Annotated in this window: 50 protein-coding genes, 1 tRNA gene and 1 pseudogene (2 of these 52 only partly in view); 26 read left to right on the top strand and 26 right to left on the bottom strand. The window is 65.9% G+C overall.

Features of this window, described 5'->3' with window-relative positions; genetic code table 11:
* From QW881_RS23935 to QW881_RS23895, 9 genes are all read right to left on the bottom strand, one after another.
* A protein-coding gene (locus QW881_RS23935) for a FixH family protein (protein WP_315737938.1) crosses the window boundary here: on the bottom strand, window positions 1-151 show its 5' portion. Its footprint begins 242 nt before the window's first position; only the first 151 of its 393 coding nucleotides appear in the window; the start codon lies at window positions 149-151; its stop codon lies off the left edge, out of view.
* A 91-nt stretch (window positions 152-242) separates the two neighbouring features.
* A complete protein-coding gene (locus QW881_RS23930) occupies window positions 243-611 on the bottom strand; it encodes a hypothetical protein (RefSeq protein WP_315757547.1) in 369 nt (122 codons plus the stop codon).
* Window positions 612-886: 275 nt separating this feature from the next.
* Window positions 887-1,678 carry a transporter substrate-binding domain-containing protein gene (locus tag QW881_RS23925; protein ID WP_315757468.1) on the bottom strand — a complete coding sequence of 264 codons (792 nt, stop codon included), beginning with the start codon at window positions 1,676-1,678 and terminating at the stop codon, window positions 887-889.
* Between the two features lie 172 nt (window positions 1,679-1,850).
* The gene (locus QW881_RS23920) at window positions 1,851-2,261 is read right to left on the bottom strand and encodes a hypothetical protein (RefSeq protein ID WP_315757469.1); all 411 of its coding nucleotides are present in this window, start codon (window positions 2,259-2,261) and stop codon (window positions 1,851-1,853) included.
* A gap of 235 nt (window positions 2,262-2,496) precedes the next feature.
* The gene (locus QW881_RS23915; protein WP_315757470.1) at window positions 2,497-3,495 is read right to left on the bottom strand and encodes a hydroxyacid dehydrogenase; all 999 of its coding nucleotides are present in this window, start codon (window positions 3,493-3,495) and stop codon (window positions 2,497-2,499) included.
* Between the two features lie 28 nt (window positions 3,496-3,523).
* Window positions 3,524-4,624, bottom strand: a complete 1,101-nt coding sequence (locus tag QW881_RS23910) for a sn-glycerol-3-phosphate ABC transporter ATP-binding protein UgpC (RefSeq protein ID WP_315737943.1) — start codon at window positions 4,622-4,624, stop codon at window positions 3,524-3,526.
* A gap of 19 nt (window positions 4,625-4,643) precedes the next feature.
* Complete coding sequence (locus QW881_RS23905) at window positions 4,644-5,555, bottom strand: carbohydrate ABC transporter permease (RefSeq protein ID WP_315757471.1); 912 nt, start codon at window positions 5,553-5,555, stop codon at window positions 4,644-4,646.
* Window positions 5,555-6,490: a sugar ABC transporter permease gene (locus QW881_RS23900; RefSeq protein WP_315737945.1), complete on the bottom strand. Its 936-nt coding sequence runs from the start codon at window positions 6,488-6,490 to the stop codon at window positions 5,555-5,557. The genes QW881_RS23905 and QW881_RS23900 overlap by 1 nt, the downstream gene beginning before the upstream one ends.
* A gap of 123 nt (window positions 6,491-6,613) precedes the next feature.
* Entirely contained in the window at window positions 6,614-7,954 is a 1,341-nt protein-coding gene (locus QW881_RS23895; RefSeq protein WP_315757472.1) for an ABC transporter substrate-binding protein, read from the bottom strand.
* A gap of 408 nt (window positions 7,955-8,362) precedes the next feature.
* Here QW881_RS23895 and QW881_RS23890 point away from each other — a divergent pair, with 408 nt between their 5' ends.
* Together QW881_RS23890 and QW881_RS23885 are read left to right on the top strand one after the other, a co-directional pair.
* Complete coding sequence (locus QW881_RS23890; RefSeq protein WP_410052054.1) at window positions 8,363-9,091, top strand: Spy/CpxP family protein refolding chaperone; 729 nt, start codon at window positions 8,363-8,365, stop codon at window positions 9,089-9,091.
* 279 nt (window positions 9,092-9,370) lie between these two features.
* On the top strand, window positions 9,371-10,804 hold the full coding sequence (locus QW881_RS23885) for a hypothetical protein (RefSeq protein ID WP_316172907.1): 1,434 nt from the start codon (window positions 9,371-9,373) through the stop codon (window positions 10,802-10,804).
* Between the two features lie 115 nt (window positions 10,805-10,919).
* Here QW881_RS23885 and QW881_RS23880 read toward each other — a convergent pair.
* A tRNA-Ser gene (locus tag QW881_RS23880) sits at window positions 10,920-11,009 on the bottom strand.
* Between the two features lie 924 nt (window positions 11,010-11,933).
* Between QW881_RS23880 and QW881_RS23875 the strand changes: the two genes are divergently transcribed.
* Window positions 11,934-12,854: a septal ring lytic transglycosylase RlpA family protein gene (locus tag QW881_RS23875; protein WP_316158808.1), complete on the top strand. Its 921-nt coding sequence runs from the start codon at window positions 11,934-11,936 to the stop codon at window positions 12,852-12,854.
* 76 nt (window positions 12,855-12,930) lie between these two features.
* On the opposite strand, the gene QW881_RS23870 is transcribed toward QW881_RS23875, so the two are convergent.
* The gene (locus QW881_RS23870) at window positions 12,931-18,456 is read right to left on the bottom strand and encodes an IPT/TIG domain-containing protein (RefSeq protein ID WP_316158806.1); all 5,526 of its coding nucleotides are present in this window, start codon (window positions 18,454-18,456) and stop codon (window positions 12,931-12,933) included.
* Window positions 18,457-19,001: 545 nt separating this feature from the next.
* On the opposite strand from QW881_RS23870, the gene QW881_RS23865 reads away from it, so the two are divergent.
* The 4 genes from QW881_RS23865 (at window position 19,002) to QW881_RS23850 (ending at window position 21,349) form a co-directional block, all read left to right on the top strand.
* Window positions 19,002-19,544 carry a phage tail protein gene (locus tag QW881_RS23865; RefSeq protein ID WP_315757476.1) on the top strand — a complete coding sequence of 181 codons (543 nt, stop codon included), beginning with the start codon at window positions 19,002-19,004 and terminating at the stop codon, window positions 19,542-19,544.
* Window positions 19,545-19,673: 129 nt separating this feature from the next.
* Complete coding sequence (locus QW881_RS23860) at window positions 19,674-20,201, top strand: phage tail protein (protein ID WP_315757550.1); 528 nt, start codon at window positions 19,674-19,676, stop codon at window positions 20,199-20,201.
* A 62-nt stretch (window positions 20,202-20,263) separates the two neighbouring features.
* Entirely contained in the window at window positions 20,264-20,812 is a 549-nt protein-coding gene (locus QW881_RS23855) for a phage tail protein (protein ID WP_315757477.1), read from the top strand.
* Window positions 20,813-20,830: 18 nt separating this feature from the next.
* A complete protein-coding gene (locus QW881_RS23850) occupies window positions 20,831-21,349 on the top strand; it encodes a GNAT family N-acetyltransferase (protein ID WP_315757478.1) in 519 nt (172 codons plus the stop codon).
* On the opposite strand, the gene QW881_RS23845 is transcribed toward QW881_RS23850, so the two are convergent.
* Window positions 21,346-22,299, bottom strand: coding sequence for an alpha/beta hydrolase (locus QW881_RS23845; protein ID WP_315757479.1), 954 nt, complete (start codon window positions 22,297-22,299; stop codon window positions 21,346-21,348). The genes QW881_RS23850 and QW881_RS23845 overlap by 4 nt on opposite strands.
* Before the next feature lie 269 nt (window positions 22,300-22,568).
* Here QW881_RS23845 and QW881_RS23840 point away from each other — a divergent pair, with 269 nt between their 5' ends.
* From QW881_RS23840 to QW881_RS23810, 7 genes are all read left to right on the top strand, one after another.
* Window positions 22,569-23,723, top strand: coding sequence for a D-alanyl-D-alanine carboxypeptidase family protein (locus QW881_RS23840; protein WP_409999013.1), 1,155 nt, complete (start codon window positions 22,569-22,571; stop codon window positions 23,721-23,723).
* Between the two features lie 4 nt (window positions 23,724-23,727).
* Window positions 23,728-24,408 (top strand): dTMP kinase, encoded by a 681-nt coding sequence (gene tmk, locus QW881_RS23835; RefSeq protein ID WP_315757481.1) that lies wholly within the window; start codon window positions 23,728-23,730, stop codon window positions 24,406-24,408.
* On the top strand, window positions 24,405-25,445 hold the full coding sequence (locus QW881_RS23830) for a DNA polymerase III subunit delta' (RefSeq protein WP_315737980.1): 1,041 nt from the start codon (window positions 24,405-24,407) through the stop codon (window positions 25,443-25,445). The genes tmk and QW881_RS23830 overlap by 4 nt, the downstream gene beginning before the upstream one ends.
* A 70-nt stretch (window positions 25,446-25,515) precedes the next feature.
* Window positions 25,516-27,588 (top strand): methionine--tRNA ligase, encoded by a 2,073-nt coding sequence (gene metG / locus QW881_RS23825; RefSeq protein ID WP_315757482.1) that lies wholly within the window; start codon window positions 25,516-25,518, stop codon window positions 27,586-27,588.
* A complete protein-coding gene (locus QW881_RS23820; protein WP_315757483.1) occupies window positions 27,588-28,379 on the top strand; it encodes a TatD family hydrolase in 792 nt (263 codons plus the stop codon). Before metG ends, QW881_RS23820 begins: the two co-directional genes overlap by 1 nt.
* Window positions 28,376-29,176: an MBL fold metallo-hydrolase gene (locus QW881_RS23815; protein WP_315757484.1), complete on the top strand. Its 801-nt coding sequence runs from the start codon at window positions 28,376-28,378 to the stop codon at window positions 29,174-29,176. Before QW881_RS23820 ends, QW881_RS23815 begins: the two co-directional genes overlap by 4 nt.
* A gap of 177 nt (window positions 29,177-29,353) precedes the next feature.
* On the top strand, window positions 29,354-29,983 hold the full coding sequence (locus QW881_RS23810; RefSeq protein ID WP_315757485.1) for an antibiotic biosynthesis monooxygenase family protein: 630 nt from the start codon (window positions 29,354-29,356) through the stop codon (window positions 29,981-29,983).
* Window positions 29,984-29,988: 5 nt separating this feature from the next.
* Here QW881_RS23810 and QW881_RS23805 read toward each other — a convergent pair whose 3' ends face one another.
* Complete coding sequence (locus tag QW881_RS23805) at window positions 29,989-30,573, bottom strand: hypothetical protein (protein WP_315757486.1); 585 nt, start codon at window positions 30,571-30,573, stop codon at window positions 29,989-29,991.
* A gap of 76 nt (window positions 30,574-30,649) precedes the next feature.
* Between QW881_RS23805 and QW881_RS23800 the strand changes: the two genes are divergently transcribed.
* Together QW881_RS23800 and QW881_RS23795 are read left to right on the top strand one after the other, a co-directional pair.
* Window positions 30,650-31,198: a DUF2975 domain-containing protein gene (locus tag QW881_RS23800; RefSeq protein ID WP_315757487.1), complete on the top strand. Its 549-nt coding sequence runs from the start codon at window positions 30,650-30,652 to the stop codon at window positions 31,196-31,198.
* A 6-nt stretch (window positions 31,199-31,204) separates the two neighbouring features.
* The gene (locus QW881_RS23795; protein ID WP_315757488.1) at window positions 31,205-31,441 is read left to right on the top strand and encodes a helix-turn-helix transcriptional regulator; all 237 of its coding nucleotides are present in this window, start codon (window positions 31,205-31,207) and stop codon (window positions 31,439-31,441) included.
* Between the two features lie 43 nt (window positions 31,442-31,484).
* On the opposite strand, the gene QW881_RS23790 is transcribed toward QW881_RS23795, so the two are convergent.
* From QW881_RS23790 to QW881_RS23780, 3 genes are read right to left on the bottom strand one after another with little or no spacing between them, the layout of a single operon-like run.
* Entirely contained in the window at window positions 31,485-33,128 is a 1,644-nt protein-coding gene (locus QW881_RS23790; RefSeq protein WP_315757489.1) for an acyl-CoA synthetase, read from the bottom strand.
* Window positions 33,129-33,156: 28 nt separating this feature from the next.
* Entirely contained in the window at window positions 33,157-35,043 is a 1,887-nt protein-coding gene (locus QW881_RS23785) for a TRAP transporter large permease subunit (RefSeq protein ID WP_315757490.1), read from the bottom strand.
* A gap of 35 nt (window positions 35,044-35,078) precedes the next feature.
* The gene (locus QW881_RS23780; RefSeq protein ID WP_315757491.1) at window positions 35,079-36,098 is read right to left on the bottom strand and encodes a TRAP transporter substrate-binding protein; all 1,020 of its coding nucleotides are present in this window, start codon (window positions 36,096-36,098) and stop codon (window positions 35,079-35,081) included.
* Window positions 36,099-36,501: 403 nt separating this feature from the next.
* On the opposite strand from QW881_RS23780, the gene QW881_RS23775 reads away from it, so the two are divergent.
* Window positions 36,502-37,407: a hypothetical protein gene (locus tag QW881_RS23775; protein ID WP_315757492.1), complete on the top strand. Its 906-nt coding sequence runs from the start codon at window positions 36,502-36,504 to the stop codon at window positions 37,405-37,407.
* A 48-nt stretch (window positions 37,408-37,455) separates the two neighbouring features.
* On the opposite strand, the pseudogene QW881_RS23770 reads toward QW881_RS23775, so the two are convergent.
* The 3 genes and pseudogenes from QW881_RS23770 to QW881_RS23760 form a co-directional block, all read right to left on the bottom strand.
* Window positions 37,456-37,641, bottom strand: a pseudogene (locus QW881_RS23770) (ABC transporter ATP-binding protein); the annotation flags it as partial.
* An 86-nt stretch (window positions 37,642-37,727) separates the two neighbouring features.
* Window positions 37,728-38,453, bottom strand: coding sequence for a site-2 protease family protein (locus tag QW881_RS23765; RefSeq protein WP_315757493.1), 726 nt, complete (start codon window positions 38,451-38,453; stop codon window positions 37,728-37,730).
* Window positions 38,450-39,379, bottom strand: a complete 930-nt coding sequence (locus QW881_RS23760; RefSeq protein WP_315757494.1) for a DUF2167 domain-containing protein — start codon at window positions 39,377-39,379, stop codon at window positions 38,450-38,452. Before QW881_RS23760 ends, QW881_RS23765 begins: the two co-directional genes overlap by 4 nt.
* Before the next feature lie 246 nt (window positions 39,380-39,625).
* Between QW881_RS23760 and QW881_RS23755 the strand changes: the two genes are divergently transcribed.
* Window positions 39,626-40,450, top strand: coding sequence for a hypothetical protein (locus tag QW881_RS23755; protein ID WP_315757495.1), 825 nt, complete (start codon window positions 39,626-39,628; stop codon window positions 40,448-40,450).
* Between the two features lie 70 nt (window positions 40,451-40,520).
* On the opposite strand, the gene QW881_RS23750 is transcribed toward QW881_RS23755, so the two are convergent.
* Complete coding sequence (locus tag QW881_RS23750) at window positions 40,521-41,450, bottom strand: hypothetical protein (RefSeq protein WP_315757496.1); 930 nt, start codon at window positions 41,448-41,450, stop codon at window positions 40,521-40,523.
* 283 nt (window positions 41,451-41,733) lie between these two features.
* Window positions 41,734-43,194 carry a GH1 family beta-glucosidase gene (locus tag QW881_RS23745; RefSeq protein ID WP_315757497.1) on the bottom strand — a complete coding sequence of 487 codons (1,461 nt, stop codon included), beginning with the start codon at window positions 43,192-43,194 and terminating at the stop codon, window positions 41,734-41,736.
* Window positions 43,195-43,472: 278 nt separating this feature from the next.
* On the opposite strand from QW881_RS23745, the gene nthA reads away from it, so the two are divergent.
* From nthA to QW881_RS23725, 4 genes are all read left to right on the top strand, one after another.
* Window positions 43,473-44,108 carry a nitrile hydratase subunit alpha gene (nthA, locus tag QW881_RS23740; RefSeq protein ID WP_315757498.1) on the top strand — a complete coding sequence of 212 codons (636 nt, stop codon included), beginning with the start codon at window positions 43,473-43,475 and terminating at the stop codon, window positions 44,106-44,108.
* The gene (gene nthB, locus QW881_RS23735) at window positions 44,108-44,770 is read left to right on the top strand and encodes a nitrile hydratase subunit beta (RefSeq protein WP_315757499.1); all 663 of its coding nucleotides are present in this window, start codon (window positions 44,108-44,110) and stop codon (window positions 44,768-44,770) included. Before nthA ends, nthB begins: the two co-directional genes overlap by 1 nt.
* The gene (locus QW881_RS23730; protein ID WP_315738002.1) at window positions 44,767-45,153 is read left to right on the top strand and encodes a nitrile hydratase accessory protein; all 387 of its coding nucleotides are present in this window, start codon (window positions 44,767-44,769) and stop codon (window positions 45,151-45,153) included. The genes nthB and QW881_RS23730 overlap by 4 nt, the downstream gene beginning before the upstream one ends.
* A 185-nt stretch (window positions 45,154-45,338) precedes the next feature.
* On the top strand, window positions 45,339-46,115 hold the full coding sequence (locus QW881_RS23725) for a hypothetical protein (protein WP_315757500.1): 777 nt from the start codon (window positions 45,339-45,341) through the stop codon (window positions 46,113-46,115).
* 51 nt (window positions 46,116-46,166) lie between these two features.
* On the opposite strand, the gene queC is transcribed toward QW881_RS23725, so the two are convergent.
* On the bottom strand, window positions 46,167-46,883 hold the full coding sequence (gene queC / locus QW881_RS23720) for a 7-cyano-7-deazaguanine synthase QueC (RefSeq protein ID WP_315757501.1): 717 nt from the start codon (window positions 46,881-46,883) through the stop codon (window positions 46,167-46,169).
* 134 nt (window positions 46,884-47,017) lie between these two features.
* Between queC and mazG the strand changes: the two genes are divergently transcribed.
* Entirely contained in the window at window positions 47,018-47,836 is an 819-nt protein-coding gene (mazG, locus tag QW881_RS23715) for a nucleoside triphosphate pyrophosphohydrolase (RefSeq protein WP_315757502.1), read from the top strand.
* Window positions 47,837-47,859: 23 nt separating this feature from the next.
* Here the strand turns inward: mazG and QW881_RS23710 are convergent, their stop codons facing one another.
* Window positions 47,860-48,762, bottom strand: a complete 903-nt coding sequence (locus QW881_RS23710; protein ID WP_315738006.1) for a LysR family transcriptional regulator — start codon at window positions 48,760-48,762, stop codon at window positions 47,860-47,862.
* Between the two features lie 128 nt (window positions 48,763-48,890).
* Here QW881_RS23710 and QW881_RS23705 point away from each other — a divergent pair, with 128 nt between their 5' ends.
* Genes QW881_RS23705 through QW881_RS23695 form a run of 3 tightly spaced genes read left to right on the top strand, consistent with a single transcriptional unit; the run spans window position 48,891 to window position 53,723 of the window.
* On the top strand, window positions 48,891-50,264 hold the full coding sequence (locus QW881_RS23705; RefSeq protein ID WP_315757503.1) for an MFS transporter: 1,374 nt from the start codon (window positions 48,891-48,893) through the stop codon (window positions 50,262-50,264).
* Between the two features lie 23 nt (window positions 50,265-50,287).
* Window positions 50,288-51,973 (top strand): FAD-dependent oxidoreductase, encoded by a 1,686-nt coding sequence (locus QW881_RS23700; RefSeq protein ID WP_315757504.1) that lies wholly within the window; start codon window positions 50,288-50,290, stop codon window positions 51,971-51,973.
* A gap of 16 nt (window positions 51,974-51,989) precedes the next feature.
* Window positions 51,990-53,723 carry a thiamine pyrophosphate-requiring protein gene (locus QW881_RS23695; RefSeq protein ID WP_315757505.1) on the top strand — a complete coding sequence of 578 codons (1,734 nt, stop codon included), beginning with the start codon at window positions 51,990-51,992 and terminating at the stop codon, window positions 53,721-53,723.
* Window positions 53,724-53,787: 64 nt separating this feature from the next.
* Here the strand turns inward: QW881_RS23695 and hflX are convergent, their stop codons facing one another.
* The 3 genes from hflX to QW881_RS23680 form a co-directional block, all read right to left on the bottom strand.
* Window positions 53,788-55,167, bottom strand: a complete 1,380-nt coding sequence (hflX, locus tag QW881_RS23690; protein ID WP_315757506.1) for a GTPase HflX — start codon at window positions 55,165-55,167, stop codon at window positions 53,788-53,790.
* A 27-nt stretch (window positions 55,168-55,194) separates the two neighbouring features.
* Window positions 55,195-55,443, bottom strand: coding sequence for an RNA chaperone Hfq (gene hfq, locus QW881_RS23685; protein WP_006613906.1), 249 nt, complete (start codon window positions 55,441-55,443; stop codon window positions 55,195-55,197).
* A gap of 269 nt (window positions 55,444-55,712) precedes the next feature.
* Window positions 55,713-56,731 carry the 3' portion of a sigma-54 dependent transcriptional regulator gene (locus QW881_RS23680; protein ID WP_315738011.1) on the bottom strand. It continues 352 nt past the right edge of the window, so only the last 1,019 of its 1,371 coding nucleotides appear in the window; its start codon lies beyond the right edge, outside the window; it ends in the stop codon at window positions 55,713-55,715.

The raw sequence follows: 56,731 nt of genomic DNA, 5'->3' as shown, positions 1-56,731 counted from the left end.
TGGTGAGACGAATGGCGACCGTGACATCGTCGCCCTTCTTCATCTCCGGAGTGACCGGCTCGAACGTGTAGTCAGTCGCGCCTGCCAGGGCGGCTGATGTGGCAAGCGAAAGGGTGGCGGCGAACGCCGCGATGCTGAGTCTGGAAAGCATGGTCCTGTCCTCATGAATGGATCTCGGCCGTGGCGCCGATGGCGCGCACGTCAGCGGCCGGCGCGCAGGCATGCGCGCGTCGGTAACGAGATCAGACTCGAGGAGGCCGGAAAGGAGGACTGCCGCTATCGAGGGAGGCCACCTGGTCGGCGGGAAGTGCCAGCGTGGTCGCCGCGATGGCGAGTGGAGCGACGACGATGGTCCTGATATCGCCGAGCGCAACCGTTCCGCCGGCGCAGCAGAAACCCATCCCACATTTGTCGCCGTGTGACGGGGAACTCGTCCCCTTCATGTCGTCAGGACAGCACTCGTCCATCGACATGTCGGCGCCATCGCCCATGGCCATGCTTGCCTGCATGTCGTTCGACGACATTGCGACCGCCGCCGTCGATGCGCCAATCGGCAGCATCGCCAGCGAGAGGGCGATCGCGAACGCCAGGATGGTCCGAACAAGCCGCATCAGGATCCGAGTTTGCCTTGGCCGCAGCATACCCTACTGCGCTTCTGGAGGCAGTCCTTGAGACGGGTCAAACTGCGCCATCGCGGACGCGATGGCTGCCAGGGTCGACGTCATCGACCACGATATACCCCCATGGGGTAGATTCCGCAAGCCGGGGTGAATGCCCGGGCGAGCCGGGCATGGCGACCGAAGGTCTGGTGAATTCCTGCCACTCCGGCGCGCGCCCGGTTTGAAGCGATGGTTCCGACAGGAGTCGCGCGGGGCAAATGCCAACGTCAATCAAACCAATTCTTGTAGATCGCCTGGTAGCTGCCGTTCTCCGTGGAGATATGCAGCCACTGATCGACGAACGCCTTCAGGGCGACGTCGCGCTGCAGCCAGTAGGCCTTCTCGGAGAAGTCGAACGGCTTCTCGGGGTGGACGGCGCAGAGCACGCCGGGATGCAGCTTCTGCTGATAGCGCGTCTCCGACGCGTCCGTCATCATCAGGTCGGCGTCGCCCTTGGCGATCTCCTCGAAGATCGTAACGTTGTCGTTGTGGACGCGGATGTCGGCGGCCTTGACGTTGGCGCGGGCGAAGCGCTCATTGGTGCCGCCGGGGTTGACGACGACGCGGGTGCCCGGTCTGTCGATGTCGGCCAGCGTCTGGTATTTCGACGTGTCCGAGCAGCGAGCGATCGGCGTCTTGCCCTCGCGCATGATCGCGGTCGAGAAGTAGCCCTTCTTCTGGCGGTCGAGCGTGATCGACACGCCGCCCATGGCGACGTCGAACTTGTCGGCCTCGAAATCCTTCATCAGTTGCGGCCAACTGGTCGGCACGAACTCGACCTTGACGCCGAGCGCCTTGCCGAGCGACTCGGCCATGTCGACGTCGAAACCGGAGAATTTGCCGGTGGCCTTGTCGAGATAGGTGAACGGCTTGTAGTCGCCGGTCATGCCGACCCGCAAGCTACCGCGCTGCATGATCTCGTCGAGGCGCGAGGCCTGCTCGGCGGCCGCCGGGAGGGCAAGGCTACAGACGAGGACGAGCCCAGTCAGGACGGACAGCGGACGATCGAAGAACCCCATGATGCGACACCTCGGCTTGAGTGGGACGAGGTTCTTCTTATACGAAGCGGTGTCGCTGGACGAGGGGCAGGGGGCGGCCGTTCGGATCGGCTCCCGGCCGCCGCCGGCGGTCGAGCCTGCAGGTCCACCAGGCAATGCCGCGCATCATTCAACGATGCGGGGCGACCGAGCGCTAGGTCCGGCCGGGTTCTACCGGAGCAAACGAACCCTTGCCGGTCATCTCGTTCTTCAGCGCCTCGAAGCGCTCTGCCGCCTCGTGCGCACGGGTGTCGACCATGTCGATGGCGGCTTCGGCCGTCATCGGGCCGCTGCTGACGGCGATCGAGGTCGGCCCGACGGTCTCGTCGACGTAGTAGCCGTCTTCGCCGCGCCGCGCGGTCCAGCGGAAGCGGATCGCAGAGATCGGGCCGGGCCCGATCTTGGTGTAGCCGTCGGCCTGATCGAACGAGACCACCGTGCCTGCGGCCTTCTTGGCGGGAGAGTTGGGAGCAGGCGCGGCCGCCCGGTCGTCACGCTTCGCAGACTCCGGCTTGTCGAGGATGCTCGCTATCGTTGCGAGCGCGTGCTCCGTCGCAACACTCATGATCGCCTCTGTTCCTACTGACGCGCGCAAACGCCGACGCCAATAGCTATAGTTGTAGCGAAATCTGGGCGAGATGCAACAATGCGTTCAAAATTGGGCGACAAAGCGGTGGACGAAGATCCCGAGGAGTGCAGGAGGGCCCGTGCTCCAAAGGTGGATGGCCGGGACGGAGCCCGGCCATGACCATTCACGTACTGAGCAGATCTATCAGCGCGAGTCGGCGCCAGCCCGCGACTCAGAGCACGTCCTGATTGATCACGTTCTGCCGAATCGGATCGCCGTCGAGCACACTCAGGATGTTGCGCGCGGTCTGCTCGCTCATGCGGTCGACGGCCTCGCGGGTGACGCCGGCGACGTGCGGCGCCATGATCACGTTGGGTAGCGCATGCAGCGCGTGGCCGACCGGCGGCGGCTCCTGCTCGAACACGTCGAGCCCGGCGCCGGCGAGGCGGCCGGACACCAGCGCGTCGTACAGCGCGGCCTCGTCGATCAGGCCACCGCGCGCGGTGTTGATCAGATAGGCGGTCGGCTTCATCAGCCGCAGACGCGCGGCATTGAACAGGCCGATGGTCTCCGGCGTCTTCGGGCAGTGGATGCTGACGAAATCGGCGCGCGGCAGCGCGGCGTCGAGGTCGGTCACCGGCTCGCAGCCGGCGGCGGTGATGTCGGCGGCCGGCTTGTAGGGGTCGTAGACCAGCACCTGCATCTCCATCGCCAGGCAGCGCTTGGCGGTACGGGTGCCGATGCGGCCGAAGCCGATGATCAGCACGGTCTTGCCGTAGAGATCGAACGGCAGCACGCCGAGCCGCGCGCCCCAGGTGCCGTCCCTGACCATCGCATGCATCTCGTTGGCGCGCTTTGCCAGCGTCAGCATCATGAACAGCGCTTGCTCGGCGACCGACGGCGAATTCGCGGTGCCGGCGACCATCAAGGGCACCTTGTGGCGGCTCAGCGCCGGCACGTCGACCGCGTCGAAGCCGACGCCGATCCGAGTCACGACCTTCATGTCGCCGGCAGCGACGAGCTCCGGCTCGCCGAACCGGGTCGCACCGAGGGCGACGCCATGCACCGGGGCATGGGAGGTGAGCAGCGCAGAAAAGTCCGCCGCCGAGATCATGTTGGGGAACTCGATCATCTCGACGTCGTCGCGCGCCGCGAGCAGCGCGCGTCCCTTGGCCGAGAAGGATTCCGTGACGAGGATCTTGTTCTTGTTGGTTGCCGTCCTGGTGGTCATATCCTGCCCTTGAAGCTTCTTGTGCTCGTCAGATCACGAGCCCGGTCGCCTCGTTTAGCAGGTGCATGTTGTTGAGGTCCATTGCCATGCGCAGAGGGCTGCCATCCCGCGCGCCGGCGTTGGGGTTGACCCGCCCGCAGACCGGCGTCTCGTTGAGGGTGAAGTAGACCAGCGTCTCCATACCCATCGGCTCGGTGACGTCGAGCAGCGCCTCGAACGGCTCAATCCCAGGCTCCGCATGCGGCTTGGTCTCGGTGATGTGCTCCGGCCTGATGCCGAGCAGCAGCGGCTCATTTCGTGACACGGATTGATAGCGCGCGGCGCGCGCCGGCGGCAGCGGAAAGGCGATGCGGTCGGTAAGGCGGATGTGGAGCCGGCCATTGGCCTCCTCGAGCCGGCACGGCACGAAGTTCATCGCGGGCGAGCCGATGAAGCCGGCGACGAAGCGTGTCGCTGGATTGTGGTACAGCTCGTTCGGCGTGCCGATCTGCTCGATGCGGCCCTTGTTCATGACCACGACACGGTCGGCCAGGGTCATCGCCTCGACCTGGTCGTGGGTGACGTAGACCGTCGTGGTGCGGACCTTCTGGTGCACCTTCTTGATCTCGATGCGCATCTGCACGCGCAGCTTGGCGTCGAGGTTTGACAGCGGCTCGTCGAACAGGAAGACCTTGGGATTGCGCACGATCGCACGGCCCATCGCCACGCGCTGGCGCTGGCCGCCGGAGAGCTGCTTGGGCTTGCGGTCGACGAGGTCGGCGATATCCAGCATGCGCGCGGCCTCCGCCACGCGGCTCTTGATCTCGGCCTTCGGATAGTGCTTCAGACGCAGCCCGAACGACATGTTCTCGGCCACCGTCATGTGCGGGTAGAGCGCGTAGTTCTGGAACACCATCGCGATGTCGCGGTCCTTCGGAGGGACGTCGTTGACGACGTCGCCGCCGATGGTGATGTCTCCGTCGGAGATGTCCTCGAGCCCTGCAATCATCCGCAATGTCGTCGACTTGCCGCAGCCGGACGGGCCGACCAGCACGACGAACTCGTGGTCGGCGATATCGAGATCGATGCCCCTGACCGCCTCGACGTCGTCATAACGCTTCACGACCTTGCGCAAGCTCACTTCAGCCATGTGTGGTCAACCCCCGTCATCAGCCCTTGGTCGCGCCGGCCGTGAGTCCGGCAATGTAATAGTCCATCAGGAACGCGTAGATGATCAGCGGCGGCGCCGCGCCAAGCAGCGCGCCGGTCATGATCTGTCCCCAGTTGAAGACGTCGCCTTTGATCAGGCTCGTGACGATGCCGACCGGCAGCACCAGTTGGTCGGTCGAGGTCGTGAACACCAGCGGATACAGGAACTGCGCCCAGGAGACGGTGAAGGCGAAGATCGTCGCGGCGATCAGGCCGGGCAGGGCGACGGGAATGAAGATCCGCGTCAGCGTCTGCAGCCAGGAGGCGCCGTCGATGATCGCGGCCTCGTCGAGCTCCTTCGGGATCGAGGCGAAATAGCCGATCATGATCCAGGTGCAGAACGGCACCGTCAGGGTTGGATAGATGAACAGCAGCACGTACCAGCGATTGATCAGCTGGATGCCCGTGACGTCGCCGATCAGCGCGAACATCTTGAACAGCGGGATGAACAGCAGGCTGTCCGGAATCAGGTAGGTCAGGAAAACGCCGGTCGCGAGCGTGGCCGAGCCCCAGAATTTCATCCGCGACAGCGCGAACGCCGCGGGGATGCTGATCAGCATGGTGATGATCACGACGACGATCGAGACCATGGCCGAGTTGAAGAAGAAGCGCATGAACTGGTTCGAGGTCAGCAGCTCGAGATAGTTCTCCAGCGTCGGGTGGAACACCCACCACGGATTGGTCGCCGCGGAGATCTCTGCGCTGCCCTTCAACGAGGTGATCAGCATGTAGAGCGGCGGCACCAGCGAGAAGATCGCGAACAGCGTCAGGAAGAAATACGACCAGCGCAGCGCCCAGGCGCGGTCGCGGCTCATCGAGCCATATTTGACGGCACGGGTCGGGCCGGCCTTGTCGATCGTGACGGTGCTCATCAGGATTCGTTCCCCCGCTTGTTGACGTCGCGCAGGATGAAGATGGCGGCCACCGCCAGGATCGGCACCATGAACAGCGAGACGCTGGCGCCGAGCGGAATGTCGCTGCCCTCGATGCCGACGCGGAACGCCCAGGTCGCGAAGATGTGCGTCTTGTCGAGCGGGCCGCCGGCGGTGAGGATGCGGACGATGTCGAAATTGGCGAACGTCACGATCAGCGAGAACAGCGTCGTGATGGCGATGATGTTGCGCATCATCGGCAGGGTCACGTACCAGATGCGCTGCCACCAATTGGCGCCGTCGATCGCCGCGGCCTCATAGAGCTGCTCGGGAACCGATTTCAACGATGCCAGGTACATGATCATGAAGAACGGCGCGCCGTACCAGATGTTGACCAGGATCACCGAGAATCGCGCCCAGGCGGCGTCGCCGGTCCACGGGATCGGCCCGATGCCGAAGAAGGCGAGTGTGTAGTTGAAGGCGCTGTAGGACGGGTCGAACAGCCACAGCCAGGCCAGCGTGCTCATCGCCGGCGGGATCACCCAGGGTACCAGCAGCATGCCGCGCCATTTGCGCTGCCCCTTGGCGGGGATGTTGTGGACAAAATGCGCGACGATGAAGCCGATCAGCGCCTTGAACACGACGGCGGTGATCGCGAAGATGCAGGACTGCTTGACGACCAGCCAGAACGTGTCGCGCTTGAACAGGAACTCGAAATTGCCGAAACCGACGAAGCGCTGCATCGACTTGTTCAACGTCGCCAGATGCACCGAATACAGGGCGGGATAAACGACGAGGAGCACGATCAGCAGGATCAGCGGCAGCGTCATCAGGAAAGCGGCGGTCGATTTCCGCTTCAACGCCCTGTGCAGACCATTGCGGCGGGCCGCGCGAGGGCGGGCGACGGCGTTTTCACCGATGGCGGCATCAACCATGAAAAAAGGCTCCTCGTGATGTCCCCTGCGACGGCGGGGTCCTCACTGGATGGGGAACACTGACAAGGTGAAAGGAGGCGGCCCGCCTGCTGAAGCGGACCACCGACGTTGCTTCAACATGCCTCAGCTGCGCATGAAGCCTTCGCACTCGCCTTCGGCCCAGGCGAGGGTCGATTCCATCTTCTCGCCCTGGGCGTAGCGCAGGCACATCTTGGTCATCGTCGCCTGCGCATAGATCTGCTGCGCGATCTTGGGCGGAGCAGGGGAGGCTGCGATCGACAGCGTCTGGTGATTATAGGGGTTGGGATAGTGATAGAGCGTCCCCTTCGGCGGTCCCTCCTCCTGCCACACCTTGAGCGTCGTCAGCTTCTGATAGGCCGGCAGATCGTAGCCGCCGCTCGCCACCACCATCTTCTCGATCGATGCCGGCTTCGACAGGTGCACGATCAGGCTCTTGGCGGCCTCCTTGTTCTTGGAGAACGACCAGATGCTCCAGAAGTAGGGCAGGAACGGCGCGAAGCGGCCCTTGGGGCCGGCCGGGAAGCCGTGGGTCCAGCATTGCTCGGCGATCTGCGGCGCGTCGCGCTTGGCCACCGCCCAGGCGCTCGGCGGATTCATGATCATCGCGCCCTTGCCCGAGACCAGCCATTTGTTGTTCGATGCGTCATCCCATGAGGCGACATCCGGCGGCAGTGCCGCGATCAGCCGCTTGTAGAACTCGAGCGCCTGGCGCACGGCATCCGTCTTCACCGTGACATCGCCCTTGGCATTCACCAGCTCGGCGCCATACGCCTGGAAGAACGCGCCGGCGGAGTCCACGCTATCGGTGGTTTCGCCGAGCCCGATGCCGAACGGCACGCCAGCCTTCTGGCAGGCCTCCGCCGCTTTCAGGAAGGTCTCAGTGGTCCAGCTGTCGGCCTTCGGTGGAGAGCCGGCCGGATACAGCTCCTGCACGTCGATGCCCGCATGCTTCTTCATGAGATCGATGCGGGTGCAGGGGCCCTTGATCTGACTGCCGACGCAGGCCGGCACGGCGAGCCATTTGCCGCCGGACTGTCCGAGATATTTGACGGTGCCGTTGACCTCGCCATTCTCCTGGATGATCGGCCCCATGATGTCGTTGACCGGCTCCAGCAGTTCGGCATGCGCATGCGGCCACCAGGTCGGCATGGCGATCAGATCGTGGCCGGACTTCGCGGCGCCCTCGGCGGCGATCGTCAGCTCGATCTTCTTGCCCTGGCTGGTGATGTAGTCGATCTGGACCTCGACCTTCTCCTTGGCGGCCCACTCGTTGACGAGATCGGTCGAGGCCTGGTTGGCGCCCGGAACCCAATGGTCCCAGAAGCCTATCGAGAGCTTGCCGGCGGCGTAGGCACCGCGCACATAGGGCGCGGCAATCATGACCGCCGAGGTGGCAGCGGTCGCAGCAACGAATTGTCGACGGTTCAGCTTCCTCCGTGACATGGCGTTCCCTCCCTGGTGAGCCAAGCATTCTGTCAATGCGAATCCGATTTGTTAGTTGTTGCGTCGCGTCATGCGCGCATGGATTTCGCTTGGGTGCAATCAGAGCAGAATTGCGAGCGGCTGTCGAGAAAGCAGGTGAGGCGAATCCTTGAACTAATGGCGGGCACAATTCGTCGCAGGTCCGTAACTGATTGCATCGCAGCGCTGAGCGCTGCAGTGCAAGGCGCGTCCCGGCAGAGCAGGAAGCAGAGCAGGAATCAGTCTAGCCGAACGCGCTCGATGCATCGCACTGCATGCGGCCGATGGACTTGCGCGTTGCGGCAACGATAGAATTCGTTGGAATCATGGCCGTCACGACCCGCGACTGCGCGCGACGGTCGGACGTGTTGCACGGAGCCTGAACTGATGATGACGAGCCCCGCCGGCATTTGGCGCCGGTCTTTCCGGTGCATCGCAATAGGAGTGTCAATAGGCCTCATCGGCCTCGCGGGCCTGCCGCGTCAGCCTGCCGCGCAGGGCCTGTTCAAGGGCGTCGAGCAGGGCGCGCGCGAAGGCAACAGGGCGGCGGGCCCGGTCGGCGGTGTGCTCGGCGGCGCGATCGGCGGTGTCGTCGGCGTGGTCACCGGCGTGACCGGGGCGTTCACCGGCAACGGCGGCCAGCAAAGTACGCAGCCCGAGGCACCGCCGGCCGAGGGCAGGAAGGCGAAGCCTTCCAAGGCGACGAAGACGAGCAAGGTCGCCAAGGCGACGCCGCTGCTGACGCAGCCGGGCGTCCCGCAACTCACGGCCGAACAGATCGTCGCCAACAGCGACAGCAATATCGAGCGCCTGAAGGCCGGGCTGAACCTGACGGAAGAGCAGGCGAAGAACTGGGGTCCGTTCGCCGACGCGATGCACGCGCTCGGCCGCAACGGCGCGGATCGACTCGAGCTGCGCATCGCGCGGTCGAAGCGCGATCCGCCGGATGACATCGTCGAGCAGATGCGCAACGAGGCTCAGTTCCTGGTCGATCGTGCCGCCGATCAGCGCGCTGTGGCCGACACGTCGGAACCGCTGTTCACCAGCCTCGACGACAAGCAGAAGCAGATCTTCATCGACGAGATGGTGCGCCTGAGTCGCGAGCGCGGACTGGACTAGCTCAACGGAGTTGGCGTCGTCGGGGCTGCGCCGTTGGCAGCAGCGGTGCCTGCGGCATGCCGCGACGCATGACCACTGCGGTCGCGCCGCATCACGGTACAATAATACCCTAAGAATGGCAATTGGTCGCGTTGACGGCATGGTCGGGAGAAAGCAGGCTCCGCGGCATGCACATTTATCGGGCATGAGCGGGCGCGGCTCGCGCAACGTGCCGGCCACCATCGCTGCCTCTGCAACCGAATTGCGATGCAGGTTTGATGTACATTGCAATTGTATTACATGGAGAGTCGGAGCCGGCAGGGCGGCCTTCGCAGGCGTGCTGAATCGCAGCAGCGATCGGGCGGCAGACGATCAGCAGGCCGTTCGGCTCGATGTCTTGGAGGATTATTGTTGTCGAGAGTGCGACTGCGCCGGTGGATCGAGAACCGATTGGGGATTGGCACCGCCAGCACCGAAAGCCGCCTCGATGCGGACGTGAAACGCTTCGTCGATGCGCTGCAAGCGGAGTTGGTCGCTGCGAAGGATGAGTCCGAGCGGTACAGGCGCATCACCGAAGAGAGGGGCGTGATCATGGGCCGCCTGCGCGACGAGCGCGACGGCTACAGGCTGGAGTGGGAGGCGGCGTCCGCGGAGCTTCGCCGGCTGGCGCGTAAGCGCCTGGCCGTGGTCTCGGACAATGGAGCGACGCGCCCCTCCGGCAATGGCCGCGACGCGGCCCTGAGGAATTCTCCACCTTCCACGCTGCGGGTGCTGTGCGTCGGCACCGGCCGGGACGGCACGACGTCGCTGACGCGGATGATGCAGGAGGTGTTCGACAACCAGGGCAACGGCGACAGGGCCGTGCACGAATGGGCGTCGAGCGAGCTCAATGAGCTGTTCTGCCAGCTCAAGGAAACCAACGATCCCGGCTTCGCGGATCAGATTCGTCAGACGATCCTCGATTGCCCCCATGCTTGCGTCGTCGGCAACGGCTACGCGGCCGTGCTGCCGATCATCGCCGAGCTCCTCGGCGATCAGGTCACGCTGGTGCATCTGCGCCGGCGCGACCGGGCGGCGTGCATCGCAAGCCTGGTGGAGAATGCCGAGCTGTCGCCGCAGAACCACCTCTACTACGCCGATTCGCCGGCCGCGCGTCGCAAGCGTCCGACCGCTTTCCACTTCGGAGAGATGTCGAGGCAGCAATGGATGGATCTGTCGCTGGCCGACAAGTTCGGCTGGTACTACGACAAGACCCACGCCTTGATCGAACGCTACAAGAGCCTGTTCCCGAACACGCTCTCCGTCGATACCGAGGATCTCAACGCGGACAACGTGCGCCTCGCGCTGGCCCAAGCGGCCGGCAGTGCCGAGGCGCCGCGAGCCTTCCACGTCAACCGGTTCGTCGATCTGCGCCATGTGCCGCCCGATCGGCGCAGCTTCGTGCAGCGGTTGCTCGGCCAGCTCGATGTCCAGAAGCTCGCCCATGACGACCTGTACGGGCTGCGGCAGGTCCTCAACGAGATGGTCTATCATCTCTCGCATTTTCCCGACGCGGCGCCGGGCGCGCTGGATGAGCTGCGTTGGACGCTCAGCGAGATGCACGGCCTTCTCGACAACCGCATCCGCGACGTTCGCGAACTGATGGAGCGGGTCGGCGTGCCCTCCGAGACCGCCGGCGCCGTGAACGGCCACCGCGCGCCGCAGGCAAGCCATGGCGCGCACCCTGGTCGTTGACCGGACGCGCAGCTCTGAGCAGGGGGGCTGCGGGCGCGCTCGCCAGCGTTGTGCGCGGCCAGCCGATCCATCGGGTCCCGGATCAGCGGCAAGTTCGGGGACGTGGAAGGAGACTTGGCGGAAGGGGTGGGATTCGAACCCACGGTACCCTTGCGGGCACGCCGGTTTTCAAGACCGGTGCCTTAAACCACTCGGCCACCCTTCCATCCGGCGTCGTGTCCGGAACGGCGATACCCGCGCCATGACGGCGCGGTAGCGACGCGATCCTTGTTTAGGGTGCTGGCTTGCGGCTCGTCAACGGCGCATTCACGCCTGCCCGGACGGCATCAGCTCAAAGCCCGCGGCTTAGCGGAGTGCGAAAACCATCAGACCCGAGCACAACACTGCCGTGCTCAGCGCTGCCAGGGCGAGAAAGCTGCTCGAAAGCAAGTCCGGACGTCCAACGTCCTGACGTCGCAGGTCTGGGTATCGCATGGGCCACCTTCTACAGCTGGGCTGCCGGTCCGACCTCACGTCGATCGGAAGAAGCGGAGGACCGGACGAAGAGCGGTCTGAAAGATCTGTTGGTCGAAACTGCCGGCTTCAGGGATGTTCCTGAAGTGTCGTTCTTGAAGCGGACGAAATCATCGAAGCGGACGAGAGCCGACCATGACGTCGGCTGTCCGATCCGTCCGGAATCAGGCCCGCGAGCGGACCCCTTCAAACGCATGAGCAAGGAAGATCCCGGCGCCAACCAAGCCCATCACTGCCGTCATTGCTTCGATCATAGCGAACACACCCTGTTGCGCCCCACGTGAAGCAAACGACGTGCAGCCCTGCACAGTCAAAATGATTCAGGTCCCGGGAAATGAGAACACTCCCAAGTGAGGATTTCACGCAACATATGTGTCCAAAAAGGTGCACTCGCAACGAGGAGGCAGGGCGGAGTGCACGCTTGGGCGGCTATCGTCCGCGTCACAACCACCGGAAAGCTCCGGTTAACCACGACGGGGCCCACCCCATTTCCGCCGTGTTCGGGTTGCGTTATCCTTGTGCATTGAGTTGCGGGGATGCGACTCGGGGACAAGCCGGGACGCGCAGGCCTGATGGGATGGCTCGGCTGCGACCGGCACATTGGTAATTGGGGTCGATGGGGATTGGTCAAACAGATCCGGTCGAGAGAGCGGTGCGCAGTGCCGTCGCCGTCCTCGCCTGCCTGATGGTCGCGAACTGCGCCTCGTCCAACAAGTTCGCCAGCAAGGTCGATCCGAAATACGGCGTGTCGTCGAGCCCGCGCGTCGTCGGCTTCGGCGAGCCGGTGCCGAAGGGCGGCGGCGTCTACCGCATCGGCAAGCCCTATACCGTGGCCGGGAAGACCTATGTCCCCGAGGAGGATACGAACTATCGCGCCGAGGGCATGGCCTCCTGGTATGGCGATGATTTTCACGGCCGGCTGACCGCCAATGGCGAGGTCTTCGACATGACGTCGCTGACAGCCGCCCATCCGACCCTGCCGCTGCCGAGCTACGCCCGCGTCACCAATCTCGCCAACGGCAAATCGCTCATCGTCCGCATCAATGATCGCGGCCCTTACCACGGCAACCGGCTGATCGACGTCTCCAACAAGGCGGCCGATCTGCTTGAGTTCAAGGGCAACGGCATCGCCAAGGTGCGGGTCGAATATGTCGGCCGCGCCCCGCTGGAGGGCTCCGACGATACCCAGCTGATGGCGACCTTGCGCACCGGCATCCCGGCGCCGGCCCCCTCGCTGGTGCGCGTCGCCTCGGCCAGGCCGTTCGTGCCCGAGATGGGCGCGGGCCGTCCGATCCGCGGCGAGATCCCGCTGCCCGAGGGGCGGCCGTATACGCTCGGCAACGGTTCGGCCGACATGGCCTCGATTGCGGCGACCTCGGAAATGTCGGCGTCCGGCAGAACGCGGGGCCGCAACCTCGAGAACCCGCGCGCCGTGTCCTATGACCAGGACGGCCGCTACGTCTCGCAAGGCAGGGCAGAGGCGAACGACGGCGCCAACGAGGCGCGCGACATCATGAGCGGCCGCGGCCTGTACTGACCTCCGCCAAGCACGACTTGTTCACGTGAACCGCCCCCATGCCGGGGCGGTTTTGATTCCGGCGATCAGCAAAGCTCTATTGGGCCGAGAACGGCACGCGCGCTCTCGCCGAGTAGGTCCAGACGCGGGTGGTGCTGCCGATGCCGCCCAACTCGGCGCCGAGCCCGACGCTGGCGCCGCCCGGCGCCCTGATGCCGAGACCGCCCGTGGCGCGCGCCGACCAGCCCTGCAGCAGCGGGGTCGAGGCCAGGCCCGTGCCGCCGTTGGCGAGCGTGTTGGCATCCTCCTTGTTGAAGTAGTAGTCGCCATACATGCCGACGAACGGCGTCAGCACGATGCCGCTGTCGAACCAGGCGACGGGGTAGGCGGCCCTCAGACCGCCGGACGCACGGCCGCTGGCGAAGTCATTGGTGCCCTGCCGGGTGCCGAGGGAATCGGTATAGGCATTCTGGTGCTCCCACAGCGCGTAGACCTTGGTCGAGGGCTCGAGCAGGAAGCCGTAGGCCTTGTACATGCCCGTCAGTCCCGTCGACACCATCCAGCGCTGGCCGTTGAAATTGCCCTGCGCAGTCCCGGCCGTGCCGTTATAGCCGATGCCGGAATAGGCCACCGTCGCATCGTAGCGGAGTGTCGGCAAGATCTTCCAGCCGAGATAGGCGCCAACCGTCCAGCCGTCTCCCTTCAGCTTCCCGTTGATATCCTGCTCGGTGTAGCTGAAGGTCTCATACCCGCCGAGTGCGCCGACCAGGACATTCGGCGTCACCTTGTAGGTCAACCCCATCAGCGCGTTGAGCTGCTGGCCGTAGAGCGAGGTTTGGCTTGCCTGACTGACGCCGAACGTGCTCGTCGTGCTCCAACGGTCGATGTTGGTGCCACGCACATCGGCCCATAGCAGCCACTGCTTGTCCTCGTGCCATTTGGGCAACGCCTTCTTCGGCGTCTGCTGGTCGATCGCTGCGAAGGCATTGTCGATGCGCGACCGGCCACGGGCGGGTCTGCCGTCCGGTCCCGCGTTTCCGCCGCGGTCTGTAAAGGCGCTGCTGCCCGGATTGGCCGAGCTCGGGACCGCCGAGGCGTCGTCCTGGTCCCGCGGGTCAGCCGAGAAATTGAAGCGGATTCGACCGTTGCCGGGAGTGACGAACGCGCCGCCATCGTTGAAGCCGTCGGCGATCGCATCGTCAATCGCCCCGGAAATGGCCTGGCCTGAGTTCTGCGCCACCATCTTGGTGACGTTGAGCTGCAGGGCGCGCAGCCTGACGCTGTCGAGCGGCACGTTCACGGTCTGCGCCAGGCCGGGTGAGGTGCTGGGCGCGAAGGTCGGGCTGCCGGCATAGCTTGCGATGATGGTGTGGCTGCCGACCGCAAGCGCCGATGTGGTGAAGGCGGCAACGCCGCCGCTCAGCGTGGCCGTCCCGATCGGCGTGCCATTGTCGCTGAACGTCACCGTGCCCGTCGGCGTTCCGCCGGACCCGGTCACGGTCGCCGTGAACGTCACGGCCTGACCGGCCTGGCTGGGGTTCTGCGAGGAGGTCAGGGCGGTCTGCGTCGCCGCCGACAAATAGGTAAACCGGTCTGAGGCTGACGTCGCGGACGTCTGCCCGCTGTTGGTGACGGTCACATCGACCGCGCCCGTGCCTGGCGGGGACGTTGCCGTGATCGAGGTCGCCGAATTGACCGTGTAGCTTGCCGCATTGACGGCGCCAAACTTGACGCCTCCCGCACCGGTGGTGCCGGCAAAGCCGGTACCGGTGATCGTCACCGTGGTTCCTCCTGACGCAGGTCCCGACGCGGGTGCGACCGATGTCACGGTGGGCGCGCCGATATAAGTGAACTGGTCAGCCGCCGAGGTCGCCGAGGTGCCGCCGGCGGTTGTGACCCTGATGTCGATGGTGCCGGTCCCCGCTGGCGATGTCGCCGTGATCGAGGTGGCCGAGTTGACGGTGAAGCTGGTCGCGGCGGTGGCGCCGAAATTGACCGCGGTCGCCCCCGTGAATCCGGTGCCGGTGATGGTCACCGAGGTGCCGCCGATCCCAGGTCCGGCGGTCGGTGCGACCGAGGTGACGGTCGGAGCTGTCGTATAGGTGAATTGATCCGACGCAGAGGTGGCCGAAGTGCCGCCAGCGGTGGTCACCCTGACGTCGACGGTGCCGGTGCCGGCCGGCGCGGTCGCGGTGATCGAGGTGGCGGAGTTGACCGTAAAGCCGGTTGCCGGCGTCGCACCGAAATTCACCGCCGTGGTGCCGGTGAAGCCGGTGCCGGTGATGGTCACCGACGTGCCCCCCGCCAACGGCCCGGCGGCCGGCGCGATCGACGTCACGGTCGGTACCGGCGAGTAGGTGAACTGATCGGCGGCCGACGTCGCCGAGGTGCCGCTCGGCGTGGTCACGCGGACGTCGACCGTGCCGGTCCCCGCCGGTGAGGTCGCGGTGATCGAGGTGGCGGAATTGACGGTGAACCCGGTCGCCGGTGTGGCGCCGAAATTGACTGCAGTCGCGCCGGTGAAGCCGGTCCCGGTGATGGTCACGGAGGTGCCGCCGGCGACAGGCCCGGATGTCGGCGAAATCGAGGTCACGGTCGGCGGGCCGATATAGGTGAACTGGTCGGCCGCCGAAGTCGCCGAGGTCCCGCCTGCAGTGGTGATCCTGATGTCGGCGGTGCCGGTGCCGGCCGGCGAGGTCGCGGTGATCGAGGTGGCCGAGTTGACCGTGAATCCGGTCGCCGGCGTGGCGCCGAAATTGACCGCGGTGGCGCCGGTGAAGTTCGTGCCTGTGACGGTCACCGTGGTGCCGCCAGCCGCCGGACCTGACGTCGGCGAGATCGAGGTGACTGTCGGTGCGGGGATGTAGGTGAACTGGTCGGCTGCCGAGGTCGCCGAGGTGCCGCCTGCGGTCGTGACCCTGATGTCAACGGTCCCAGTGCCGGCCGGCGCTGTTGCGCTGATCGACGTGGCCGAGTTGACCGCGAAGCCGGTCGCCGGCGTGGCGCCGAAACTGACCGCGGTCGCCCCGCTGAAGCCGGTGCCGGTGATGGTCACCGAGGTGCCGCCAGCACCAGGCCCCGATGTCGGTGAGATCGAGGTCACCGTCGGCGCTGCAACATAGGTGAATTGATCGGCGGCACTGGTTGCCGACGTTCCGCCGACGGTGGTGACGGTTACGTCCACCGTGCCGGTGCCGGCGGGCGATGTCGCAGTGATCGAAGTGGCGGAATTGACCGTAAAGCCGGTGGCAGGCGTGGCGCCGAAATTGACAGCGGTGGCGCCGGTGAAGCCGGTGCCGGTGATCGTGACTGAAGTGCCGCCGGTCGTCGGGCCTGCCGTTGGCGAGATCGAGGTCACGGTCGGCACGGCAATATAGGTGAATTGATCCGAGGCCGAAGTGGCCGAGGTGCCACCAGCGGTGGTCACGCGGATATCGACCGTGCCGGTCCCTGCCGGCGAGGTCGCGGTAATTGAGGTGGCGGAATTGACGGTGAAACCAGTCGCTGGCGTGGCGCCGAAATTGACAGCAGTGGCGCCGGTGAAGTTCGTGCCGGAGACGGTCACCGTCGTACCGCCGGCGACGGGACCCGATGTCGGCGAGATCGAGGTCACGGTGGGGGCGGGGATGTAGGTGAACTGGTCGGCCGCCGAGGTCGCCGAGGTGCCGCCGGCGGTGGTGACGCGGACGTCGACGGTGCCGGTGCCGGCGGGCGAGGTCGCGGTGATCGAGGTGGCCGAGTTGACCGTGAATCCGGTCGCCGGCGTCGCGCCGAAATTGACCGCGGTCGCCCCGCTGAAGCCGGTGCCGGTGATCGTCACTGAGGTGCCGCCGGCACCAGGCCCCGATGTCGGTGAGATTGAGGTCACCGTCGGTGCGGCGACATAGGTGAATTGATCAGCGGCACTGGTTGCTGAAGTCCCGCCCGCGGTGGCGACGGTTACGTCCACCGTGCCGGTGCCGGCCGGCGATGTCGCGGTGATCGAGGTGGCGGAATTGACCGTGAAGCCTGTGGCAGGCGTGGCGCCGAAATTGACCGCGGTCGCGCCGGTGAAGCCGGTGCCGGTGATCGTCACTGAGGTGCCGCCGGTTGTCGGACCTGCGGTCGGCGAGATCGAGGTCACGGTCGGCACGGCGGCATAGGTGAATTGATCCGCCGCCGAGGTCGCCGAGGTGCCGCCGGCGGTGGTCACGCGGACGTCCACTGTGCCGGTCCCGGCTGGAGATGTCGCGGTGATCGAGGTGGCCGAATTGACGGTGAAGCCAGTCGCTGGCGTGGCGCCGAAATTGACCGCAGTCGCACCGGTGAAGCCGGTGCCGGTCACGGTCACCGTCGTGCCGCCGGCCGTGGGGCCCGCTGTCGGTGAGATCGACGTCACAGTCGGGGTGGGAATGTAGGTGAACTGGTCGGCAGCCGAGGTGGCCGACGTGCCGCCGGTGGTCGTGACGCGGACGTCGACAGTTCCGGTCCCGGCCGGCGATGTCGCGGTGATCGAGGTGGCGGAATTGACCGTGAAGCCGGTGGCAGGCGTGGCGCCGAAATTGACCGCGGTCGCGCCGGAGAAGCCGGTCCCGGTGATCGTCACGGAGGTGCCGCCGGCACCAGGCCCCGATGTCGGCGAGATCGAGGTCACCGTCGGTGCTGCAACATAGGTGAATTGATCGGCGGCACTGGTTGCCGAAGTCCCGCCGGGAGTCGTGACGGTCACGTCGACAGTGCCGGTCCCGGCCGGCGATGTCGCGGTGATCGAGGTGGCGGAATTGACCGTGAAGCCGGTTGCAGCCGTTGCGCCGAAATTGACCGCGGTGGCGCCGGTGAAGCCGGTCCCGGTGATCGCTACGGAAGTGCCTCCGGTTGCCGGTCCTGCCGTCGGCGAGATCGAGGTCACGGTCGGTGTGACAAGATAGGTGAAATGATCCGCCGCCGAGGTTGCCGATGTCACGCCGCCACTGGTCACGGTGATGTCGACGGTGCCCGTCCCTGCGGGCGATGTCGCGGTGATCGAGGTTGCCGAGTTGACCGTGAAGCCGGTGGCTGGCGTGGCGCCGAAATTGACCGCGGTCGCACCGGTGAAGCCGGTGCCGGTGATCGTCACGGAGGTGCCGCCCGCGACGGTGCCCGACGTCGGCGAGACGGCCGTGACGGTCGGAGCCGGCAGGGTGACGGTGATGGTGAAGGTCGTGTCCGTCGTCGATGGCGCGGAACAATTGCCGGAGAATGAGCAGTTGTGCGCATACCAGAGCGTGATCGTGTCGGTGCCCGATCCCGAGACCGTATTCAATGTGATGTCGTATTCAGGGAAAGTGAGATTGCCGGAATCCTGCACCGGCGAAATGGTGTAGGTGGCTTTACTACTCGAGTAGTTCAGATTGGTATTCGTTGCCGCACCGGTCATCGGATAAGTGACATTGGCGTCAGCGTTCGGGTTCGTTCCAATCGATGTGCCGTAGAGGCCCCATAAAACGTGGTCGTCGCTCACGCAAAGGCCGACCGTGTTGCCGCCACCGGTTCCGTTGATGGTGATCGCGGCGGCGCTGGTCGATCCGGACGAGAAATTGCAGGCTGCAGTCGCAGCGGCCATGGAGCCAAGCAGCACCGCAGCAGCGACACAGGCCAGTCGCATTGCTTGCCATGCGGCCGCGCGAAATACCGCGAGACAGCTCTGTCCGGTCCGACTCGTGAAATTCACCAAGCCCCCTCGCGGCACGTCCTCGAGCTGGACGACGCCGCTACAAATTCTTTGATCAAAAATTCGACTGTTATTGTACGTATTCGGTCGTTTGCGTGCATTAGGCCGTGACCGATCGCTGCGAGCAAGCATGCAGACGATCGTTCCCGGTGAAACGTAACCCGTGCGCGCGCTTTTCGACCATCAGTTGCAGCTCGGCAACAGGGCAGTGTGTGGTGGAACCGCCTAGGTCCGCCGCGCCTCCCGCGGCAGCACATCTTGCGCGGGAGCCGACTCAGCGCCGCTCGCTGCGAGCGACACTGCCAGAAGTTGTTGCTCTCGATGACTGCGCGTGCGGGCTTGACGGCGCCGGTTCCGCCCACTAACAATCTTTGCGAGCATATGCATCGTGACGCACTGTGTTTTTCTTATCCACCGCGCGTCGATATTCCGCGCTTCAATGACAAGGCGATCCATCGCCTGCTGCAAGAGGGGGGAGCATGCCGCTACAGCCCATCCTGGGTCAGATCATGCCCTTTGCCGGCACGACGGTGCCGAGAGGGTGGGCGCTGTGCAACGGCGCCCTCCTGGCAATCCAGACCAATCAGGCGCTGTTTTCATTGCTCGGGACGTACTACGGTGGTGACGGCGTCAGGACCTTCGGGCTCCCCGACTTGCGCGGCCGCGCAATTCTCGGGTCCACCGGCGGCAGCGGCAACTTTCCTGCCGGCATGACCAGCGGCACGGTTTCGGTGACCCTGAACACGCAACAGCTTCCCAGCCACAATCACATGATTCAGGCATCGACAGCCCAGGGATCGGGACGGGGAGCTGCTCCGGCCAACAATCTTTTCGGCACAAACACGATTCCGCCAGCCGGCCCGAAGTCTATTTTCCTGACCGCAGGCAGCGGAGAAGTGCCGCTCGCGCCGGGTACGAATGTTGTCGATGACGGCGGCAACCAAGCGCACAACAACCTGCAGCCCTACCTGGTCATCAACTACATGATTGCGCTCAACGGCGTCTTTCCGTCTCGCGACTGAGACTTCGATCGCGAAGCGTTCAGCTCCAGCAAACCGCTTCCATGATTGAGCTTTTCCGAACTGCGCTTCGTGAGAGGCGACACGTTCCCGACATTGATTTGCAATCGATACTTGAAAGGGACTTCGGCGATGTCAGACCCCTTTATCGGCGAAATCCGGCTGTTCGGGTTTCCACGGGTGCCGGATGGCTGGCTGGCCTGCAATGGACAAAGCCTGGCGATCGCACAATACGATACGCTCTATGCCATCATCGGCACCACCTATGGCGGCGATGGCGTGCAGACCTTCAATGCGCCCGATCTGCGCGGCCGGGTGCCGATTGGCCAGGGGCAGGGACCGGCTCTGCCGCTCTATGTGCTCGGCGAAATCGCCGGAGAGGACGGACACGTCCTGATCGACAACGAGATGCCCGCGCATAGCCACGCGCTGATGTCGTCGACCGTCACGGCGGAAACGCAGACGCCGGGTGCGACCGTTCACCTGGCGACGGCGTCAGCCGGAAATCTGTACGCGCCGGCAGCAGACGCCGCGCCGTATGAGACGATGGCGGCAGGCGTCGCGCTTGCAGGCAACAGTTTGCCGCACAACAACATCATGCCGACGGTCGTGGGCAACTACTGCATCTGCTTCGCCGGCATCTTTCCGTCATCGGGCTGATCGCGCCTCGTCCTACGCGCGTCGGCAGATTTCACGCTTCACTGGATTTGAGGAGAGACCACGTGTCGGACCCGTATATCGGCGAAATCCAGGCCTTTCCGTTTACATTTGCAGCTCAGGGCTTCAACCAGGCCTGGCTGCCGTGCTTCGGCCAGTTGCTGCCGATCCAACGATTCACACCACTGTTCGCGTTGATCGGCACCGCCTTCGGCGGCAATGGGACCAGCAATTTTCAACTGCCCAACCTGAGCGGCTGCATCACCAACAGTCAAGGCGACGGTGCGGGTCTTCAGCCCCGCGTGATCGGTGAATCGATCGGGAGCAGCACGGTCAACCTGACGACCAGTGAGATGGCTGCGCACACCCACGCTTTGCAGTTGGGAAGCAAGACAGCAGCGAATGCCGCGCCTGGTCCCGGTACGGCCGCGACCATGGTCGCCATCGATCCCATCTTCAATGGCTTCGTGCCGCTGCCGAGCACCACCACTCTCGCACCGAACGCCATGACGTTCACCGGGCAGGGGCTGCCCCATGACAACACGCAGCCGACTCAGGCGCTGATCTGGTGCATCGCCTATGCCGGCATCTATCCGTCGTTCAACAACTCCTGAGCGGTGAGCTCGGTCGGCGTGACGACGATCGAATCCGAGATAGTCTCACGCGACGCCCGATTGCGGCTGCGGCTTGCCGAGGCCGCCGACGAGCCGTTCCTGCATAATCTGTTCAAATCCGTGAAAGGCGCGCAACTTGCCGCAGCCGGCTTGCCGCCTGCGATGCTCGACCTCGTGCTGGCGCAGCAATATCGCGCGCAGGTCGAGGGCCATGCGGCGCAGTGTCCTGCGGCGCAATCGCTGATCATCCTCCGTGACGACGCGCCGGTCGGGCGGCTGCTGCTCGACCGCGCGGCGCAGAGATGGCACGTGGTCGATCTCGCACTGCTGCCGGGCGCGCGCAACGCGGGTGTCGGACGCGAGATCATGCAGGCGGTCGCCACGGCGGCACGGGAGCAGGGCGCCGGCGCGCTCTCGCTCGCGGTCGCGACGACGAATGAGGACGCGATAAGGTTCTACGTCCGGCTTGGCTTCCGCGACGTCGCGGACGAGGCGACGGCGTCGCATCGCACGATGGAGCGGTCGCTCGCGTGCTAGCGAGCAGGAGCCACCTCGCGCAGGAACGCAATCAGCGCCGCATTCACCTCGGCAGCGCATTCCTGCTGGATCCAGTGCCCGGCGCCGTCGATGATCAGCTTGCGCCGGAGATCCGGCAGCACGCGCGCCATCTCCTGAACGCGCTTGGCACCGATGATCCCGGTCACGACCGCGTCCGCGCTGCCGGCGATGAACAGCGACGGCTGGCGGATCTGCGCGTCCTGCCACGGCGCCGTGAGCTCCCAGTTGCGGTCGATGTTGCGATACCAGTTCAGGCCGCCGCGAAAGCCGGAGGCGCGATAGGCCGCGACGAACTCGGCGAGGTCGGCCTCGCTGAGCCACGCAGGCAGAGGAATGTCAGGGGGCGCCGCGCGGAGAAAACCCTTCCCCGGCGCGACGAACAGCGACTGCGGATCGGAGAAGCCGCGCGCCAGCATCGTGCGCATCGTCAGCGCCACGTCGCGCTCGAGCTCGGCCTCGGCCGCGCCGGGCGTTTGAAAATACTGCCAGTAGAAATTCTCGATGCCGCCGGCGCGGAGCGTCTCGAGCGGCCGGCTGCGGCCGCGGAACGGCGGCGGCACGCTCAGTCCGGCAACGGCCCTGAACAGGTCCGGTCGGAACAGCGCCGCATGCCAGGCGACCGGCGCGCCCCAGTCGTGGCCGATGATGACGGCCTGGCGCTCGCCGAGCGCCCCGACCAGTCCGACCACGTCTCCGACCGTGTCGAAGATGGTGTAGGCGCCGATGTGGTCAGGCGCCTGCGAGCGGCCGAACCCGCGCATGTCGGGCGCCACGACCCGATAGCCCGCAGCGGCAAGGGAAGGAATCTGGTGCCGCCACGAATACGACAGTTCGGGCCAGCCGTGGCACAGCACGACAAGCGGGCCTTCGCCCTGTTCGCGCACGAACAGCTCGATTCCGTTGGCCTTGATGATCCGCGTCGATGACACCGTTTCCCCCTTGATTGCTCGACTTTTGATTGCCGGCCCAGGACGTATCGCACCGCGCGAAAGGCCGTGCAAATCCACGGGAGAGCGGTCTGATCCGCGGGATTGCCGAGTTGTTTGCGCCCCCCGCAGCTGCTAGATTCCCAGTGCGCTCCAGAGCTTAGCCGATGGATTTCATGACCTTACTGCTGCGTCGCGCCGGTTTCACGTCCGGACGGACGACGCGTGCGCTCATCGCCTTGGCCGTGGCGGTTGCCGTCGGCTGGAGCGGCGTGCTTCTCGCTGCCAACCAGAGCGTCCAGGGCGCGCGCAAGGAGGATGGCGGCTTCGACGGCGACGCGCCGACCGCGATCCTGATCGAGGCCAACAGCGGCAGTGTTCTGTTCGAGAAGAACGCGGACGAGCTGCGCGCACCCTCCAGCATGATGAAGCTGATGACCGCCGAGGTGGTGTTCAACGCCGTCAAGGAGGGCACGATCAAGCTCAATGACGAATACCGCATCAGCGAGAATGCCTGGCGCCGGGGCGGAGCGCCCTCCGGCACCTCGACGATGTTCGCCGCGCTCAACAGCAAGGTGTCGGTGAGCGACCTCCTGCACGGCGCCATCATCCAGAGCGGCAACGACGCCTGCATCGCGCTCGCCGAGGGCATGGCCGGCAACGAGAAGATCTTCGCCGCCGACTACATGACCAAGCGGGCGCGCGAGCTCGGCCTCACCAAATCGACCTTCGCCAATTCCAACGGGCTGCCGGATCCCGGCAACAAGATGACGGTGCGTGAGCTTGCCATGCTCGCCCGGCACATCATCCTGGATTTCCCGGAGTTCTATAAGATCTTCGGCGAGAAGGAGTTCACCTGGAACAAGATCCGGCAGCAGAACCGCAACCCGCTGCTGAACGCGATGGAGGGCGCCGACGGCCTCAAGACCGGCTACACCAAGGAAGGCGGCTACGGCATGGTCGGCTCGGCCGTGCAGAACGGCACGCGGCTGATCGTGGTCGTCAATGGCCTGGAGGATTCCGAGGACCGCGCCACCGAGGCCAAGAAGATGCTGGAATGGGGCTTCCGCAATTTCGAGACCCGCACCCTGTTCGCCGCGGAGCAGCCGATCGGCTACGCCAAGGTGTTCGGCGGCGAGAGCCGCTCGGTCAAGCTGTCGAGCCCGGTGCCGGTCAAGGTCATGGTGCAGAAGAACGGCGGCGACAAGCTGATCGCCCGCATCGTCTACAGTGGCCCGGTCAGGGCTCCCGTCGAGCCCCGGCAGAAGGTCGGGGTTGTCAGGGTGTGGCGCGGCCCCAATATCGCCATGGAGGCCCCTGTCTATGCTGCGGAGGCGGTGGGCAAGGGGTCCACGATGCGGCGTGCGATCGATGGGGTCAGCGAGCTCGTGATCGGGATGTTCCGCGCCGGGGCCGAGAAGCTCTAGAGACATGGCGGAAGCAGCTTTGAAACGTGGTCCTGGCCGCGGCCGATTCGTCACCTTCGAGGGCGGCGAGGGCGCCGGAAAATCGACGCAGATCAAGATGCTGGCGGACCATCTGCAGAAAGAGGGTGTGCGCCTGGTCCTGACCCGCGAGCCCGGGGGCTCACCGGGCGCGGAGATCATGCGCCACCTCGTGCTGTCGGGCATGGGCAGACTGCTGGGCCCGGAGGCCGAGACGCTGCTGTTTGCCGCCGCTCGCGACGACCACGTGCGCAACGTGATTCTGCCGGCGCTGAACCAGGGCAGCTGGGTGCTGTGCGATCGCTTCTTCGATTCGACCCGGGCCTACCAGGGCAGCCAAGGCAAGGTCGCGCCGGACGTGCTCAATGCGATGCAGCGGGTGACGATCGGCGACCTCAAGCCGGATCTGACCCTCATCCTCGATGTTCCCGTCGAGATCGGTCTGCAGCGTGCCGGGGCGCGGCGCGGCGCCGGAACCCCGGACCGGTTCGAAGGCGAGGACATCAAGTTCCACAAGGGGCTGCGCGAGGCCTTTCACAACATTGCCGCCGAGGATCCCCGGCGCTGCGTGCTGATCGACGCGACGGCGAGCGCGGAGACCGTCTCGCAGCTCGTTTGGGACGCCGTGCGCGAGCGCCTGTTCACGGAAGTGGCGGCGGCGTCATGAGCGCACGCAAGGTCGAGCCGGAGATCGCGGTCCGTCATCCACGCGAAACCACCGCCTTGTTCGGCCATCGCGACGCCGAGGCGGCGCTGCTGTCGGCCTATCGCAGCGGCCGGATGGCGCATGCCTGGCTGATCGGCGGCCCGCAAGGCATCGGCAAGGCCACCTTGGCTTACCGCATGGCGCGCTTCGTGCTCACCCACCGTGATCCTGCCTCGGACGCGGTGCGTACCGCCGGCTCGCTGTACGTGGACCCGGACGATCACGTGGCCCGGCTGATCGCCTCCGAGGCTCATGGCGGGCTGCTCACCTTGGAGCGCTCGGCCAACGACAAGGGCGTGCTGCGCACCGTCATCACCGTGGACGAGACCCGCGAGACGATCTCGTTCTTCGGCTCGACGGCGGCGGTCGAGGGCTGGCGGGTGTGCATCGTCGACACAGTCGACGAGCTCAATCCCAACGCGGCCAACGCGCTGCTCAAGATCCTCGAGGAGCCGCCGCAGCAGTCGCTGTTCCTGCTGGTCAGCCACGCGCCGGCACGGGTGCTCGCCACCATCAAATCGCGCTGCCGCCGGCTGGCGCTGCGGGCGTTGTCGACCGACGACGTCGTCAGCGCCGCGGCCGAGGCCACCGGAATGGACGGAGCCGATCCGGCGCTGCGCGAGGCCGCCAGGGCCTCCGAGGGCAGCGTCGCGCGGACCCTGATGCTGTTGGGCGGCGACGGGCTGCAGCTGCAGACGCGGACCGCCGCGCTGCTCGCGAGCCTGCCCCGGATCGACCCGGGCGAGCTGCATGCCCTGGGCGATGCGCTCGGCACCAGCGACCGCGTCGCGCTGGCGAGCTTCCTCGACAGCATCGAGCGCTGGGTGGCGGAGCGGCTGCGGGCCGCAGATCCCAACGCGGAACTGCCGCGCCTTGCACGGCTGGCGGAGGTATGGGAAAAGATCGTCCGCGCCGCGCGCGACACCGAATCCTATAATCTGGAGCGAAAACCGCTGGTTTTCTCGGTGTTCGGGATGCTCGCCGAAGCCACGCGGTAACCGCGCCGACCATCATCCCGGGATCATCAGGATCAATCCGTCGACCGACGTCGTCAAAGAGGAATCTGCCGTGGCCAAGGCCAGCAAGACAACCGTGAAGAAGGGCAAGCCCGCGAGCAAGAGCGGCGCGAAGAAGGCTGCCGCCAAGGCGCCCGCGAAGGGCAAGGCCAGCGCGGCCAAGGCGAAGGCGGCGAAGGACAAGGACGCCAAGAACAAGAACAGGGCCGCCAAATCCAAGACGGCGCCCGCGAAAGCCAAGAGCAAAGCCCCGGCGGCGAGCGCGGCAAAGAAAGCCGCGACGAGCGCCGCCAAGAAAGCTGTGAAGGCGCCAGCCAAGAAGGCCGCGACAAAGCCTGCCACACCGCCGGCCAAGAAGACCGTCGCCAAGCCCGCGGCAGCAACGAACAAGCAATCGGCAGCGAAGAAGCCCGCCGCGACGAAACAGCCGGCCGTGCCGAACAAGGCCGCGCCCGTGATCGTTGAAGCGCCGAGGCCGCCACGCGCCGCGAAGCCGAAGGCACCGCGCAAGCCGAAGGTCGAGGCCGCCCTGGTCGTCGAGATCGATGAGATCGTAGCGCACGTCGCCGCAGCGCCGGTCGTCAAGAACACCTTCTACGTCACGACCGCGATCGCCTATCCCAACGGCAACCCGCATATCGGCCACGCCTATGAGGCGATCGCGACCGACGCCATCGCGCGCTTTGCGCGGCTCGACGGCAAGGACGTGTACTTCCTGACCGGCACCGACGAGCACGGGTTGAAGATGGTGCAGACCGCGCAGAACGAGGGGCTGACGCCATCGGAGCTCGCAACCCGCAATGCCGGCCGCTTCCGCGACATGGACGAGCGGCTGAACGTCTCGTTCGACCGCTTCATCCGCACCACCGAGCCCGCGCATCATCGCTCCGTCCAGGCGATCTGGAACCGCATGCGCGAGAATGGCGACATCTATGCCGACAGCTATGCCGGCTGGTACTCGGTACGCGACGAGGCCTATTACGCCGAGGACGAGACGGTGGTCGGCGAGGACAGCGTCCGCCGCGGCCCGCAGGGCACGCCGGTCGAATGGGTCGAGGAGAAGAGCTATTTCTTCCGCCTGTCGGCCTATCAGGAGAAGCTGCTGGCGCTGTATGAGAACCAGCCCGATTTCATCGGGCCGGACGCGCGGCGCAACGAGATCATCAGCTTCGTCAAGGGCGGGCTGAAGGACCTGTCGATCTCGCGCACGACTTTCGATTGGGGCGTCCGGGTGCCGCATGACGACGAGCACGTGATGTATGTGTGGGTCGACGCGCTGACCAACTACATCACCGGCGTCGGCTTTCCCGACGAGAGCGATGCGAACTGGAAATACTGGCCGGCCGACGTGCACGTCATCGGCAAGGACATCATCCGCTTCCATGCGGTGTACTGGCCGGCGTTCCTGATGTCGGCCGCCGTGCCGGTGCCGAAGCGGGTCTATGCGCACGGCTTCCTGTTCAACAGGGGCGAGAAGATGTCGAAATCGGTCGGCAACGTCGTCGACCCGTTCAATCTCGCCGACCAGTATGGCGTCGACCAGCTCCGCTACTTCTTCCTGCGCGAGGTGCCGTTCGGCCAGGACGGCAACTACAATCACGAGGCGATCGTCGCGCGCATCAACGCCGATCTCGCCAACGACCTCGGCAACCTCGCGCAGCGCTCGCTGTCGATGATCGCAAAGCAGCTCGGAGGCCAGCTGCCGGAGCCCGGCGAGTTCTCGGCCAACGACAAGGCGATCCTGGCGGAGGCCGACGCGATGATCGGCGCCGCACGGAAAGCCATGGCGACGCAGCAGATCCACCAATGGCTCAATGCGGTCTGGTCGGTCGTGGCCGAGGCCAACCGCTATTTCGCGGGTGAGGCGCCCTGGGCACTGGCGAAGACCGATCCGCCGCGCCAGCACACGGTGCTCTATGTCACCGCCGAGGTGATCCGTCAGGTCGCGATCCTGACCCAGCCGGTCATGCCGGCAGCGTCGGCAAAGCTGCTCGACAGCCTCGGCATCCCAGAGGACGAGCGGACCTTCGCGCGGCTCGGCGGCGATGTCAGGATTGCGGCCGGCACGCAGCTGCCGGCGCCCCAGGCGGTGTTCCCGCGCTACATCGAGCCGACGGCGGCGTGATGCTGGTCGACAGCCATTGCCATCTGGACTTTCCGGATTTCGCCGAGGATCTGGATGGCATCGTCACGCGTGCCACCGCCGCCGGCGTCGGCCGCATGGTGACGATCTCGACGCGGGTGCGCCGGCTTCCCGAACTGCTCGCCATCGCCGAGCGTTTCGACAACGTCTTCTGCTCGGTCGGCACCCATCCGCACAATGCGGACGAGGAGGACGGCATTCCGGCCGCGGAGCTGATTGCGCTGACTGATCACCCCAAGGTGGTCGCGCTCGGCGAGGCCGGACTCGACAACTTCTATGATCACGGCTCGAAGGACGCCCAGGAGCGCGGGTTCCGCGCCCACATCGCTGCGGCGCGCGAGACCGGCCTGCCGCTGGTGATCCACACCCGGGAGGCCGACGAGCAGTGCGGCCGCATCCTCGAGGAGGAGATGGCGCGCGGACCTTTCCAGGCCGTGCTGCATTGCTACACGGGCGGGCGTGAGCTGGCGATGAAGGCGATCGATCTCGGACTGCACATCTCGTTCACGGGCATCGTGACGTTCAAGAAGTCGGAGGCCTTGCGGGCGCTCGCCGCCGAGGTGCCCGCCGACCGCATCATGGTCGAGACCGACGCGCCATATCTCGCGCCCGGCAAGTTCCGCGGCAAGCGCAACGAGCCGGCCTACGTCGTCGAGACCGCGAAGGTGCTGGCGGAGACCCGCGGCGTCTCGCTCGAGGAGTTCTCGCGCCAAACCACCGAGACCTTCTTCAAGCTGTTCTCGAAGGTGCCGCGGTCAAAGGAGGCTGCATGACGCTGACGCTCACCATTCTCGGCTGCGGCTCCTCGGCCGGCGTGCCGCGCCCGGCGCTGGGGTGGGGCGCCTGCGATCCCAACAACCCGAAGAACCGCCGCAGGCGCTGCTCCCTTCTGGCTGAGCGCCGCGGAGTACATGGCGTGACGCGCGTCGTCATCGACACCTCGCCGGATCTGCGCGAGCAGTTGATCGATACGCAAGTCGATCACATCGACGCGGTGTTTCTCACGCACGAGCACGCCGACCAGACCCATGGCATCGACGATCTGCGCTCGGTGGTGATGCATCAGCGCCGGCGCATTCCGGTCTACCTGAATCAGTCGACCGCGAAAGACATCATGCACCGGTTCTCCTATTGCTTCATCTCGCCACCGGGAAGCGACTATCCGCCGATCCTGACCCAGCACGCGATCGAGGCGGGCGAGACCCAGGCGGTGGAAGGCAAGGGTGGCGAGCTGAGGCTGACGGCGTTCCTGGTCCAGCACGGCAACATCCCCGCGCTCGGCTATCGCATCGGCGATGCCGCCTACACGCCGGACCTCAACGACATCCCCGAGGAGAGCTGGGGCGTGCTGGAGGATCTCGACCTCTGGATCGTCGACGGCCTGCGCCCTGCCTCGCATCCGAGCCATTTCTCGGTCAACGACGCGCTCGCCTGGATCGAACGCTTCAAGCCGAGGCGCGCCGTCATCACCAACATGACCGCCGATCTCGACTACGAGGTGCTGCGCCAGAGCCTACCCGATGGCGTGGTACCGGCGTATGACGGCATGCGACTGGAGCTGGATTCGTAGGGTGGGCAAAGGCGCGGCCGCGCTCTCTCCCCATGCGGGATTGCGATGGCGCCGTGCCCACCATCTTGCTTCTTGAGTCCGCCGCCCGACGGTGGGCACGCGGCGCCTGACGGCGCCGCTTTGCCCACCCTACGCAGCGACTATCATGTTCGCGAACTAACAAGGAGCAGCCTTGCCATGCTGTCGCTGTTCTTCGAGGTCGAGGTCAAGCCAGGTCGGCTCGACCAATATCTGCAACTCGCCGCGGCGCTGCGGCCCGAGCTCGATGCGCTCGGCGGCTGCCTGTTCCTTGACCGCTTCAGGAGCCTGGCGCGTGACAATCTTATCCTCTCCTATCAGATCTGGCAGGACGAGGGCGCCATGACCGCCTGGCGCGTCCACGCCCATCATCACGACATCCAGACCCTCGGCCGCGACAAGGTGTTCTCGGACTATCGCCTGCGTATCGCCGAGTTGGTCCACGAGGTGAAGCCAGGGCAGGCGGCTTGGCAGCCGGAGCGGCGAGGCACCTACAACGATCCCAAGCGGCGTGCGCCGACCTACGTCCTGGCTGTCGAGACGGCGGGGCCGCAGCTAAGCGCCGTGACGGACCTGCCGGTCGCGAGCTTCTCGAGCGTCTACCGGGAAGGGCGCTTCGCGCATCTCGTCGAATTGCCGGACGAGCCGACCGGCGTCGCACTGAGCACGCAGCTGCTCGCCGAACCCGGCGCCGACAACATCCGCGTCGTCGAAGTCACCCGCGACTACGGCATGTACGACCGCCGCGAGGCGCCGCAATATTACGCGGAGAAGACACGAGACGCGTAGCGAGCTCAGGTGGGGCAGCGCGGAATGCCATCGACCACGGCCTGATCAGGAGCAATCGAGCGCAGATCGACGTCACGTGCCAGCGTAACATAGTCGATGGTCTCCGATGTCCTCAGATAGGTCGTGAAGTTGATGGGGCCAGCCGGCAGCGCTACGGTGGTGCAGGCCTTCGGCGCGACCGAGATCGTGACCGATCCGCCACCGGCAGAGTTCTTTTCCGCCATCAGTTCGGCGCGAAAAGACTGTAGACGCGCCGTGTCGGCCTCCTCGAGGCGGTAGGCGTAGATGCGCGTGCCGGCTCCGGCCTCCTGCGCCAGAGCCGGGGGATCCGGAATTTCCCGCAGCACGAAGTCCCGCTGCTGTTCCGCGCCGCGCCCGCGTTTCACGGCAATCCTCAGCACCACGCCACCTGGCAGCGGCCGCAGACTCGTGGGCAGTCTCACGGCCGCGCGCAGCTGTGCGGGGTCGCTGGTCTGGAAATCGACCCGGGCCAGCTTGACCATTGAGGTCACCGGCATATGGCCACAACCAACAGCGCTCAACGTTAGTCCGATGGCCAGAACGAGCCGCTTGAAGGGATGCATGGGCATGAGGAGGAGCCTTCGTTTGACAGTCATTAATTATCGTAATACGATAAATTATTCACTGGTCAATAGGAGGCTCGTCATGGTGGACCGTGCGGATCAATCCCGTCGCCTGCGCCACTTCTCCCGGGTAATGGCCTGGATCACGGGGCTCGGCATCGTCTTGATCGCCGCAGCGACGTGTCTCGTCTTTGTGATTCCGGAGTGGACGAGAGGTCTGCTCCTGGCGCGCCTCGGCACGGCTGGCGCGGAGCTGCAAACCACGCCGGATCGCGTGCTTTTGGGCGCGGCGGTGACTGCGATCCCGGTCGGCGTGATGCTGTACGGGTTGTGGCAGGTGAGAGCCCTGTTCCTGGATTTTGCGGAAGGGATGGTTTTCACGCTGGCGACAGCGCGCCGCTTGCGCGATTTCGCCCTCACAGTCCTGGCGCAGGCCTTGCTTGGTCCGCTGTCGTCGACGGCCCTGCTGATCGCCTTCACCATCAGCAATCCGCCTGGCAGCCGGCAGCTCGGTATCGCGCTCTCGGTCAACGACTACATCGCGCTGATCGTTGGCAGCGTGCTGCTCGCCGTCGCCTGGGTCATGGCTGAGGCGACCCGGATCGCCGAAGAGAACGCCAGCATCGTGTGAGGCGTGATGCCGATCATCGTCAATCTCGACGTCATGCTGGCGCGCCGCAAGATGCGATCCAAGGAGCTCGCCGAACGCATCGGTATCACCGAGCAGAACGTCTCGCTCTTGAAATCGGGCCGGGTGAAGGGCGTGCGTTTCGACACCCTTGCGCGGATCTGTGAGGTGCTGCGCTGCCAGCCCGGTGACATTCTCGAGTATCGCAGAGGCAACGAAGACACCACCATGCCGGAGACCGCATGAGCATGGCGCACGCGTGCGCCTCGCTCATGCGCATGTCCTTGGCTTACGCCGAGATCGCCTTGGCCGAGTCGATCTGATTGCGCAGCAGGAATTTCTGGATCTTGCCCGTCGATGTCTTCGGGATCGGGCCGAACACCACGACCTTGGGCGTCTTGAAGCCGGACATGTGGCTGCGGCAATAGGCGATGATCTCGGCTTCGGTCGCCTCGGCGCCATCCTTCAGCTCGACGAAGGCGCAGGGCACTTCGCCCCATTTTGGATCGGGCTTGGCGACGACGGCGGCGAACAGCACGGCGGGGTGCTTGTAGAGGATGTCCTCGACCTCGACGGAGGAGATGTTCTCGCCGCCGGAGATGATGATGTCCTTGGAGCGGTCCTTGATGATGACGTAGCCGTGCTCGTCGAGCACGCCGAGATCGCCGGTGTGAAACCAGCCGCCGGCGAAAGCTTCCTGCGTCGCCTTCTCGTTCTTGAGATAGCCCTTCATGACGATGTTGCCGCGGAACATGACCTCGCCGATGGTCTCGCCATCGCGCGGCACCTCCTGCATCGTCTCCGGATTGAGCACAGTGACGGCTTCCTGCAAGGGATAGGGCACGCCCTGGCGCCGCTTCAGCCGCGCGCGCTCGGGCGCCGGCAGGTCGTCCCAGCCGGGCTGCTCGGCGCAGACCGAGGCGGGGCCGTAGACTTCCGTCAGGCCGTAGACATGGGTCAGCTTGATGCCGATGCTCTCGGCACCTTCGAGCACGGCGACCGGCGGCGCGGCGCCCGCGATCAGCCCCACCACCGGTTTGTCGCGCTTGCCCTTGGGCGCGTCGGGCGCATTGATCAGCACGTTGTAGACGATCGGCGCGCCGCACATGTGAGTGACGCCGTGGGTCTTGATCAGCTCGAAGATCCTGGTCGGCTCAACCTTACGCAGGCAGACATTGACGCCGGCCGCGGCGGCCATGGTCCAGGGGAAGCACCAGCCGTTGCAGTGGAACATCGGCAGGGTCCAGAGATAGACCGGATGCTGGCCGAGCCCGCCCGCGAGAATGTTGCTGACAGCGTTCAGATAGGCACCGCGGTGATGGGTGACGACGCCCTTGGGATTGCCTGTGGTGCCCGAGGTGTAGCTCATCGCGATCGCGTCCCATTCGTCCGCCGGACGGCGCGGCTCGAACAGCGGATCGCCCGAGGCGACGGCGGCTTCGTACTCGATCTCCCCGATGCGGCTGCCGCCGGCATAGGAGGCGTCGTCGACGTCGATCACGAACGGCTTCGCGCCGCTCATCAGCTTCAGCGCTTCGCTGATCACGCCGGAGAACTCCGGATCGACCAGGATGATCTTGGCCTGGCCGTGATCGAGCTGGAACGCGATCGACGGCGCGTCGAGGCGGATGTTGAGCGTGTTGAGCACGGCGCCGGCCATCGGCACGGCAAAATGCGCCTCGTTCATCGCGGGGATGTTCGGCAGCATCGCAGCCACCGTGTCGCCAACGCCGATGCCGCGGCCCGCGAGGTACGACGCGAAGCGCCGGCAGCGGTCATAGGTTTGGCGCCAGGTGAAGCTGCGGCCCTCATAGACCGTGCTGACATGGTCGGGATAGACGGCCGCGCTGCGCGCCAGGAAGCTGAGCGGGGTCAGCGGCACGTAGTTGGCCGGGGTCTTGTCCAGACCGAGCTGATACTGGTTCGTGCTCATCACCACCCTCCCTCGTGATCTCAGGAGTTTACAGGAAGCCGATCGAAATCCACGGGAAAATAGCGACCACGATGAGGCCGATCAGAAGCGCCAGCAGGTAGCCCCAGATCGGGCGGATGCCCTCGGCCGGATCGACCCGGCCGATGGCGCAGGCGGCGTAATATCCGACCCCGAAAGGCGGTGCGAACAGGCCAATTCCCATCGCCAGGATGATCACCATGGCATAATGCACCTCGTGCACGCCGACGGCGCGCGCGATCGGAAACAGCAGCGGGCCGAACAGCACGATCGCCGGAATGCCCTCGAGCACGCTGCCCAGGATCGTGAAGGCGACGATCGAGACCGCGATGAACGTCGCCGGGCCGCCCGGCAGCCCGGTCATGGCGGAGGCCAGCGCGCGCGAGAAGCCGGACTGCGTCAGGCCCCAGGCCATGCCGGTCGCGGTCCCGATGATCAGCAGGATGGCGCCGGACAGCGCCGCCGTCTCGATCAGCATCGGCATCAGGCGGCGCCAGTCGAAACGGCGATAGACCAGCAGGCCCGCCAGCACGCCATAGACGATGCCGATGGTCGAGACCTCCGTCGCCGTCGCGACGCCCTCGACGACGGCAGCGCGGATCACGAAGGGCAGGGCCAGGGCAGGGAGCGAGACGATGAAGGCCTTGCTGATCTCGGCTCCCGTCGCGCGGCGGACGCCGCTCATGTCCTCGTTGCGGTAACGCCACCACACCAGCGCGCACAGCGTGATCGCCAGCACCACGCCCGGCAGCAGGCCGCCGGTGAACAGCGCCGCGATCGACACGCCGGTGACGGAGCCGATCGTGATCAGAACCAGGCTCGGCGGAATCGTCTCGGTCTGTGCGCCGGTGGCGGCGAGCAGGGCGACGAGATCGCCGGGCTTGGCGCCGCGCGCCTTCATCTCCGGGAACAGCACCGGCGCGACCGCGGCCATGTCGGCCGCCTTGGCGCCGGAGATGCCGGACACCAGGTACATCGCGCCGACCAGCACGTAATGCAGCCCGCCGCGGACGTGCCCCAGTAGGCTCGCGAGGAACGCGACCATTGCGCGCGCCATGCCGGTCATCTCGATCAGCAGGCCGAGAAAGACGAACAGCGGCACCGACAGCAGGATCAAGTGGCTCATGCCCTCGTCCATGCGCCCGACCAGCACCATCAGCGGCGTGCGCGTCGTCAGCGCCAGATAGCCGAAGATCGCGAGCCCGAAGGCGAACGCGATCGGCACGCCGGCGAAGACGCACAGGCCGACCACGCCGACGAAGAAGATCACGAGGTTGATGTTGCCGAGTGGCTTCAGGACCGGCTGCGCCACCCAGAACAGCGCGATGATGGCTGCGATAGAGACGACGGCCAGCAGCATCGTCCTGACGCTGGCCGTGCGGGCGAGACGGATGAGGGCGAACAGCGCCATCAGTCCGATGCCGACCGGCAGCGCGGCGGCGCGCCAGATGTTTTCGATCTGCAGCGCCGGCGTCGTGATGAAGCTTTCCTCGTAGGCGTACTCCCAGGACGGCCAGGCGATCATGACCAGGAACGCCAGCGCCGCGGCAGTGGCGACCAGATCGAGATAGGCGCGCAAGCCGGGGCTGGCGCGCGCCACCATTGCCGTCATCCGCATGTGCTCGCCGCGGCGGAACGCCACCGCGGCGCCGAGCATTGCGAGCCACAGGAACAGGATCGAAGCCAGCTCGTCCGACCAGATCAGCGGCCGGTGCAGGCCGTAGCGCGCCACGACGCCCGCGAACAGGATGACGATCTCGGCCACGACCAGCAGCGCGGCTGGGATCTCGACCAGAAGACCCAGCAAGGCATCCAAGCCATCGAGCCAGGACCGGCGGCGAGGGGTCTCGATGACCACCTCGCTGATCGCGATTTCCGTGAACTCGGCATGCGCCATGACGTCACCCGAACGCGCCTTCAGCCATCAACCCGTCAGGACAGCTTGCCGACGGCCTTTTCCAAGAGCGCCCAGGCTTCATCGCCGTATTTGCCCTTCCACTCGGCATAGAAGCCGGCGGAGCGCAGCTTGTCGCGGAACGGCGCGACGTTGGGCTGATTGAAGGTCAGGCCCTTCGAGGCGAGCTCCGCTTGCAGGCCGGCATTGAGCTTGGCGACGTCCTCACGCTCCTTCACGGCGGCCGCATTGATGTGCTTGGCGACGATGGCGCGCATGTCGGCCGGCACGGCCTCCCAGGCGCGGCGGTTCGCCAGGAACCAGAAGCCGTCCCACATGTGGTTGGTCAGCGAGCAGTATTTCTGCACCTCGTAGAGCTTGGCGGTCGAGATGATCGCCAGCGGATTTTCCTGACCTTCGACGACCTTGGTTTGCAGCGCCGAATAGACCTCGCTGAAATTGATCGAGGCGGGCGCCGCCTCGAATGCCTTGAACATCGAGGTCCACAGCGGCGACACCGGCACGCGGATCTTGAAGCCCTTGAGGTCGTCGGGCCCATTGATCGGCTTGGTCGACGAGGTCGTCTGGCGGAAGCCGTTGTCCCAGATCTTGTCCATGACCACCAGGCCGGCCTTGTTGATCTGGCCGCGCACGTAAGCGCCGAGATCGCCGTCCATGGCCTTCCAGACCGTGTCGTAGTCCGGGAACGCGAAGCCGATCCCGTTGATCGACGCCGCCGGCACCAGGGTCGCCAGGATCAGGCCGGACAGCGTGAAGAACTCGACTCCGCCGGAGCGGATCTGGCTCAGCATGTCCGTGTCGGAACCGAGCTGGTTGTTCGGGAAGATCTGCAGGTCGAACTTGCCGTTGGTCTCGGCCTTGATCGCCGCCGCCATCTCCTTGGCACGAACGTTGAGCGGATGGGTGTCGGGCAGGTTGTTGGCGTACTTGTAGGTGAATTCGGCGCTCTGGGCGCGCGCCACATGCGGCGCCGCGATCCCACCCAGTACGGCTGACGCTACGGAGGCCTTCAGCAGCGCGCGTCGTGACAGGCTCATGCTCGTTTCTCCCTGAGAAGCTTCTTCTTGTTGCATCCAGTCGCCGCATGATGGCGCGGTCCGAATCCCGCGACGTCAGCAGCGTCATCAGCGCTTATTGCAGCGATGAGCCGCAGCAGCAATATGCGGCGTTCGCTGCGGGCGCCTTGGCGCGGGTTTCAGGCGCCAATGGCGAGCGGCGATGGTCGTGCTCGCGACGCGGGCTGCAGGCTCGGTGCTACGGCAGAGTTTGAGGTGTTGGCCGCAAGTCTCTGAATTCCCTAATCATATAAATATTCCATAATATACCTTATGCGAATTGGATATGGGCGGCTCCTGACGTGAGAAGCCGCACAACGGCCCGCCCAGCGCACGTCGGCGCCTGTGCGAAATCGCCCCCGCCTTGTCACCCCGCAGTCTTCGTTTGGTCAAAGCCCAGAGGTCAAAAGCGCATCCTTCAGGATTGGGCACGGGCGTATCGCGAATGGGACCCGAAGACATGCCAGTTCAGTCGACGCCGAAGGAAGTTGATCCGGGTGATGTCGCGCTGCCGCCCGACGACGATATCTGCGAGGAGATCTATCAGCGGGTGCTGGCCGAGGTACGCGCACGTATCGACCAGCGGATCGCCGCCATCGAGGCCCAGGCAGCCGCTGATGCAGTCGAGGCTGCCGACCCCGCTGCAGGCGGCGAGCCCGTGGAAGCGGCTCCGCCAGCCCGGCGCCGGCCCGTATTGCGGGCGATGATCACGCTGATAGCGTCAGCCGGGCTCGTCGGCGCTGCCGTCACCTTGGCGCGGGACCATACCGAGACCATCACCTCCGTCACGGACCGGATCGAAGCGGCGGTTCAATCCATCCGGCGTGAGAACGCTCAGACGGTGAATCCGGCCGGGTCACCGGAGACGGCGGCGAGCGGATCGAGCGCGGCCGAGACGGCAGAGACGGCCCCTTCCTCGCCATCACCATCCGTTTCGCCGACACCCGAGACATCATCAGCATCAGTATCAACGCGCTCCAGCGATCCATCCTCCGCGATGGCGGAGGCAACGCCGGAGCATGACATGCCGCCCGCTCCCGACCGGGACGTCGCGCCGCTGATCGAGAAGATCGCGCATGATGTCGCCGAGCTGCAGAGCGGGTTTCAGGAGCTCAAGGCCAGCCAGGAGCAGGCCAACCGCGATCACGCCAGGGCGATCGAACAGCTGCAGGCAAGCCAGGACCAGCTCGCGCGCACGTTCCGCGCAGCGAAGACCGAACCGACGACCGTCGGCGCAGCGGCGCGCCTCGCGCCCCGGCCGCCCCAGGCGCGCCCGCCCCGTTTCCCGTAGCTCCGAACGAATGAGATCCGGGCAGGGAGCTGGGCACCCCTGCTCCTGTCCCTCATAGACGCGGCGCACTGTCTCGTCCTGCATCACCTCGGTCGCCCTGCCCTCGGCGATCTTCTCGCCGAGATACATCGCGAGCACGCGATCGACCAGCGCCGACACGCTCTTGACGTTGTGATCGACCAGCAGCACGTCGCGGAATTCGCGGATGAGGTCGGAGAAGTCGGCGACCTCAGACGCTGAGGAAGGCCCATGTCCTCACGACGAGGCGGTGCCTTGACCTACATGAAGCTTCTCAACTGAAGCGGCGACCTCAACAGCATTCAGCCAAGCTGACGCAAGTGCCCAAGCATCTCGTGCACGTCGTAGGTCATGACGGCGAGAAGCGCCGCCAGCGCGAGATAAGTCCCGGCATATTCGAGCTTCGTCTGCAGCGTCGTGCCGTAATAGGCGACGTTCTCGGGCGCGCCGGGATCGTAGCGCCAGGCCTTCATCAGTTGCGGGGCTGCGAGGATGGCGATGATGATCAGCATCGGGCTCGGCCGATAGAGCATCAAGGTCAGCAGCATGGGAACGCCAAGCAGCCAGATGCGCGGACTCAGCACGCTGGTGACGCGGCCGCCGTCCAGCGGCGAGATCGGCAGCAGGTTGAACAGGTTGAGGAACAGGCCGGAATAGGCGATTGCAAGCAGCAGATTGCTGTCGCCCGATCGCGCCCACAGATAGACCGCAAGCGCGGCGGCGGTCCCGACCAGCGGACCGGCGAGTGCCACATAGGCTTCCGTCTCGACGTCGACCGGCTGCTCCTTGAGCGCGATCCAGGCGCCAACGAACGGGATGAAGGCGGGAGCCCCGACGTCGAGGCCGCGCTGGCGTGCGGCGATGTAGTGCCCCATCTCATGGGCAAACAGGAGCGCAATGAAGCCGGCCGCATAGCGCCAGCCCCAGATGCCGGCATTGACGACCAGCGACAGCAGCATCGTGCCGCCGCTCATGGCGAGCTTCCCCCATTTCAGGCCGGAGAACAGGATCAGCAGGAGAGCCTTCACGCCGGCCCGCCCGCGTTGTCGCCGCGCGGCTTGCGGCGCAAGAAGTTCATGACCGCGGCCCCGGCGCCGACGACGGCGAAGATGATGATCTTGGCGAACTTCAGGACGAACGCACCGGTCAGCGCCAGCAGCCCGAGCTTCTTCGCGGCAACGCCGCCGACCAGCGCAAGCAATCCATATTCGGCGATCCGATCCGTGCTCGCGCTGAAATCCTCATAGCGCTTGCCGGCATTGTAGGAGAGATCGGACAGCAGCTCGTGCGCCACCGCCTTGTCCCCCGCGATCCGCTCCGAGCCGGACAGGAGGTTCAGGCTGAAATAGCCGTCGCGCCCGAGCGCGTAGGTGTTGTAGTTGACGTTCTTCGGCGCATCGTCGGGCTGGCCCTTCTCCTTCGCGAGGAGCGACCAGACGAGACGATGTGTCGTGGCATCGTAGGCCGGGGGCTCGACCCAGCCAACGACGGCCATTTCCGGAAATCCGCGCGCCGCACGGTCCCTGTTCGCCTCCTCGGCGCCGGCGCGAAGGTTGCTCAGGAGATCGTCCGCGTTCCAGTTCTTGGCGTCGTCGTCTTTGATGTAGCCGTCCTTGATGTGCTTGATGACCACCATCCAATCGTCGTTCTGGCGTCTGCCGACGACCAACCCGACGAAGGTCGCGTCGTTGACGACGTTGCCGAGCGCGCGTAGGACCCGCAGACCTTCGCTCTTCGGCACGTAGAAGTAGTCGGCCGGCAGCTTCAGCGTGCCCTGATCGATCAGCACGACGTCGCTTGGTCCGTCGGTGCCCGCCTGGCTCGCCGCCTGCCAGGCCGCCATCAATTCAGCCTTGCGCGTGGCCTCATCCGCTGGCGCGGCCTGCACGTGAGCGGCAAGGATTACGAACGCTGCGCACACCACTGCGCGCGCAATGACAATCAAGCTTTTCACCGGCCCCAATCCCCAAAAACATCGGTCGGATAGTACCTCGAAGGCTCGGCGGTGCGCAACCAAGGGCGGATTCAGGCCTCTCGAAGCGATCTGCTGGCGCTGCACCGAGGGAGAGATGGTCCGAAAAGGCCCCCTCCTCGTCACGACGCTGTCTTGCTTTCGGCCAAAGCGGCGGGTCGAGTCACGTTTGAAAATTCAAAGAGAACAGCGGCGTCGGCGGCGGGCTAGAGGGTTTGGGGATCAGCAATGCAGTCCACACAGAACGTGCAACAGATTGATCAGAGCGAGATCGGCCTCGCCCCGGAGAAGCCCGAGAAGGCAAGCTACGATCAACTGTACCGGCGGGTGCTGCGCGAGGTGCTGACCCGAATCGATACGCGGCTCGCGGCGATCGAGAAGCCGGGTGTGGCGGCGGATGCTGCTGCGGCGGCGAGCACGAGCGAGGCGACAGGCAGCGGGGCCAGCCGCTGGACGCGGATGAAGGCGCCGCTCGGCAAGCTGCGCGGGCGCAACGCCGTTGGTCTCGCTCTGCTGGTCGTGCTGGTCGGTGGCTCCGTCGCCTGGTCGCAGCGCGACGCCGGCACCTCGCTGATGGACCGCTGGATGCCGGGCGCCAGCGAAGCGTCGCAGGATGAGGCGTCGGTCCAGCAGGGCAGCGAGGATGCCATGATGTCGAATGCCTCGCTGAGGGGAGCGGAAGACACCACCGGCGCCCGTGAGCCGGGCACGTTGATGCAGAGGATGGCGCGCGACATCGCCGAGCTGCAGCAGGGCATCGAGCAGATCAAGTCAACGCAGGATCAGGCCAGCCGCGATCACACCCGCGCCATCGAGCAACTGCAGGCCGGCCAGGATCAGCTGATGCGACTGGTGTCGCGGATGTCGAACCAGGCGGTGCAGGCACGCGGCACTGCGGTCCCCCCGGGCCCGCCCCAGCAGATCATCGTGACGCCGCAGCAGCGGACCACGACGGGAATGGCCCGTCCGCAGCCGGCGCAGCCGCAGGGCTCGACGTTCGGGACACTCTTTACCCGCAACACCTCGGGCATTCAGCCGCCGATGCCGCGTTGATGGTGTGATCGGCAGCGGCGATCGGTGGCGGTCTTGGCCGCCGCCGATGAGCGCACTCGCCGATCGGTCCTTACGAGCAGGTGTGAACGCGCCCGTCGTAGCCGCGATAGGTGCCCTTCTCCGCGTCATAGGTGCGGAAGCTCTTGCAGCTGGCACCACCCCTCTTCGCCTCCCGCTTCATTTCGCTCTTCGTTTGGCTCTTGGGCTTGCGGGCGCGGTGCTCGCGCTTGGCGTCGTCCACGGCATGTTGATGCGCTTGGCCGTGCCGTTCGGGCTTGGCTGACGTGGTTGCGGTGTTCTGCTTCGCAGCCGCCTTCTCCGGCGTGGCCGCGGGCGAAGCTGCGGCTGGCGGCTCGGATTTCTTGGGCTCGGCCGGCGCCGCCGCGGGCTTCACGTCGGCGGCGGCGGCCGGCCTTTCCGCCGGCGCAGCGGCAGCGGGCTTGCTCTCGGCGGCCTTCTCCTCGATCTTCTCCGATGCGGGCGCGTCCTTGGCGACGGCAGCGGGCTGAACGGCCAGAGTGGGCTCTGCCGGTTTCGACTCGGTCACGGCCGGCTTCTGGCCGACGTCGGTGCCGGAGTTCGGTTCGACCTTGGTCTCGGATTTGGCCTCGGCCGGCTTGCTCTCGGCCGCAACATCCGTCGCGGTTTTTTCGGTTGATACTTTGTCCGCCGGCGGCTGGCTCGCGCTGTCTGTGGCCTGAACGGGCTTGGTGTCCGCAGCGGCTGGCTCGCCGGGCTTCTCGGCCGTCTTCTCAGGCTCGGCCGCAGGCTTGCCGGCGGCATCCGAGGGCTGCTCGGCGGGCCTGGTTTCAGCGACCGCGGGTTTCGGCTCGGACTCTGCGGGCTTGTCGGCCGGCGGCGCGGCAGACTGCTCCGTCGCGGGCTTGGCCGCATCGTTCGCGGCTCCCTGGGCCCAGGCGCCAGAGCCAGCGATCATTCCGAGGACGCAGAACAGAACGCCGGCGCGGACGGCTGGCGGACAAACAACGGAAACTTGCATGCTCGAAAACTCGCTTGAGGGGCCGGCAGATTGCCGGTTTACGTCATCTGCAGCCAGCTTTCGCCCCGAAAACGGCATGCGCGCAAAAGAGTCGCACAAGGTGTGCTTTCCGCGTCATGGATTTGCAATCCCGGCGCGAAGGCCGGCGCGCCGACACTCAATGCGTCGGATGTCAACGGCGCGCATTGGCCGCCTGAACGGCGCCGACTGCGTCCAGCTGGACTCGGTTGGCCTTGCGGCCGATGTCGAACGGAATGTCGTCCCGATCGAGCGTGGCGGCGCTTCACGCGCTCACGGCGTTGCGGCTGATCACGTGATGGTAGTACGACGCGCTGAGCTTGGGCGAGCGCACCTGGGTGTCGAAGTCGACGTGATAGATGCCGAAGCGCTGCTTGTAGCCGAACACCCACTCGAAATTGTCCAGCAGGCTCCACAGGAAGTAGCCCTTCACGGGCACGCCCTCGGACGTTGCGCGCTGCAGCTGGGCGAGATAGTTGCGCAGATACATCACGCGGTCGAGGTCGTAGACCTTGCCGTCGGCAGTCAGCTTGTCGTCCGAGGAGGTGCCGTTCTCGGTGATGTAGATGGTCTGGAGATTCCAGATCTTGGCGGCGAGCTTCGGCACCCAATAGGCTGTCTCCGGACCGACCAGCAGCCAGGGTGAGCTCATGTGCGGGAACGAGGACGGCATCGGCAGCACGTCGAATCCGGCCGCACGGTCCGACGCGACGACATAGGCTTGCGGCGCGTAGATGTTGAGGCCGACGAAATCGACCGGCGCCGAAATGATCTTCAGTTCGTCGGCGGTGAATTTCGGCGCATCCTTGCCGGACCACGCCAGGAAACCCTCCGTGTAGCGCCCCTCGAGGATGACGTTGAGGAAGCCGGCATTCAATTCGCGCGTCGCGATCTCGGCGGCGCGGATGTTCTCCGGCGTGTCGATCGCCGGCAGGCAGGCCGTGATGTTCTCGGCCATGCCGACGCGCATGCTGGCGCGCCCGCCGGAGCGGATGGCCTGGACGGCGAGACCGTGCGCCAGCGCCACGTGATGGCGCGCCTGGTTGACCTGCTGCTGCGGCAGCTTCAGCCCGGGCGCGTCGACGCCGAGGCCATAGCCGAACGGGACGAAGCGGCCGCATTCGTTGATGGTGAAGATGGTCTTGACACGGTCGCCGAGATGCTGCGCGACGTAGCCCGCATAATGCGCAAAGGCCTTGGCCGTGTCGGCCGAGAGCCAGCCGCCGACACGGTCCTGCAGCGCCTGCGGCAGATCCCAATGATACAGCGTTGCGTACGGCGTGATGCCGTTCGCCAGGAGCTCGTCGACGAGCCGGTTGTAGAAGTCGAGGCCCTTCGGATTGGGCGTCAGCCCGCCGTCGGGAAACAGCCGGGGCCAGGCGATCGAGAACCGATAGGCCCGGCAGCCGAGCTCCTTGATCAGCCGCACGTCGTCCTTGTAGCGGTTGTAGTGATCACAGGCGACGTCGCCGGTGCTGCCGTCCTCGATGTTGCCCTGCAAATGCGTGAACACGTCCCAGATCGACGGTCCACGGCCATCGGCCGTAGCCCCGCCCTCGATCTGGTACGACGACGTCGCCGTCCCCCACACGAAATCTGCGGGAAACCGCCGCCCGATGTCCTCCTTCACCGCGCCCTCCTCCGCTTGCGCTGGGCCATTGGCCGCCCCGAGGGCGGCCAGCCCGGCCAGCTTTGCAAGATCACGGCGGGAGACGTCGTTCGGCATTGATGAACCTCAAACCTCTGTTGGTATCGTGCCCGATCGGAACGGCGAAAGCACTACGAACCATATCTGGGCTCCGATTTGAACCGCCCGAGATGGCGGCAATGGAGCGGCCCCGATCACATCTGCGTCCGGAATCGGCGCGTCAATGACCGAGGACGCCGCGCTCGGCATTGTGACCGCCGCACGGCTGCGGCGGCAGTGAAACGCGACTGCTCGCACCGTCGGTTCGTAGCGGCCTCGGCTCGACAGCGGTGCCCGATTACGCCTATGGTTGAGTCATGACGGATCACGATCACCATCACGACCATCCGCACGATCACTCGGACCTGTCCGAGACCGATCTGCGCGTCCGCGCGCTCGAAAGCATCCTGACCGAGAAGGGGTATATCGACCCCGCCGCGCTCGACGTGCTCATCGAGACCTATGAGAGCAAGGTCGGTCCCCGCAACGGCGCGCAGGTCGTGGCGCGGGCCTGGAGCGATTCGGCCTATCGGGCGCGCCTTCTTGCCGACGCCACGCCGGCGATCGGCGAGCTCGGCTATGCCGGCCGCCAGGGCGAGCACATCGTGGCGGTCGAGAACACGCCGGATCTGCACAACATGGTCGTGTGCACGCTGTGCTCCTGCTATCCGTGGCCCGTGCTCGGCCTGCCGCCGGTCTGGTACAAATCGGCGCCCTATCGCGCCAAGGCGGTGAAGGATCCGCGCGGCGTCCTGAAGGATTTCGGCTTCGAGCTGCCGCCGACGACGAAGATCCGGGTGTGGGATTCGACGGCCGAGGTCCGCTACTTCGTGCTGCCGATCCGTCCCGCCGGGACCGATGGCTGGAGCGAGGATCAGCTCGCCGCGCTCGTCACGCGCGACAGCATGATCGGCACCGGCCTGCCGAAGCAGCCGCACGAGGTTGGCCGCTGATGGATGGTGCGCATGACATGGGCGGCGTCGCCGGCTTTGGTCCGGTCCGCCCCGAGCCGAACGAGCCGGTGTTCCACGCCGAATGGGAGCGTCGCGCCTTTGCCATGACGCTGGCGATGGCGACGCCCGGCGGCTGGAACATCGACATGTCGCGCTTCGCGCGCGAGAACCGTCCGCCGGACGATTACCTCGGCATGAGCTACTACCAGATCTGGCTCGCGGGCATCGAACGGCTGATGCAGGAGCGGCATCTGGTCGACGCCGATGAGATCGTCGCCGGCAAGGTGCTGCATCCGGCCAAGCCCGTCGCCAAGATCCTCACCGCCGATGCCGTCGCGCCGACCTTGCGTCGCGGCGGCCCGACCGAGCGCGCGGCGACGAAGCCGGCGCTGTTCGCCGTCGGCGACCGCGTCCGCGCCAAGGACATCCATCCGACGACGCATACGCGGCTGCCGCGCTACGTGCGCGGCCATCTCGGACGCGTCGAGGCGGTCAGAGGCGCGCACGTGTTTCCGGACAGCAACGCCCATGGCGGCGGCGAAGACCCGCAATGGCTCTACACGGTGTCGTTCAGCGGCGCCGAGCTGTGGGCCGATGCGCCCGATCCGCTGCTGGAGGTCACGGTCGACGCCTTCGAGCCCTATCTGGAGCCGGCCCGATGACACCCGACCGCGAGGCGGCGGCCGCGGCGACGCGCGCCCTGCCCGGCATTCCCGTCGACGACAGCGGGCCCGTGTTTCGCGAGCCGTGGGAAGCCCACGCCTTCGCGATGGCCGTCACGCTGCACGCCCGCGGCCTCTTTACCTGGCCCGAATGGGCGGCTGCGCTCGCCGAGGAGATTTCGCGCGCGCAAGCGTCTGGCGATCCCGATTGCGGCGATACCTATTACCGGCACTGGCTCGCGACGCTCGAGCGCCTCGTCGCCGAGAAGGGCGTCACCTCCGCCGACGCACTGACGCGTTACCGCAATGCCTGGGATCACGCTGCCGATCGCACCCCGCATGGCAAGCCGATCGAGCTCAGGCCCGAGGATTTTGTCGGCTGAGCCCTTCGCGCGCGTCTGGCGGATGCTTAATGCCCGGTGTGCGGACGATCCTGCTTTTGATGGTCCGGTCTTAACGGCCGGCTATTCATGCCGCGAACAGCGGTATTCGTACGAAATTGAACGTTCATCAGTGCGTCCGTAGCGTCCCGCGCATCTTCTTTGCTGAAGTTGAGGGGGACGTCGAAATGCCCGCGCCAGAGTTCGCCACCATCGTCGACACGCTCGCCGGCGTGCGTCAGGACTATCACGAGAAGCTCAAATCGATTCCGCAATACGAGGCCTTCCTGCTGATCGAGAGCTCGACCGAGAAGGCTGCGGGAGCCCTGCACGGCACCGAGGCGTCGGGCTCCTCCATCGCCACCGACGTGATCGATTCGCTGCAATATGCGCGCAACCGGTTCGAGCAGCACATGGCCTCGATCCCGGAGTATCGCGTGCTGGTGGCGATCGACAGGCTGATCAAGGAAATCTCGCAGCATCTCGGCCTCGCGCCGCATGATGATGCGCCGGCCAAGGAGGGCCTTGCCGCGGCCGCCGAACAGCCCGCCGAAGCCGCCGAGGCTGTGGCCCGCGCTGCGAGCGCCGACACCGATGCCCCCGCCGAAGAGGCCGCGCCCCCCGAGCCGGAGCAGGCAGAAATGGCCGAGGACGAACCGGCCGCAGCCGCAGCGGAGCCGGTCGAAGCCGAGACCCCCACCCTGCGTATCGTCGACACCCCGGTGAAGTCGCCGTCGATCGTGCCCGCCGATCACGACGATGCCGCCCACGACGACGACATCGTGGTGCTGAACGCGCCTGCCTGGGAGAAGAGCGGCAAGGACGCCAAGGACGACATCACCGCGCGCCTCGTCGCGCAGGCGGCATCCGCTGCAGCCAATGAGGCCGATGACGGCCACGACCTCGCCGATGCCGATCTCGTCATCGTCAGCCAGCGTGAGCCGTCCGACAACGAAGCCGCCTGAGCGCTCGTCTGTGCGCAACTCTCCGCGGGGCCCGAGGGCCCCGCTTCCGATTCAGGATGGCCCGCCCGCCGCGACGTACGCGCGCCATCCTTTGGCGCGCAGCTCGCAGGCGGGACAGTGACCGCAGCCGTGACCCCAGTCATGCCGCGCGCCGCGCTCGCCGAGATAGCAGGTGTGCGATTGGTCGCGGATCAGGTCGACGAGGCCGGCGCCGCCGAGGTCATGCGCCAGCTGCCAGGTCGCGGCCTTCGACAGCCACATCAGCGGCGTGTGCAGTTCGAACGCGCGCGCCATGCCCAGGCTCAGCGCATTCTGCAGCGCCTTGATGGTCTCGTCGCGGCAGTCCGGATAGCCCGAATAGTCCGTCTCGCACATGCCGCCGACGATATGGCGGATGCCGCGGCGATAGGCGAGCGCCGCCGCAAAGGTCAGGAACACCAGGTTGCGGCCCGGCACGAAGGTGTTGGGCAGGCCGTCGGCGCCCATCTCGATCGCGACGTCGCGCGTCAGCGCGGTCTCGGAGATCGCAGCCAGCGTTGGAATTTCCAACGTGTGGCTGTCACCGAGCTTGGCTGCCCAGTCGGGGCGCAGGCGCGCGATGCCCTCGACCAGCCGGTCGCGACAGGCGAGCTCGATCGCATGGCGCTGGCCGTAGGCGAATCCGATCGTCTCGACGCGCGCGAAGCGGTCGAGCGCCCAGGCCAGGCACGTCGTGGAATCCTGCCCGCCCGAGAACAGCACCAGGGCCGTCGTGTCCTGCTCACTCATGGCCCCCGCTTAGCACCATCGACGGGTCGGGCCAACCCGCCGGGCGCATCCCGTGCAGTCGCCCTTTTCGCTGGGAGCCGCGCGCGGCTTGGGGCATACAGGACCCGATCGAACGATGCTGTCAGGACCTGCCCATGATCCCCTCCCGCGACATCTCACGCCTGATCGAGATCATGGCGGCGCTGCGCACGCCGGTCACCGGCTGCCCGTGGGATATCGAGCAGACGTTCCGGACCATCGCGCCCTACACCATCGAGGAAGCCTATGAGGTGGCGGACGCGATCACGCGCGACGACCTCGACGATCTGCGCGAGGAGCTCGGCGATCTCCTGCTGCAGGTGGTCTATCACGCCCGCATCGCCGAAGAACAAGGCGCGTTTGCGTTCGGCGACGTCGTCGAGGGCATCACGAAGAAGATGATCCGCCGCCATCCGCATGTGTTCCCGGACAAGGACGGCAACGTCACCCAGCCCACCAAAGGCACTTGGGACCGCATCAAGGCCGAGGAGAAGGCCGAGCGCGCCGCGCGGCGGCCGCCCGAGGCGCAGACGAACAAGTCCTCTCTGCTATCAGGCATCAAGGCCGGACAGCCGGCGCTGGTCCGCGCCATGGAGCTGCAGCGCAAGGCCGCGACCGTCGGCTTCGATTGGAACGATCCGCGCGCGGTGTTGCAGAAGATCCGCGAGGAGGCCGACGAGATCGAGGCCGCGCTCGACAACAAGGATGCGACCGAGCTGACCGAAGAGACCGGCGATCTCCTGTTCGCGCTGGTCAATCTTGCCCGCCACGCCGAGGTTGATCCGGAGACCGCATTGCGCGGCACCAACGCCAAGTTCGAGCGCCGTTTCGCGCACATCGAGCAGGCGTTGACGGCGAAGGGCCGCACACTCGAAGAAGCGTCGCTCGACGAGATGGACGAATTGTGGAACGAGGCGAAGCGACTGGAGAAGTAGCGTTCCCGGCTCCGAGGTCGTGATCAGCCGCCCTTGCGCGACAGCTCGGCCCTTGCGATCTCGACGAAGCGCTGGGCGGCCGGCGACAATCCAAAGTCGGCGCGGCTCAGCAGCGAGACGTGCCGATGAATCGTCGGCTGCGATAGCGGGATCGCGGCCAAGGTCGGAAATTGTGCCTTGGGCAGCATGTGCGCGGGCAGGATGCTGATGCCGGCGCCCTCCGCCGTGAGCGCCAGCGCGGTCGTGATCAGCGACACTTCCCAGGCAGGCTTCAGCGACCGCCCGGTCTCCGCCAGCGCCTCGTCGATCTGGCGGCGGATGCGCGTGCCGTGACGCATCGTGATCAGGTCGGAGCTCATGATGCCGTCCCACGTCAGACGGCGGTGCTTCTCGAACCGCCCGTCCTTGATGCCGATCGCCGAGAGCGGACTTTGCATCAGCGTCTCGATCCTGACCTCCGGTACGCCCTCGTCCTCCACGCTGCCGAGGCCGAACTCCGCATGCCCGGCCATCACGATCGCGAGCAGTTCGTCGGGCGCGACATCACGCAGATCGATGCGCACCTCGGGATGGCGCGATCGAAACGTCGCAAACACGCGTGGAAGCAGCGCCGACGCGACGCCCGCTGAGACCGCGATGGAAATTCGGCCGGCCTTGATCTCGGCAAGGTCGCGCATCCGCTGCGACAGCCCCTGCGTCCCCGCCAGGATGCGTTCCGCCGCGGTGATCGCCTCGCGGCAGGCCGCCGTCGGGTGCAGCGCCCGCGTCGTGCGATCGAACAGCTTGAGCTGAAAGTTCTCCTCGATCTGCCGGATCAGCAGGCTGATCGCCGACTGCGTGACGCGCAGCTCGGCGGCCGCCTTGGTGATGCTGCCGAGCCGATACACCAGGACCAGGGCCTCCAATTGCCGCAAGGTCGGGGGCATTAGCTTTCCTCATGAATGAATGAGAATTTTGTGGCTAATCGAAAGAGTCTGATCATGCAACATATTTGCAAACAGCCGGCGGCTGCGGTGAAGCGGCCAGGCAACAACAAGCACATGGGGAGGGACATTTGACGCAAGCGATCAATCTCACGCGCTACGTCGACGAGCGGCCGCTGTCGGGATTCCAGATCAGGGTGATCTGCCTGTGCGCGCTGGTCGTCGGGCTCGACGGCTTCGATGCCCAGGCGCTCGGCTTCGTCGCCCCTGCCCTCAGCAAGGACCTGCATCTGGCGCCGGGCGCGTTGGGGCCCGTGTTTGGCGCGTCCCTGTTCGGCGTGATGATCGGCTCGCTGGTGTTCGGCGCCCTGGCCGACTATCTCGGGCGCAAATGGCTCGTCGTCGCCGGGGTTCTCGTGTTCGCGCTTGGATCGCTGGCGACCACCCAGGCCACGAGCGTATCCGACCTCGTCATCATTCGGTTCCTCACCGGCCTGGGGCTCGGCGGCGTTCTGCCCAACACGATCGCGCTGACCGGCGAATATTCGCCGCAGCGTCGCAGGACCCTGTTGATCATGCTGATGTTCATGACGGTGTCGCTGGGATCGGCGATCGGCGGAGCGGTCGCGGCCAAGCTCATCACCACCTATGGCTGGCAGATCATCTTTCTCATCGGCGGCATTCTGCCGCTCATCCTCTGTCCGGTCCTGATTATCTGGCTACCGGAATCGCTCTCGCTGCTGGCCCTCGACGACAACAAGAATGATCGCGTGCGCGCGCTGCTGACGCGGATCGATCCGTCGGGCCGCCTCCCCGCCGACGCGCGGTTTACGATCATCGAGGAGAGCGGCAAGGGCTTTCTGCTGCCACAGCTGTTCACCAAGCGGCGTCTGCTGCCGACCTTGCTGCTGTGGGTCATGTTCTTCATGAACATGATGGACATCTATTTCCTCAACAGCTGGCTGCCGACGCTCACACATGGTGTCGGGCTTGACGTCCAGGCGGCGATCGCCGTCGGCATCGCCTTCCAGCTCGGCGGCATGCTCGGCACCGTCGGGCTCGGCCTGCTGATCGAAAAGTTCGGCTTCGATCGCGTCCTGTTCGCGACCTACGTTGCCGGCTTCCTCTCGATCATCACCATCGGTATCGCGGGAGCCTCGTTGCCGATTCTCGTGCCGGCCGTCTTCATTGCCGGCGTCGCGGTGATCGGCGGACAGATCGGCTGCAACGCCTACGCGGCGCGCATCTATCCGACCTACATCCGCGGCACCGGCATCGGCTGGGCACTGGGCATCGGCCGCTTCGGCTCGATCCTCGGCGTCACGATCGGCGGGTTGATGCTCGCGGCGAAATGGGACGTGTCCTCGCTGTTTCAGGCCAGCGCGGTGCCGCAACTGTTCTCGGCACTGGTGATCCTGGGCCTTGCCGTCCTCGGCATGCGCGGCAGTCTTCCGACCGCCGACGGCACGCAGCGGGATGCGCTTTCGACAGCCGAGCGTGCCTAGGTTCAGAGCAGAAGAGAACTGACATGAAGACGATTCAAACCCAGGTGCTCATCGTGGGCGCCGGCCCGGTCGGACTGACCGCCGCCATGGATCTTGCCTCGCGCGGCATCGACGTCGTGGTCGCGGAGATCAGGCGCGCCGGAGAGCCGCCCAACGTGAAGTGCAACCACGTCTCCGCGCGCTCGATGGAGGTGTTCCGCCGCCTTGGCATCGTCCAACAAGTGCGCGAAGGCGGCCTGCCGGCCGACTTTCCCAACGACTGCGCCTACCGCACCGCGGTCGTCGGCCGCGAGCTGACGCGCATCCCGATTCCGTCCCGCCAGGACCGCTATACGGCGACCGGCGGACCCGACACCGATTGGCCGACGCCCGAGCCGCCCCATCGCATCAACCAGATCTATCTCGAGCCCATCCTGTTCGCTTGCGCCGAGGCGCAACGCGGCATCACGATTCTCAACCGCGTCGAGGTCGATCGGTTCGACCAGGATGAAAACGGCGTGATCGCGCGGGCACGCGATCTCGACGCCGATCGGGACATCACCATTTCGGCCGATTATCTGATTGGCTGCGACGGCGGCCGCTCTGCGGTGCGCAAGCTGATCGGCGCGCGGCTCAGCGGCACCGATGTCGTGCAGCGGGTGCAGTCGACCTACATCCATGCCCCTGCGCTGAAGGACCTGATCACCCAGAAGCCGGCCTGGATGACGATGTCGCTCAACCCGCGGCGCTGCGGCACCACCGTCTCCATCGACGGCCGCGACAACTGGCTGATCCACAACCACCTCGCGGCCGAGGAAGTCGAATTCGACAGTGTCGATCGCGATTGGGCGTTGCGCACCATTCTCGGTGTCGACGACCGTTTCGAGTACGAGGTCATCAGCAAGGAGGACTGGATCGGACGCCGCCTGGTGGCGGATCGCTTTCGCGATCGCCGTGCCTTCATCTGTGGCGATGCGGCGCATCTGTGGATTCCCTATGCGGGCTACGGCATGAATGCCGGGATCGCCGATGCGGTCGACCTGTGCTGGATGCTCGCCGGCGTGCTGCACGGCTGGGCTGCCCCTGCCCTGCTGGACGCCTATGAGGCGGAGCGGCAGCCGATCACCGAGCAGGTGTCGCACTTCGCGATGAACCATGCGCTCGCCGTGATGAGCCAGCGACGCAGCGTGCCTGCCGAAGTCGAAATGGACGGCCCCGTGGGCGATGAGGCGCGCCGCAAGGTGGGACAGGCCGCCTACGACCTCAACGTGCAGCAATATTGCTGCGCCGGCCTGAACTTCGGCTACTACTACGACCGGTCACCGGCCATTTCGTACGATGGCGAGACGCCGCCGCCCTACGGCATGGGCCATTTCACCGCGTCTACCGTGCCAGGCGCACGCGCCCCGCACGTGTGGCTCGCCGATGGCCGCTCGCTGCTCGACGCGCTCGGCCCAGCCTATACGCTGGTCCGGTTCGATCCAACCATCAATGCCGAGGCGCTGGTCGAGGCCGCAGCCCGCCAGGGCGTTCCCTTGACGCTCGTCGACGTCGACCGGGCCAAGGCCGGCTACGACTTCGCTGACAGCCTGCTCGTGGTGCGACCGGATTCGCACATCGCCTGGCGCGGCGCGGCCGCACCTCAGGAGCCCGACGACCTGTTGGACCGCCTCCGCGGCCTCACAACCCAGCCTGAGGCCGTGCGCCGTGACAATGCCGTCGTCGCCTGATCCTCGCCACCGCGCCATGACACGCCACACCTCCGCGCACTACTTCCTCGAGGCGCTCGTCGAGATCGGCATCGATTACATCTTCGCCAATCTCGGCACCGATCATGTCTCGCTGATCGAGGAGATTGCACGCTGGGACAGCGAAGGTCGACGGCACCCCGAGGTGATCCTGTGTCCCCACGAGGTGGTCGCGGTGCACATGGCAATGGGCTATGCGAGCGCGACCGGCCGCGGCCAGGCCGTGTTCGTCCATGTCGATGCCGGCACGGCGAACGCGTGCATGGCGATTCAGAACGCCTTTCGCTACCGGCTGCCGGTGCTGCTGTTTGCAGGGCGGGCTCCGTTCGCGCTGCATGGCGAGCTGCCGGGAGGACGTGACACCTACGTCCACTTCGTGCAGGAGAGTTTCGATCAGGGCAGCATCGTGCGTCCTTATGTCAAATGGGAATACACGCTGCCGTCGGGCGTCGTCGTCAAGGAGGCGGTGGCCCGTGCTGCCGCGTTCATGCACAGCGATCCGCCCGGCCCGGTCTACATGATGCTGCCGCGCGAGACCCTCGCTGAGACCTGGGACGAGGCGGCGATGCCGGCCTGCCCGCCCGCGCGCCATGGCAGCGTCAAGGCGGGAGGGATCGAGCCGGAGCGCGCGCGTGCCATCGCGGACGCGCTGATGAAGGCGGAGAATCCGATCGCGCTCACCGCTTATCTCGGACGCAGCGCCGAGGCCGTCTCTGTGCTGGAGCGGCTGGCGCTGGTCTGCGGAATCCGTGTCGCGGAGTTCAACCCCGTCACGATGAACATCTGCCAGGACTCCCCTTGCTTTGCCGGCTCCGACCCGGCCGCGCTGGTCGCCGGCGCCGATCTCGGGCTGCTCATCGACATCGACGTGCCATTCATTCCGCAGATGCTGAAGGCCGCCGATCGGCTGCGCTGGATCCAGATCGATATCGACGCCCTGAAGGCGGACATCCCGATGTGGGGATTTGCCACCGACCTCCGTATTCAGGGCGATTCGGCCGTCATTCTTCGTCAGGTGCTGGAGATCATCGTTGCCCGTGGCGACGACGCCTATCTCACGAGAGTGCGCGACCGGATCGCGAGCTGGCAGCCGGCACGCGAGGCCGCGCAGGCGAAACGGATATCTGCAGCTGCACAGAAGGGCCGGATCGGAGCGATCAACCCGGCCTATTTGTTTGCGCGGTTGCAGGCGCTGCTGTCGGAGGACGACATCGTCCTCAACGAGGCGGTCCGCAACGCGCCAATCCTGCAACAGCAGCTTCGCCGCACCAAGCCGATGACCTATGTGGGCCTGGCCGGCGGCGGCCTCGGCTTCAGCGGCGGCATGGCGCTCGGACTCAAGCTAGCCAATCCGTCACGCCGCGTCGTACAGGTCGTCGGCGACGGCGCCTACCATTTCGCTGCGCCGGATTCCGTCTACGCCGTAGCGCAGCAGTATCAGCTGCCAATCCTGACCGTGATCCTCGACAACAACGGATGGCAGGCGGTGAAGGCATCGGTGCAGCGCGTCTATCCGGACGGCGCCGCACAGCGCACGGACTCCTTCCTCTCTAGGCTCAGCACCGGGCGCCAGGGCGAGCAGCGTCGTCTCGCCGACATCGCCTGCGCATTCGGCGCCCATGGCGAGCGGGTCGACGATCCCGACAAGCTCGATGCGGCGATCGAGCGCTGCCTCGCCGCTCTCGACGGCGGGCGCGCCGCCGTGCTGCACGCCGACATCACGCCCTTGTAGCCCGATGGATAGGCGCAGCGATGCATGACATCCTGCACGAGAGGCAAACGACGTCGCGCGCGGCTCACGCCACGCGGGGCACGCCGTGATAGCGCTCGACCACGATGTCGCGCTTGGTGGCATCGACGCGCACGGTCATGTCGTAGTGGCCCTCGTGCAGCTCCTTGGCCAGCACTTCGGCGTTGCGATGCAGCCAGGAGATGCCGGCGCCGTCGGCCGCATCGATGGTGAGATCGAGCGTCGTCCGCGCCGCCGCGAGCCGGTCCTCGATCGTCTGCAGGAGCGCCTCGACGCCCTCCCCGGTCTGGGCCGAGACCAGCAGGCACGGGCGCTCCGGTGGCCGCCGTGCGGCGATGTTGGCGAGGTTCTCGCGGGCCGCCTCGTCGAGGCGATCGATCTTGTTCCAGACCTCGATGATGGTGTCGGTGGCCTCGGGATCGATGCCGAGCTGGCTGAGCACCAGCTCGACATCGTGCTGCTGCGCCTCGGCATCCTCGTGCGACATGTCGCGGACGTGCAGGATCACGTCGGCCTCCAGCACCTCCTCGAGCGTGGCGCGGAAGGCGGCGACGAGCTGCGTCGGCAGGTTGGAGATGAAGCCCACGGTGTCCGACAGCATCGCCTTGCCGCCATGTGGCAGCGTGATCGCGCGCAAGGTCGGATCGAGCGTCGCGAACAGCATGTCGGCGGCCTGGACGTCGGCGCGCGTCAGGCGATTGAACAGCGTCGACTTGCCGGCATTGGTGTAGCCGACCAGCGCCACGACGCGATACGGCACGCGTTGGCGGCCGGCGCGATGCAGCCGCCGCGTCGCCTGGACCTTCTTCAGCTCGTTCTCGAGCCGCGTGATGCGGTCGCCGATCAGCCGGCGGTCGGCCTCGATCTGGGTCTCGCCGGGACCGCCCATGAAGCCGAAACCGCCGCGCTGGCGCTCGAGATGGGTCCAGGACCGCACCAGACGGCTGCGCTGATAGTTGAGATGCGCGAGCTCGACCTGCAGCGCACCCTCCTTCGTCTTGGCGCGGCGGCCGAAGATCTCCAGGATCAAGCCAGTGCGGTCGAGCACCTTGGTGTTCCAGGCCTTCTCGAGGTTTCGCTGCTGGATCGGCGAGAGCGCGCAATCCATCACCACCAGCTCGACGCCATGGCCGGCGATCACGCCGGCAATCTCTTCGACCTTGCCCTTGCCGAGATAGGTCGCGGGGCGGATCTGCCCGATCGGCGTGAGAATGGCCTCGGCCACGGTCAGGTCGATGGCCCGCGCGAGGCCCGCCGCCTCGTCGATCCGCGCCTCGAAATCACGCATGTCGGATTGGCCTGCTTGCGCGCCATCGTCGCCGCGGCGCGCTCGCAAGTAGGGGCCGACCACGATGACGAGCCCGGTCCCCTTATTGTCATCCGGCCTCGACAGGCCGATGGTCCCTTCGCGATCGCGGGGTTCCAATCAGGTCACTCTCACGTCAGGTCACACTCACGCAGACGCGTCCTCGCCGCCTTCGAACAACTGGATCGGCGCGCCCGGCATGATGGTGGAGATCGCATGCTTGTACACGAGCTGCGAGTGACCGTCGCGCCGGAGCAGCAGGCAGAAATTGTCGAACCATGTGACAATCCCCTGCAGCTTCACGCCATTGACCAGGAAGATCGTGAGCGGCGTCTTGGTTTTGCGGACATGGTTTAGAAAGGTGTCTTGTAGGTTTTGTGCGCGGTCAGCCGCCATTGTTATTGTCTCGCAGTCTTGTGCTTTTTCTTATTGGACCTTCGATGACCCGATCGCAGGCCCCGGATTCATCGAGGTGGCCCATGGTCCATTGAGATCCCCCTCGAGGGACCACGGGATGCCGGATTAGAAGACAGGCGAGCATATTAGGCAAGCCGCTTGCAAGGAAGCCGGTTCCAAAACAACCGGATTCATCCGTAAAATTCCGGAAATGGACGAATTTTCCAATGTAAATTCGTCCAGTCGGCAAGTTTGGCCGAGCTGAAGCCTCAGCCGACGCCGAGCGCCTTCAGCTTGCGATGCAGGGCCGACCGCTCCATGCCCACGAACTCGGCCGTGCGCGAGATGTTGCCCGAGAAGCGGCTGATCTGGGCGATCAGATAGTCGCGCTCGAACACCTCGCGTGCCTCGCGCAGCGGCAGGCCCATGATGTGCTCGCCATTGTTGCTGGTCGGCATCGCCGGCACCATCGATCCCACATCCGGCGGCAGCATGTCGGCGGTGATGATCACCTCCGGTCCACCGGCAGCCAGAATCATGACACGCTCGACGTTGTTGCGAAGCTGACGGACGTTGCCGGGCCACACATGCGACTGCAGCACGGCCATGGCGTCCTGGCCGATCTGGCGCTTTGGCAGGCCGGTCGTGGCCGAAATCTGCTCCATGAAATAGTCGATCAGCTCGGGAATGTCCTCGCGGCGCTCCGACAGCGGCGGAACCCGGATCGGCACCACCGACAGACGGTGATAGAGGTCCTCGCGGAAACGCCCGGCGGCAATCTCCTCCTCGAGATTCCGTGCGGTCGAGGAGATGATGCGCACGTCGACGTGCACCTTGGTGGTCCCGCCCGCGCGCTGGAACGTCTGATCGACCAGCACGCGCAAGATCTTGTTCTGCGTCTCGCGCGGCATGTCGGCGATCTCGTCGACAAACAGCGTGCCGCCATGGGCCTCCTCGAGCGCGCCGGTCTTGCGCGACTGCTCGCCGTTCGACTGCTCGATGCCGAACAGCTCCTCCTCCATCCGCTCCGGCGTGATCGCGGCGGCGTTGATGACGACGAACGGGCCTTCGGAGCGTGGCGACTGAGCGTGCAGCGAACGCGCGGCAAGCTCCTTGCCCGAGCCCGGCGGGCCGACGATCAGGATGCGGCTATTGGCCTTGGCGGCGCGCTCGATGGTCTGGCGCAACTGGTTCATCGATGGCGAGCGGCCGGTCATGCTGCTCGCGGTCGGCGCCAGCTGCTTGAGCTCACGAACCTCGCGTTTCAGCCGGGAATTCTCGAGCGCAC

The organism is Bradyrhizobium sp. SZCCHNS3016 (genome assembly GCF_032484535.1).
Lineage (GTDB): Bacteria > Pseudomonadota > Alphaproteobacteria > Rhizobiales > Xanthobacteraceae > Bradyrhizobium.
This window is presented reverse-complemented; position numbering and strand designations above follow the sequence as displayed.

What these genes read in the sequence shown, in the direction of transcription:
- QW881_RS23820 (WP_315757483.1), top strand. Translation starts at nt 27,588, where the DNA reads ATGCTGGTCGACAGCCATTGCCATCTGGACTTTCCGGATTTCGCCGAG.
- QW881_RS23810 (WP_315757485.1), top strand. Translation starts at nt 29,354, where the DNA reads ATGCTGTCGCTGTTCTTCGAGGTCGAGGTCAAGCCAGGTCGGCTCGAC.
- QW881_RS23815 (WP_315757484.1), top strand. Translation starts at nt 28,376, where the DNA reads ATGACGCTGACGCTCACCATTCTCGGCTGCGGCTCCTCGGCCGGCGTG.
- QW881_RS23830 (WP_315737980.1), top strand. Translation starts at nt 24,405, where the DNA reads ATGAGCGCACGCAAGGTCGAGCCGGAGATCGCGGTCCGTCATCCACGC.
- QW881_RS23795 (WP_315757488.1), top strand. Translation starts at nt 31,205, where the DNA reads ATGCCGATCATCGTCAATCTCGACGTCATGCTGGCGCGCCGCAAGATG.
- QW881_RS23745 (WP_315757497.1), bottom strand. Translation starts at nt 43,194, where the DNA reads ATGCCGAACGACGTCTCCCGCCGTGATCTTGCAAAGCTGGCCGGGCTG.
- QW881_RS23800 (WP_315757487.1), top strand. Translation starts at nt 30,650, where the DNA reads ATGGTGGACCGTGCGGATCAATCCCGTCGCCTGCGCCACTTCTCCCGG.
- queC (WP_315757501.1), bottom strand. Translation starts at nt 46,883, where the DNA reads ATGAGTGAGCAGGACACGACGGCCCTGGTGCTGTTCTCGGGCGGGCAG.
- QW881_RS23865 (WP_315757476.1), top strand. Translation starts at nt 19,002, where the DNA reads ATGCCGCTACAGCCCATCCTGGGTCAGATCATGCCCTTTGCCGGCACG.
- QW881_RS23805 (WP_315757486.1), bottom strand. Translation starts at nt 30,573, where the DNA reads ATGCCCATGCATCCCTTCAAGCGGCTCGTTCTGGCCATCGGACTAACG.
- QW881_RS23725 (WP_315757500.1), top strand. Translation starts at nt 45,339, where the DNA reads ATGCCCGCGCCAGAGTTCGCCACCATCGTCGACACGCTCGCCGGCGTG.
- QW881_RS23900 (WP_315737945.1), bottom strand. Translation starts at nt 6,490, where the DNA reads ATGGTTGATGCCGCCATCGGTGAAAACGCCGTCGCCCGCCCTCGCGCG.
- QW881_RS23930 (WP_315757547.1), bottom strand. Translation starts at nt 611, where the DNA reads ATGCGGCTTGTTCGGACCATCCTGGCGTTCGCGATCGCCCTCTCGCTG.
- QW881_RS23905 (WP_315757471.1), bottom strand. Translation starts at nt 5,555, where the DNA reads ATGAGCACCGTCACGATCGACAAGGCCGGCCCGACCCGTGCCGTCAAA.
- QW881_RS23695 (WP_315757505.1), top strand. Translation starts at nt 51,990, where the DNA reads ATGACACGCCACACCTCCGCGCACTACTTCCTCGAGGCGCTCGTCGAG.
- QW881_RS23910 (WP_315737943.1), bottom strand. Translation starts at nt 4,624, where the DNA reads ATGGCTGAAGTGAGCTTGCGCAAGGTCGTGAAGCGTTATGACGACGTC.
- QW881_RS23790 (WP_315757489.1), bottom strand. Translation starts at nt 33,128, where the DNA reads ATGAGCACGAACCAGTATCAGCTCGGTCTGGACAAGACCCCGGCCAAC.
- QW881_RS23870 (WP_316158806.1), bottom strand. Translation starts at nt 18,456, where the DNA reads ATGCGACTGGCCTGTGTCGCTGCTGCGGTGCTGCTTGGCTCCATGGCC.
- QW881_RS23890 (WP_410052054.1), top strand. Translation starts at nt 8,363, where the DNA reads ATGACGAGCCCCGCCGGCATTTGGCGCCGGTCTTTCCGGTGCATCGCA.
- QW881_RS23925 (WP_315757468.1), bottom strand. Translation starts at nt 1,678, where the DNA reads ATGGGGTTCTTCGATCGTCCGCTGTCCGTCCTGACTGGGCTCGTCCTC.
- nthA (WP_315757498.1), top strand. Translation starts at nt 43,473, where the DNA reads ATGACGGATCACGATCACCATCACGACCATCCGCACGATCACTCGGAC.
- QW881_RS23860 (WP_315757550.1), top strand. Translation starts at nt 19,674, where the DNA reads ATGTCAGACCCCTTTATCGGCGAAATCCGGCTGTTCGGGTTTCCACGG.
- tmk (WP_315757481.1), top strand. Translation starts at nt 23,728, where the DNA reads ATGGCGGAAGCAGCTTTGAAACGTGGTCCTGGCCGCGGCCGATTCGTC.
- QW881_RS23915 (WP_315757470.1), bottom strand. Translation starts at nt 3,495, where the DNA reads ATGACCACCAGGACGGCAACCAACAAGAACAAGATCCTCGTCACGGAA.
- mazG (WP_315757502.1), top strand. Translation starts at nt 47,018, where the DNA reads ATGATCCCCTCCCGCGACATCTCACGCCTGATCGAGATCATGGCGGCG.
- QW881_RS23920 (WP_315757469.1), bottom strand. Translation starts at nt 2,261, where the DNA reads ATGAGTGTTGCGACGGAGCACGCGCTCGCAACGATAGCGAGCATCCTC.
- QW881_RS23885 (WP_316172907.1), top strand. Translation starts at nt 9,371, where the DNA reads ATGGAGAGTCGGAGCCGGCAGGGCGGCCTTCGCAGGCGTGCTGAATCG.
- nthB (WP_315757499.1), top strand. Translation starts at nt 44,108, where the DNA reads ATGGATGGTGCGCATGACATGGGCGGCGTCGCCGGCTTTGGTCCGGTC.
- QW881_RS23895 (WP_315757472.1), bottom strand. Translation starts at nt 7,954, where the DNA reads ATGTCACGGAGGAAGCTGAACCGTCGACAATTCGTTGCTGCGACCGCT.
- QW881_RS23875 (WP_316158808.1), top strand. Translation starts at nt 11,934, where the DNA reads ATGGGGATTGGTCAAACAGATCCGGTCGAGAGAGCGGTGCGCAGTGCC.
- QW881_RS23785 (WP_315757490.1), bottom strand. Translation starts at nt 35,043, where the DNA reads ATGGCGCATGCCGAGTTCACGGAAATCGCGATCAGCGAGGTGGTCATC.
- QW881_RS23750 (WP_315757496.1), bottom strand. Translation starts at nt 41,450, where the DNA reads ATGCAAGTTTCCGTTGTTTGTCCGCCAGCCGTCCGCGCCGGCGTTCTG.
- QW881_RS23755 (WP_315757495.1), top strand. Translation starts at nt 39,626, where the DNA reads ATGCAGTCCACACAGAACGTGCAACAGATTGATCAGAGCGAGATCGGC.
- QW881_RS23710 (WP_315738006.1), bottom strand. Translation starts at nt 48,762, where the DNA reads ATGCCCCCGACCTTGCGGCAATTGGAGGCCCTGGTCCTGGTGTATCGG.
- hfq (WP_006613906.1), bottom strand. Translation starts at nt 55,443, where the DNA reads ATGGCGGCTGACCGCGCACAAAACCTACAAGACACCTTTCTAAACCAT.
- QW881_RS23700 (WP_315757504.1), top strand. Translation starts at nt 50,288, where the DNA reads ATGAAGACGATTCAAACCCAGGTGCTCATCGTGGGCGCCGGCCCGGTC.
- QW881_RS23780 (WP_315757491.1), bottom strand. Translation starts at nt 36,098, where the DNA reads ATGAGCCTGTCACGACGCGCGCTGCTGAAGGCCTCCGTAGCGTCAGCC.
- QW881_RS23730 (WP_315738002.1), top strand. Translation starts at nt 44,767, where the DNA reads ATGACACCCGACCGCGAGGCGGCGGCCGCGGCGACGCGCGCCCTGCCC.